The organism is Streptomyces sp. Je 1-369, assembly GCF_026810505.1.
Taxonomy (GTDB): domain Bacteria; phylum Actinomycetota; class Actinomycetes; order Streptomycetales; family Streptomycetaceae; genus Streptomyces.
Genome location: NZ_CP101750.1, coordinates 8,632,070 through 8,689,740, shown reverse-complemented (window position 1 = coordinate 8,689,740; position 57,671 = coordinate 8,632,070). Strand labels below are relative to the sequence as shown.

The following is a 57,671-nucleotide window of genomic DNA, read 5'->3' as shown; positions in this document are numbered from 1 at the left end:
CGGCGGCGGCGGGGCCCGGCGCGGACCAGCCGGCGCTGGCCGTGACCGCCAGCTGCGGCACCGGCAGTGCCAGGGCGGGCGCCCCGTACACCACGGCGTGCTCGCCCAGCAGGATCGTCTTGGCGTGGGCGCGGCCGACCCCGACCGTGCGGGCCCGGCGGGCGGCGGGGGCGGCGTCCGGGGCCGGGGCCGGTGGTGTCAACGCGCTCAGCTCCCCTGGTGTTTTCCGCATGGAGATCGCATCGTCCAGACTTCTCGGAAGGAATGAGGAAACGCAGACGTACGACGGGTACGTAAAAGGCGTAGCAGGGCGCAGCGGTAAGGCCCGTCCGGTGCTGCGCCGTGCCGATCCGGCTGCCGGTCCGGTCCGGGGGCGTATTCGCCTCACCGGTTGCGGATACGGGGCGCCCCGGCCCAATCCCCCGCCGCGGCAGGGTATTTGGGCAGGGTGGATGCACCGGAATAGTGACACGCGGGATGAGGCTGCGCCTAGGGCGCGTGGGGGTGGTGTGGGTCACGTGAGGCTGAAAAGCCCGTACCGCCCCCGGGGCAGGACCCGGGGGCGGTACGGGCAGAACAAACCGTCGGCCATCGGCCGCCGAAAGGCGTTATGGCAGCACGGTGTTACGGCATTGCGGTGTTACGGCATTGCGGTGTGACGGCATTGCGGTGTTACGAGGAGACGCCGGTGGCGGCGGGCTTGTCGGCCGCTTCCGCGTCGGGCTCCGCCTCGGCCTCGGCGAGCACGTTGCGCGGCACCGCGTCCACCTTCTGCATCAGGACGACGACGAGCACCGCGGCGACGGCCACCAGGATGGCGCCGACCTGGAAGGCCCGCGAGGTTCCGTCGGACTGTGCGACGGTGGGGATGACGCCGTCGCCGATGTGGTCGGTGGTGTAGCGGATGGCCAGCGGCACCAGGGTGGCCAGGCCGAGCGCGCCGCCGATCTGCTGCATGGCGGTCTGCACGCCGGAGGCCAGGCCGGAGTCCTTGCCGGTGACCTGGTAGAGCGCGCCGTTGACCAGGGCCGGGTAGCACATGGCGCTGAACAGGCCGAAGACGATCATGCCGGGCAGGACGCCGTTGAGGTAGGTGGAGTCGGACTCCAGGGTGGAGGCGACGACCAGGCCCGCGGCCGCGCCGCCGAAGCCGATGGCCAGGACCGCCTTGACGCCGATGCGGGGCATCAGGCCGGAGGCGGCGCCCATGCCGGCGCCCATCGCGAAGGCCAGCGGCACCACGGCCATGCCCGACTTGATCGCGGAGTACTCGAGGACGTCCTGCATGTACATGATCAGCAGGAAGGCGTAGCAGTGGAAGCTGGCCAGCAGCGCCAGGGTCACCACGTTGGAGGTGACGCGGGTGCGGTTGGTGAAGAAGCGGATGGGCACCATCGGGTCGGGGGTGCGCGTCTCCCAGACGGCCGCCAGGAGCAGCACGGCGATGCCGCCGAGCAGCGGGATCAGCACGGTCGAGGAGCCCCAGGAGTGGTCGGCGGCCTTGATCAGGCCGTACACGACGGCGACCAGGCCGCCGGTGATGGACAGCGCGCCGACGACGTCGACACGGCGGCCCTCGCGCTCCATGCGGCTCTCGGGCATGACCTTGGGCACCAGGATCAGCGCGGCGAGGGCGATGGGGATGTTGATGTAGAAGATCCAGCGCCAGTCGACGTATTCGGTCAGGGCGCCGGAGACGACCGAGCCGATTACGCCGCCCAGGGCGGCGGTGCCGCCCCATACGCCCAGCGCCTTCATCCGCTCCTTGGCGTCGGGGAACAGCACGGGGATCATGCCGAGCGCGGCCGGGCCGCACAGCGCCTCGCCCAGGCCCTGGACGAAGCGGCTGGAGACCAGCATGCCGGAGGACATCGCGGCGCCGCAGGTGGCCGAGGCGACACCGAAGAAGATGACGCCGACCATGAAGATCTTGCGGCGGCCGTACATGTCGGCCAATCGGCCGCCCAGGAGCAGGAATCCGCCGGCCATCAGCACATAGCCGTTGATGACCCAGGCGAGGTCGCCCTCGGTGGAGAAGGTCAGATCGCTCCTGATTTCGGGAAGCGCGACGAGCACAATCGTGACGTCCATGACGAGCATGAACTGAATGGCGGCCAAAATGGCCAGCGCTTTCCAGCGCCGCGGGTCGCCGACGGGGGCTTCCGCCCCGCCCGTGGACTCTTTGTCGAGAGTACTCATGGCCTGATTACTTCCTCCGAATAAGTGCGACCCAAGAAGGCCGTCCGCGCGGACATTCCGGCCGGCGCCGGTGAGTGGCCCGCGCCCGCGGTGCGCGGGTTGGCGCCGTCTCCACCGGTACGACGATGCAGCCCTCCGGAATGTGAGGGGGAGTTCGCGATTCCGCCCCCGCCGGGGGGGGGCGGGGCGGTGCGGGCGGGGTCAGCCGGTCAGGTAGCGCTGGATGGTGGGCGAGACGAGGGCGACGACGTCGTCGACGGAGGCGGAGGCGATCGGCTCCAGCTTCACGACGTAGCGCAGCACGGCCACGCCCCACACCTGGGCCTGGGCGGCGTTGATGTTCATCGGCGGCACGCCGAGCGCCCTGGCCACCTCCTCGAAGTCCTTGGGGGGTTGTCCGTCGTCGAGGGAGGCGGCCAGCTGCTGGAAGATCTGGCGGGACATGAAGTCGCGCATCTGCGCGGCGCCCTGGTCGTCGGCGAACACGGCGCTGAAGGCGCCCAGGAGCTGCGGGCGGGCCTGGGGGTCCTCCCATTTGGACAGGGCGGCCCGCAGCAGGCCCTCGGCGAGCCGGCCGCGTTCGCCGGTGAGCGAGGCCGCTCCGGCCTCGGCGAGGGCGTCCCCGATGTCGCTCAGGGCGTTGGGGCCTTCGGCGGCGGCTGTGGACATCGCTCCTCCTGGTGAACGGGGGCCCGCGCTGTGGGTGTCGGGCCCCGGTCGGGCGTGCGGTGGTGCCGGTCTTCGGGAAGAGCGGCCATCGTCGCCCATGGCCGCTCTTGAGCCGCTCAATGTCCGCTCGAACCGGCCGGGCGGTCGCCGCGGGTGGCGTGATCCGTGCGGACCGGGGCGCGCCCCCGCCCCCGTGCACGGGGGCGGGGCGGGGTGGACTGCCGCCGGAGCCGGGCCGGTTGGGGGGCTGCGGCCCCGGCGGCGGGGGTCAGTCGATGCCGCGCACGACGTTGGGCTCCCCGGTGTCGTCCTCGTCGATGCCGGCGAGCCGGAGCGGCGGGGTGCCCGGAACAGACAGGGCCAGGCCCGGTCCGGGCGGCCTGGTGTCCTCCTCTTCGGTGTCGTGCACGTGCTCCTCCTGTTCCGGCGGCCGGGGGCCGGTCCGTGTCAGTAGCGGTAGTGATCGGGCTTGAAGGGGCCGTCGACCTCGACGCCGATGTAGGCGGCCTGTTCCGCGCTCAGCGTGGTGAGCTTCACGCCCAGCGAGTCGAGGTGGAGGCGGGCGACCTTCTCGTCCAGGTGCTTGGGCAGCACGTAGACACCGGTCGGGTAGGCCTCCTGCTTGGTGAACAGCTCGATCTGCGCCAGCGTCTGGTCCGCGAACGAGTTCGACATCACGAACGACGGGTGCCCGGTGGCGTTGCCCAGGTTCAGCAGACGGCCCTCGGACAGCACGATCAGGACCTTGCCGTCCGGGTGGGTCCAGGTGTGCACCTGCGGCTTGACCTCGTCCTTGACGATGCCCGGCAGCTGCGCGAGACCGGCCATGTCGATCTCGTTGTCGAAGTGACCGATGTTGCCCACGATCGCCTGGTGCTTCATCCGGGCCATGTCCGCGGCCATGATGATGTCCTTGTTGCCCGTCGTCGTGATGAAGATGTCGGCGCTTTCGACGACCTCGTCGAGCGTGGTGACCTGGTAGCCGTCCATCGCCGCCTGCAGCGCGCAGATCGGGTCGATCTCCGTGATGATCACCCGGGCGCCCTGGCCGCGCAGCGACTCCGCACAGCCCTTGCCCACATCCCCGTAACCGCAGATCACCGCGGTCTTGCCGCCGATCAGGACATCGGTGGCGCGGTTGATGCCGTCCACCAGCGAGTGGCGGCAGCCGTACTTGTTGTCGAACTTCGACTTGGTCACCGCGTCGTTCACGTTGATCGCCGGGAACAGCAGCTGGCCGTCACGCTGCATCTCATACAGCCGGTGCACACCGGTGGTGGTCTCCTCGGTCACCCCGCGGATCTCCGAGGCCAGCTGGGTCCACTTCTGCGAGCCCTCGGTGATGGTGCGGTTCAGCAGCTGCAGGATGACGCGGTGCTCGTCGTTCTCCGCGCTGTCGACGGCGGGAACCTTGCCCGCCTTCTCGTACTCGACGCCCTTGTGCACCAGCAGGGTGGCGTCCCCGCCGTCGTCCAGGATCATGTTCGGGCCGCCGGTGGGCGTGTTCGGCCAGGTCAGCGCCTGCTCCGTGCACCACCAGTACTCCTCCAGGGACTCGCCCTTCCAGGCGAACACCGGAATGCCCTGCGGGTCCTCCGGCGTGCCGGTGGGACCCACCGCGATCGCGGCGGCCGCGTGGTCCTGGGTGGAGAAGATGTTGCAGGACACCCAGCGGACCTCGGCGCCCAGCGCGACCAGGGTCTCGATGAGCACCGCGGTCTGCACCGTCATGTGCAGGGAACCCATGATGCGGGCCCCCGCCAGCGGCTGGGAGGCCGCGAACTCCTTGCGGATCGACATCAGACCGGGCATCTCGTGCTCGGCCAGAGTGATCTCCTTGCGGCCGAAGGCCGCCAGGGACAGGTCGGCGACCTTGAAGTCGTGGCCGTCAGTGGTGGGCTGCGAGGTCATGCGGGGTGCTCCTTGAGTTCGTGACGTTGCGGTGGATCTCGAGGGTGGCCGTCGAGCGGTTGAGGGTGATGTAGTGCAGGCCGGGGGCGCCTTCGGCCAGCAGCTGCTGGGCCATCGTGGTGGCGTGCTCGACGCCGATGCGGTGTCCCTCGGCGGGGTCCTCGCGGGCGGCGTCCAGGCGGTGGGCCAGCTGTTCGGGGAAGGCGGCGCCGCTGAGCTGGGCGAAGCGGCTGATCTGGCGCACGTCGGTGGCCGGCATGATCTCGGGGATGATCGGGGTGGTGCAGCCGGCCGCGGTGACCTTGTCGCGCAGGCGCAGGTAGTCCTCGACGTGGAAGAACATCTGGGTGATGGCGTAGTCGGCGCCGGCCCGGCACTTGGCGACGAAGTGCTTGATGTCGCTGTCCCAGTCGGCCGAGCGCGGGTGGCGTTCGGGGAAGGCGGCCACGCCGACGCTGAACTCCCCCGACTCCTTGACCAGGCGCACCAGTTCGTGGGCGTGGGTCAGGCCCTGGGGGTGGGCGGTCCAGGGGGCGCCGGGGTCGCCGGGCGGGTCACCGCGCACCGCCAGGACGTCGCGGACGCCGGCGTCGGCGTACTGGCCGATGATGTGGCGCAGTTCGGCCACCGAGTGGCCCACCGCGGTCAGGTGGGCGACGGGGCGCAGGGTGGTTTCGGCGGCGATGCGTTTGGTGACTTCCACGGTGCGGTCGCGGGAGGAGCCGCCGGCGCCGTAGGTGACCGAGACGAAGGTGGGGGCGAGGGTTTCGATGCGGCGGATGGCCTTCCACAGGGTGCGGGCGGCGGCGTCGCTCTTGGGCGGGAAGAACTCGAAGGAGAAGCTGGGGGTGTCCTGGTCGATGAGGTCGCGCAGGGCGGTCATGGCCGGCCTCCGGCGTTGAAGTAGCTGGCCTGGGGGTGATGCAGGACGATGGCGTCGGTGGACTGCTCGGGGTGGAGCTGGAATTCCTCGGAGAGCTGTACGCCGATCCGCTCGGGCCGCAGCAGGGCGGCGATCTTGGCGCGGTCGGCGAGGTCGGGGCAGGCCGGGTAGCCCAGGGAGTAGCGGCAGCCCTGGTACTGGGTGCGGAACATGCCCTCGACGCTGTCCGGGTCGCTGCCGGCGATGCCGAGTTCGGCGCGTACCCGGGCGTGCCAGTACTCGGCGAGGGCCTCGGCGAGCTGGACGGACAGGCCGTGCAGTTCGAGGTAGTCGCGGTAGGAGTCGGCGGCGAACAGTTCCGCGGTGGCCTCGCCGATCTTCGAGCCGACGGTGACGACCTGCAGCCCCACGACATCGGTCTCGCCGGATTCCTCGGGGCGGAAGAAGTCGGCCAGGCACAGGCGTCGCCCGCGCGGCTGGCGGGGGAAGGTGAAGCGGGTGTGCTCGGCGCCGGCCTCGTCCAGCAGGATCAGGTCGTCGCCCTTGGCAACGCAGCGGAAGTAGCCGTGGACGACGGCGGCTTCGAGCAGGCCCTCGGTCTGTACCCGCTCCAGCCAGCCGCGCAGCCGGGGCCGTCCCTCGCTCTCGACGAGCTCCTCGTAGGAGGGCCCCTGGCCGGTGCGGTCTTGTTTGAGCCCCCACTGGCCCTTGAACAGGGCGCCCTCATCGAGCCAGGAGGCGTACTCCTTGAGCTGGATGCCCTTGATGACGCGGGTGCCCCAGAACGGGGGCGTGGGCAGCGGGTTGTCGACGGCCACATCCGAGCGGGAGGGACCCTCGGCCTCCTCGACGGCCACCGGCGCCTCGCGCTTGGGCACACGGCGCTGCTTGAGCTCGGGCAGGCTCGCCCCGGGCACACCCCGCTTCACCGCGATCAACGCGTCCATCAGACGCAGGCCCTCGAACGCGTCGCGGGCGTAGCGCACTTCGCCTTCGTAGATCTCGTGCAGGTCCTGCTCGACGTAGGCGCGGGTCAGCGCCGCCCCGCCCAGGATGACCGGGTAGTCCGCGGCCATCCGGCGCTGGTTGAGCTCCTGAAGGTTCTCCTTCATGATCACCGTGGACTTGACCAGCAGCCCCGACATGCCGATCACATCGGCCCTGTGCTCCGCCGCGGCATCCAGGATCGCCGCGACCGGCTGCTTGATCCCCAGATTGACCACGTTGTAGCCGTTGTTGGACAAAATGATGTCCACCAGGTTCTTGCCGATGTCATGGACGTCACCACGGACGGTGGCCAGCACGATGGTGCCCTTGCCCTCGTCGTCCGTCTTCTCCATGTGCGGCTCCAGATGCGCCACCGCCGTCTTCATCACCTCGGCGGACTGCAGCACGAAGGGCAGCTGCATCTGCCCGGACCCGAACAGCTCACCGACGACCTTCATGCCCTCCAGCAGGATGTTGTTGACGATGTCCAGCGCCGGAGTGTCCTGGAGCGCCTCGTCGAGGTCGGCCTCCAGACCGTTCTTCTCCCCGTCGATGATGCGCCGCTGCAGACGCTCCTCCAGCGGCAGCGCGAGGAGCTCCTCGGCCTTGCCCGCCCTCATCGACTTCGTGGAGACCCCCTCGAAGAGCTCCATGAGCCTCTGCAGCGGGTCGTAGCCCTCCGCACGCCGGTCGTAGATCAGGTCGAGTGCGACCGTGACCTGCTCCTCCTCCAGACGCGCGATCGGCAGGATCTTCGAGGCGTGCACGATCGCCGAATCCAGGCCCGCCTTGACACACTCGTGAAGGAAGACGGAGTTGAGCACGACCCGCGCGGCCGGGTTCAGACCGAAGGAGATGTTGGACAGCCCCAGCGTGGTCTGCACCTGCGGGTGACGCTTCTTCAGCTCCCGGATCGCCTCGATGGTGGCGATGCCGTCCCCCCGGGACTCCTCCTGGCCGGTGCAGATGGTGAAGGTCAGGGTGTCGATGAGGATGTCCGACTCCTGGATGCCCCAGGTGCCGGTCAGGTCCTCGATCAGCCGCTCGGCGATGGCGACCTTGTGCTCGGGAGTACGCGCCTGGCCCTCCTCATCGATGGTCAGCGCGATCAGCGCCGCACCGTGCTCCCGGGCCAGCGCGGTGACCTTCGCGAAGCGGGACTCGGGCCCGTCCCCGTCCTCGTAGTTCACCGAGTTGATGACCGCCCGGCCGCCCAGCTTCTCCAGACCCGCCCGGATGACGGGGAGCTCGGTGGAGTCCAGGACGATGGGCAGGGTGGAGGCGGTGGCGAAGCGGCCCGCGAGTTCCGCCATGTCCGCCACACCGTCACGGCCCACGTAGTCCACACACAGATCCAGCATGTGCGCGCCCTCACGGATCTGCTCCCGCGCCATCTCCACACAGTCGTCCCAGCGGGCCTCAAGCATCGCCTCACGGAACTTCCTCGAACCGTTGGCGTTGGTCCGCTCCCCGATCGCCATGTACGCGGTGTCCTGACGGAAGGCAACCGTCTGGTACAGCGAGGCGGCGCCCGGCTCGGGGCGCGGGGTGCGGGCGGGCGGGGTCAGGCCCCGGACCCGCTCCACGACCTGGCGCAGGTGCTCCGGAGTCGTCCCGCAGCAGCCGCCGACCAGCGAGAGACCGTAGTCGCGCACGAAGTTCTCCTGCGCGTCGGCCAGTCCGTCGGGATCCAGCGGGAAGTGCGCGCCGCCCTTGGTCAGGACGGGCAGCCCGGCGTTGGGCATGCACAGCAGCGGGATGCGGGAGTGGCGGGCCAGGTAGCGCAGGTGTTCGCTCATCTCGGCGGGGCCGGTGGAGCAGTTCAGGCCGATCATGTCGATGCCGAGGGGTTCGAGCACGGTCAGCGCGGCGCCGATCTCGGAGCCCAGGAGCATGGTGCCGGTGGTCTCGAAGGCCAGGGAGCACACCAGCGGCAGGTCGAGGCCGGCCCGGTCCAGGGCGCGGCGGGCGCCCAGGAGGGCGGCCTTGGTCTGCAGGAGGTCCTGGGTGGTCTCCACGATGAGGAGGTCGGCGCCGCCGTCGATGAGGCCTTCGGCGTTGGCCTGGAAGCCGTCGCGCAGGGTGGCGAAGCCGGTGTGGCCCAGGGTGGGGAGTTTGGTGCCGGGGCCCATCGAGCCCAGGACGAAGCGCTGTTGTCCGGTGGCGGCGGTGAACTCGTCGGCGACCTGGCGGGCGATGCGGGCGCCGGCCCGGGAGAGTTCGGTGATGCGGTGGGCGATGTCGTACTCGCCAAGGGCGGCGTGGTTGGCGCCGAAGGTGTTGGTCTCCACGCAGTCCACGCCGGCCGCGAAGTACTCCTGGTGCACCGAGCGCACGATGTCGGGGCGGGTGACGTTGAGGATCTCGTTGCAGCCCTCGAGCTGCTGGAAGTCCTCAAGGGTGGGGTCCTGTGCCTGGAGCATGGTGCCCATCGCGCCGTCGGCCACCACCACGCGGGTGGCCAGGGCCTGGCGCAGGGCGGCGGCGCGGGCGCGGGGCGTGGGGTTCACAGGGTCCTCACGATCCGCGCCTCCAGGGCGCGGGCGGCGCCGGCTCCGTAGGTGTGCTCGATGCGGGCCGTCAGGTCGGCGGGGATGAGCTTGTACTCCTGGGTGCCGACCGATTCCAGGACGGTGGTGGCCAGGGCGCAGCCGAGCTGGGCGGCGCGTTCGTGGGGCAGTTGCCAGGCGGTGCCGGCCAGGAAGCCGGCGCGGAAGGCGTCGCCGGCGCCGGTGGGGTCGGCGATCTTGCCGGTGGGGACGGCGGGCACGGGCAGCGGGGGGCAGCCGGCGCGGGCCAGTGTGACGCCGTCGGCGCCCAGGGTGGTGATCCAGGTGCCGACGCGGTCCAGGATCTGCTGTTCGCTCCAGCCGGTGCGCTCCTGCAGCAGGGCGGCCTCGTATGCGTTGGTGAACAGCCAGCGGGCGCCGTCCACCAGGCGGCGGGCCTGCTCGCCGTCCAGGCGGGCCAGTTGCTGGGAGGGGTCGGCGGCCACGGGGATGTTCAGGCGGTGGGCGGTGGCGGTGTGGCGCAGCATGGCGGCGGGGTCGTCCGCGCCGATCAGGACGAGGGCGGGGGCGGTGCCGGCGGTGACGGCGGCCAGGTCGATGTGGGCGGCCTCGGCCATGGCGCCGGCGTAGAAGGTGGCGATCTGGTTCTGGTCCTGGTCGGTGGTGCACACGAAGCGGGCGGTGTGCAGGGTGTCGCTGACCTGGACGGCGCCGGTGTCCACGCCGTGTTCGCGCAGCCAGTGGCCGTACTCGGCGAAGTCCAGGCCGGCCGCGCCGATCAGGAGGGGGTCCAGGCCGAGCAGGCCCAGGCCGAAGGCGATGTTGGCGCCGACGCCGCCGCGGCGGACCTCCAGGCGGTCGGCGAGGAAGGACAAGGAGACCCGCTCCAGCTGTTCCTTGAGCAGCTGTTCGGCGAAGCGTCCGGGAAAGACCATCAGGTGGTCGGTCGCTATCGATCCGGTCACGGCGATACGCACGGCAGGGCACTCCTTGACGCTGGGTGGGTCGGCGGTGTGGCCGGCGCCCCGCCCCCCCCGGGGGGGGTGCCGGGCGGGGCACGGCACGGGGGGGGGCGGGTGGCCGGTGGCCGAAGCGGGGCGGGGGTGATGAGTGGTGAGGGCCCCGGGACCCGGGCCCCGGGGGGGCGGGGCCCGGGAGTCCGGGCCGGGGGGGCGGAGCCCGGGGGTGCGGGCCCCGGGGGTGCGGGCGGGTGGGTGCGGGCGGGTGGGTCAGGCGGTTTCGACGGCCTTGCGCAGGGCGTCGGCGCGGTCGGTGCGCTCCCAGGTCAGCCCGGGCAGTTCGCGGCCGAAGTGGCCGTAGGCGGCGGTCTGGGCGTAGATGGGGCGCAGCAGGTCCAGGTCGCGGATGAGGGCGGCCGGGCGCAGGTCGAAGACGTCGGTGACGGCCTGTTCGATGGCGGCCTGCGGGGCGGTGGCGGTGCCGAAGGTCTCGATGAACAGGCCGACCGGTGCGGCCTTGCCGATGGCGTAGGCGACCTGGACCTCGCAGCGTGAGGCGAGGCCGGCGGCGACGATGTTCTTGGCGACCCAGCGCATCGCGTAGGCGGCGGAGCGGTCGACCTTGGAGGGGTCCTTGCCGGAGAAGGCGCCGCCGCCGTGGCGGGCCATGCCGCCGTAGGTGTCGACGATGATTTTGCGGCCGGTCAGGCCGGCGTCGCCCATCGGGCCGCCGATCTCGAAGCGGCCGGTGGGGTTGACGAAGAGGCGGTAGCCGTCGGTGTCCAGTTTGATGCCGTCGTCGGCGAGCCGGGCCAGTACGTGCTCCACGACGTGGGTGCGCAGGTCGGGGGTGAGCTGGTCGGTGAGGTCGATGTCGGCGGCGTGCTGGGAGGAGACGACGATGGTGTCCAGGCGGACGGGCCGGCTGCCCTGGTATTCGATGGTGACCTGGGTCTTGCCGTCGGGGCGCAGGTAGGGGACGGTGCCGTCCTTGCGGACCGCGCTCAGGCGGTGCGAGAGGCGGTGGGCCAGCTCGATGGGCAGCGGCATGAGGGTGGGCGTCTCATCGGTCGCGTAGCCGAACATCAGGCCCTGGTCGCCGGCGCCCTGGCGGTCCAGTTCGTCCTGGTCGCCCTCGACCCGGTTCTCATAGGCGGTGTCCACGCCCTGGGCGATGTCGGGTGACTGGGCGCCGATGGACACCGATACGCCGCAGGAGGCGCCGTCGAATCCCTTGGCGGAGGAGTCGTAGCCGATCTCGAGGATCTTCTGGCGGACCAGGGTGGCGATGTCGGCGTAGGCGGTGGTGGTCACCTCGCCCGCGATGTGCACCTGGCCGGTGGTGATGAGGGTTTCGACCGCGACGCGGGAGGCGGGGTCCTGGCTCAGCAGGGCGTCCAGGACGGTGTCGCTGATCTGGTCGGCGATCTTGTCGGGGTGGCCCTCGGTCACGGATTCCGAGGTGAACAGGCGGCGGGACATGGCTCTCCTGGCGGGAGGGGGCGGGTGGGTGTGGCGGGTGGTGGGTGGTGGTGGGGGGGGCGGGTGATGCGTGATGCGTGGTGGGGGGGGCGGGCGCGGTGGACGTCTCGGGGGCGGGTGCGGCCCAACTTCCCGCTCTGCGGCGGGAGTTCACTTTCGCCGTACGCCGGGGGGCGGTGTGCTGCCCGGCAGGGGCGGCAGGAAGCCGCCCCACTCCCCCGCCCCCTCGCTCCCGGCCCGCCCCGCCTGTTTTCTCGCGGTTCTGGTGTGTGTCTTGCGCGGGCCGGGGCGGGGCGGGGGTGCTGGCTCCGGTGGCTGCGGGGGGTGCCCCCAGGGGGCCGTGGGTGGGGTGGGTCAGGCGGGGTCGGGCAGGTGGTGTGGGAGCTGGTGGGCCAGGGCGATGCGCTGGACCTTGAGGGTGGCGGTGCGCGGCAGGTCGGCCTGGGGGAGCTGGACGGGGTCGGCGAGCTGGGGGAAGTCGGTGACGGCGGCGCGCCAGCGCTCCAGGTCCAGGGGGGCGTCGTCGGTGGTGCACACGACGGGCACGGGCCGGTCGTCGGGGCCGGGCACCACGACCAGTTCGCTCAGTTCGGCCAGCCGGCCAAGGACGACGTCCTCGACCTCCAGGGAGCTGCGTACTCCCTCGATCATGTCGACTTCGCGGTCGAGCATGTGCAGGCAGCCCAGTTTGGTGCGGTAGCCGACGTCGCCGGTGCGCCACCAGGCGCCGTTGCGGTTGGTGTCGTAGCGGTCCTGTTCGGCGTAGTAGGTCTTGGCCAGGCCGGGCCAGGCGACCTCGATGAAGCCGGGGTTGGCGGGTGAGGGGGTCTTGCCGTTGCGGCTGACGACGCGGACCTTGGCGGCGCCGTTGGGCATGGCCCAGCCCACGCAGCGTCCGTTGGCCTTGTGGGCGGAGTTGCGGAAGTAGGCGCGGCCGACGGCCGGGCCGACCTCGCTCTGTCCGTAGATCTGGAAGAACAGGGCGCCGGGCCGGTCGGAGGAGTTCAGCAGCCGGCTCATGGTGCGCGGGTGGATGGCGTCGAAGGTGCTGCTGAAGACCTTCACCGAGGCGAAGGGGCGGCGCGGGTCGCCGGCCAGGTCTTCCCAGTCCATCAGGGAGTTGGGCAGGGCTTCGACGAAGCCGGGCCGGTGGGCCAGGAACTGCTCGGCGACGCTGTCGGGGTCGGATTCGTTCATGAGGAGGATCGGCAGCTGTTTTAGCAGGGCCAGGGACATCGCCGCGACCATCCGGGAGTGCACGAAGGGGATGTGGATGGCGACGGTGTCCTTGCGGCGCAGCAGGGCCAGCAGCCGCCACTGCGGGACCAGGCGGATGCCCTGGGTGCGGGGGGTGTGCACGACGAGTTTGGGCAGGCCGGTGGTGCCGGAGGTGTGGGTGATGACGGCGGCCTCGTCGATGGGCCGTACCACCGGGGTGACGCGGGGGGCGTCGGCGAGGTCGGCCAGGGACTGGGTGCCCTCGCGTTCGCCGGCGGTGATCAGGACGTGCCGGGTGAGGTCGGCCAGGGCCTCCTTGGCCAGGCCGGCGTCGAGTTTGGGCAGGTCGGTCAGGAGGCTGGGGCGTTCCAGGCGCTGCATCAGGGCGGCGACGGTGGGGGCGTCCAGGGCGGGCGAGAGCATCACCGGGACGGCGCCGATGCGGGAGGCGGCGGCGCCCAGCATCCAGATGTCGGCGTTGGCGCTCTTGTGGATGACCAGGTGTTCGTCGGGGCGGATGCCGGCCGCCCACAGGCGTGCGGCCAGGTCGTCGATGGCCTGGGCGAACTCGGCCAGGGTCAGGCGGCGGCCGGCCTGGGGCAGGACGTGCAGGTCGTGGTCGAGGGTGATGGGGATGGAGCCGTTGACGGCGGCGGCCATCTCCGGCAGGAGACCGAGGTGCAGACCGCGTTTTTGGATCGATGCGTAGACCGTGGAGCCCTTCATCGGGGCTGTCTCCTTAGGTGAGTTGGCCGGACGTCGGCGGGTGGGGCGGGGGCCCGGGGCGGGGGGGTGGTGCGGTGGTGCGTGTCCCGGGGCGGGGTGTGAGGCGGTGCGTGCCCTGGGGCGGGGTGGTGGGGCAGTGCCCTCCCCCGGGGCGGGGTGGTGAGGCGGTACGTGCTCCGGGGCGGGGTGGTGAGGCGGTGCCCTCCCCCGGGCCGGGGTGCGAGACGGACTTGGCGCGGGGTGGTGCGGTGGTGCGTGCCCCGGGGCGGGGTGGTGAGGCGGTGCCCTCCCCCGGGCCGGGGTCGGTCAGGCAGTGCCCGGGGCCGGGGTGCGAGAGGGACCCGGCGCGGAGTTGGCGGGAGCGGGCCCGCCTCGGTGGTGAGGCTGACTTGGCTTGGAGCGGCGCGGCGAACGGCCCCGGGTGGCGGGACGGGTGGCCAAGGGCGGTGCGGCGGGTGCTGCGGGCCGGTCAGGCGGACGGCCCGCTCGGCCCGGACCGCTCGCGGTCGGCCGAGGCGGGCCGGGCCGAGGTGGGGCGGGTCGTGGTGGGGCGGGTCGTGGTGGGGCGGGTCGTGGTGGGGCGGGTCGTGGTGGGGCGGGGCCCCGCATCTCCCGCTCCGCGGTCGACGACGACGCCGCCGCCGTCCGGGACGACATCTCGTACGGTCTGCGTGGTGGGGCGGGTCGTAACCGGGGTCGTGACCGGCGGGGTCGTGGTCGACCACGTCCTGGTCGGGCGGGCCGTGGCCGGCCGGAGCGTGGTTGTGCGGGCCGTGATCGGCCAGCCGTGGTCGGCGCCGCGCCCTGGCGCGGGCGGGCGGGCCGTGGCCGGCCGGATCGTGGTCGACCGAACCGTAGTTGGCCGTGCCGTGGCCGGGCGGATTGTGGTCAGCCGGACCGTGGCCCGCCGTGATCGGGCAGGCCGTGGTCCGGCCGGACCCTGGCCAACCTGACCGTGAGCGGCCCACGCGCAACCAGCGCCACGCCCTGGCGAGACGGGGCGGGCGAGCCGGATCGTGGTCGGCCGGACCCTAGTTGGCCGTGCCATGGCCGGCCGGGCTGTGATCGACCCGCTCATGGCCAGCACTACGACCCGGCCGGGCGGTGCGTAGCCGGGCGGACCATAACCAGCCCCGCCGTGGTCGGCCGGACCCTGGCTCGCCGTGATGGGGCGGGGCGTGGCTCGCCGTGACCGGACAGGCCGTGGTCGGCCGGGGCGTGGCCCGCCGTGATCGGGGCGGGGCGTGGTCGGCCGGGGCGGTTGGGGAAGGAATTTCGGGGCCTGGCTCACATTGCGTGGGGCTGTGTCGTCGGAGGGGTGAGGCGGACGAGGCGGACGCCGCCGGCCCGGAGCGTGTGGGCCGGGCGGGTCGCTGCCCCGGGCCGCACCGGGGTGCCGGGGGCGCCCCCTCGGGCCGGGTCTGCCGACCGGCCGCGTCCCCGGCCCCGCCCACGGCCACCGGCCGGGCCCGTGCGGTTCTGACCGAAGCCGCGCGGGCCCGGCCGGCTCACCGCCCCCGCCCCCGGGCAGGGCGGCGGGGGCGGGTCAGGCGGCGGCGCGGCCGGCTTTGAGGGCGGCGGCGGTGTCCACGACGCGGCGGGCCTGGTGGCGGGCGGCTTGCAGGGCGACTTCGCCGGGTGCGCCGTCGCCGGCGACGTGCGAGGTGCCGTAGGGGTTGCCGGACTGGAACTGGATGGGGTCGGTGTAGCCGGGGGGCACGATGATGCCGCCCCAGTGGTAGAAGGTGTTCGACAGGGCCAGGATGGTGGATTCCTGTCCGCCGTGGGCGGTGTTGCTGGCGGTGAACGCGGAGAACACCTTCCCGGCGATCTTCCCGGCGAACCAGAGGGGGCCGGTGGTGTCGATGAAGGCGCGCAGCTGGCTGGCGGGGTTGCCGAAGCGGCTGGGGGTGCCGAACAGGACCGCGTCCGCCCAGGCGAGGTCGTCGTGGGTGGCCTCGGCGAGGTCGGTGGTGGCCGCCCGGTGCTCGACCCAGGCCGGGTTGGCCTGGACGGCCGCCTCGGGGGCGGTCTCGGCGACCTTGCGCAGCCGCACGGTGGCGCCGGCCTTCTCCGCGCCCTCGGCCACCGCCTGAGCCAACGTGTGCACGTTGCCGGTCGCGCTGTAATAGATGACGGACACGTTCACAGGTTCCACAGCTGTTTCCTCGTGTTCTGGGTGCTGAGTACTGAGTACGGGGTGCTGAGCAGGGGGTGCTGGTGCTGAGTACGGGGTGCTGGTGCTGGGTGGGTGTGGTGCGCGGTGCCGCTAGCGGGCGATGACCAGGGTGGCGGGCGGCGCGGAGTGGAAGGTGATGTCGCTGAAGCCGGCCTTGGTGAGCCAGGCGTGGTAGTCGGCGCGCCGCCAGGTGCCGCCCTGCTGGGACTTGAGGAGCATTTCGGAGGCGAACAGCAGCGGGAAGGCCGGTCCTGCGCGGTCGTCGTCGACGACGTAGTCGCAGACCACCAGGGCGCCGCCGGGCCTGAGGGCGTCCTTGAGGCGGGTGAAGACCGCGATGTTGTCCTCGGGGCCTTCCTGGTGGGCGATGTGCGAGTACAGCGCCACGTCATAGGCGCCGGTGCCGAATTCGGTGGTGTGGAAGTCGCCGTCGATGCAGGTGAAGCGGTCGGCGACGCCGCGGGCGGCGAGCAGCTCGCGGGCGATGGCGTTGATGGGCTCCCAGTCCAGCTGGGTGGCGCGGGCCTTGGGGTTGGCCTCCAGCCAGGTGGCGGAGTAGATGCCCGAGCCGCCGCCGACGTCCAGGATGGACAGCGGGCCGGCCTCGGACAGGCGCAGCACGTCGGCGGCGATGGCGGCGGCGGGCACCGACTGGGCGGCGATGGCCGGCACGACCTGGCCCCAGTGGGGGTTGTCGGCGACTTCGGTGGTGGGGTCGCTGACCGGGCCGCCGGCGCGGACCACCTCGGGCAGGGCGGCCAGCTTGCCCATGTGGGTGAGCTTGAGGCGGGCCATCGCGGACAGGTCGGCGGGCCGGCCGGTGACCAGGTAGGCGGAGGCGGCGGGGGTGTTGCGGTAGCGGCCCTGCTCGAGGGTGATCAGGCCGATGCTGACCAGGCCGTCCAGCAGGGTCTGGGCGCCGCGCTCGGAGATGTCCGCGCGGGCGGCCAGCTCGGTGGCGTTGCCTGCGCCGTCCTCGAGGTGGGTGAACAGCTGGTGCTCGGCGGCGGCGCCCAGGATGCCGGTGGACCAGTAGCCGTTGATGAGCCGCAGGATGGTGTCCGGACCGCTGTCCGGGCCGCCGCCCGCACCGGCCGCCGCCGCACCGGCCGTGGCTGCCGTGGCGGTCTGCACGGTGGAGTCCTTGGTGTCCCGGGTGTTCTTGGTGTCCCGGGTGTTCTTGGTGTTCTGGTGCTCGCTCATGCGGTTCCTCCCCGGCCCGCGGGGGCCGCGTGGGTACGAAGGGCGGTGCGCAGCGCCGTGACCACGCGCTCGACCTGGTCGGCGGTGAGTTCGGCGTGCATGGGGATGGCCAGGTGGCGGGCGAACAGGTCGGCGGAGACGGGGCAGCTGCGGCCGCCGGCGAAGACGGGCTGCAGGTGGCTGGCCCAGGTGCCGTGGCCGCAGCCGATGCCCTGGCCGCGCAGGTCGGTGGCGAGGGCGGCCCGGTCCACCCGGGCGTCCAGGGCCACCAGGTAGGACTGCCAGGCGTGGGTGCGGTCGGCGGGCACCTGGGGCAGCGTCAGCAGCTCCTCCTGGGCCAGCAGTTCGGCGTACTGCCGGGCCACCTGATCGCGGCGGGCCAGCAGTTCCTCGATCCGCCCGAGCTGGACCTGCAGGATGGCGGCGGCGATGTCGGAGAGTTTGAAGTTGTAGCCGACCTCGGTGAACTCCGGGACGGGCAGGCCGACGATCTTCGACTGGTCGAAGATGCTGCCGATGCCGAAGGAGGAGCGCAGCCGGGCGTCGGCGGCGATGGCCGGGTCGGCGGCCAGCAGCGCGCCGCCCTCGCCGCTGGTGGCGCCCTTGCGGCCGTGGAAGGACAGGCAGGAGACGGGGGCCAGCGCGCCGGCCTGGCGGCCCTGGTAGGTGGCGCCGACCGCGCAGGCGGCGTCCTCGATGAGGAACAGGCCGTGCCGGTCGGCCAGGGCCTGCAGTTCGCGGTAGTCGGCGGGCAGCCCGACGGTGTCCACCGCGATGATGCCGGTGGTGCGCGGGGTGATGAGGTCGGCGACCGCCTGCACGTCGACGGTGTGGGTGTCGGGGCGTACGTCGGCGAAGACGGGCACCGCGTCCAGGTAGCGCACCGCGTGGGCGGGGGCGGGGAAGGTGTAGTCGGCGACGATGACTTCGTCGCCGCGCTGCACGCCCAGGGCCAGCAGCGCCACGTGCAGGGCGGCGCCGCAGTTGCTCAGGGCGACCGCGTCCATGGCGTAGCGCTCGGTGAGCTGGGCTTCCAGGGCCTTGCCCCGGGGGCCCTGGCCGGCCGGCCAGCCGGAGGCGAACACCTCCGCGACGGCGGCCAGTTCCTGCTCGCCCAGGCTGGCGTGCACCAGCGGAACGGCAGAAGCAGCCGCAGCCGCCGAGGCGGCCGAGGCGGCGGGGGCGGGTGTGGTGGTGGTCATGGCGGTCACGTCCCCTGCGGCTGCTGTGGTGTGGTGGGGGCTGCGGTGGTGGCGGGTGCGGTGGTGGCGGGTGGCTGGTAGCGCAGGGGGGTGAGTTCCTCGACGTCGTAGCGCTTGCGCATCTCCTCCACGGCGGCGGGGTCCACGGTGGTGCCGCGCGCCCAGATCTCCGCGATCTCCTCGAAGTACTGCTCGTGGTCGGGTGAGGGGAAGCTCTGGAAGAGCATCTTGACCGGCTTGTCGGTGGCGTTGCGAAAGGCGTGCGGGGTGCCGGTCGGCACGAACATGCAGCCGCCCTCGGCGGCGCGGATGACGCGCTGGCCGTCGGCGGACTGCCAGTGGTGCCAGGTGTCCCGGGTGCGCTCGGTGGGCTCGAAGCACATCAGGTCCAGCTCGCCCTCAAGGACGTAGAAGAACTCCTGGGACTCGTGGTGCACGTGGGCGCCGACGTCGAAGCCGGGCGGCACGATCACCTCGAAGATGGAGACGGCGGAGCCCTGCGCCTGGGTGGCCTTGAAGGTCACCTCCTGCGCCGGTGTTTTCAGCGTGCGTCCCCCACCGGGCGGGACGATCAGGCTGCCAGTCATGTGATGGTTTTCCTTTGGTTGTCACGGACATCGCGCACAGCACACAAAGCGCCCCAGGTCCTGCCCCAGGTCCTGCCTCGGGGCGGGGCGGGGCGGGGCGGCTTCGGCGGGGGCGGGCGCGGGTCAGCCGGCGGCGGGCGGGGTGTCGCTGTTCCAGCGGCCCAGGGCCATCTCGGCGGTGATGCCGGGGCCGAACCCGGCGATCAGACCGGTGGCGTCGGGCATCGGGGTGTCCTCTTCGAACAGGCGCAGTGCCGCGTCCAGGACGACCGCGCTGGCGATGTTGCCGTACTCGGTCAGCGTCGACCAGCTGTGGCGGAACACCTTGCGGTCCACGTCCAGGAACTTGGCCAGGTCGTTGAGGATGCGCGGGCCGCCGGCGTGCACGATGTAGAAGTCGAGGTTGGAGGCGTCCCACTGGTGGCCGGCGGCGAACTCGCGCAGCACCGGGGCCAGCGGCTCCATGGTGCCGGGCACCCGGCGGTCCAGCTGGAAGTGGAAGCCGGTGTCACGCACCGAGTAGGAGATCCAGTCCTCGGTGTGGGGGATGAGGTAGGAGGAGTTGCGCTCCAGCTCGATGCCGGTGCCGCCGATGCCGCGCACCACGGCGGCGGCGACCGCGTCGCCGAACAGGCCGTCCGAGAGCAGCGAGCCGATGTCGTCCATGTCGGGCTGGTAGCACAGTGAGCACAGCTCGCAGGAGACGATCAGGACGTTGCTGCCGGGGTGGGCCACGCAGAAGTCGTGGGCGCGGTTGATGGCGGCGCCGCCGGCCGCGCAGCCCAGCTGGGAGATGGGGATCTGGCGGGTGTCGGAGCGGAAGCCCATCTTGTTGATGAGCCAGGCGGTCAGCGAGGGCATCAGGAACCCGGTGCACGACACGTAGATGATCGCGTCGATGTCCCGGGCGCTGACCTCGGCGTTGGCCAGGGCCTCCTCGACGACCTCGGGGGTGCGCTTTTTGGACTCCGCCTCGTAGATGCGGTTGCGCTCGGTCAGGCCGGGGTGTGCCAGGGTCTGCTCGATGGGCTGCACGATATGCCGCTTCAGCACCCCCGTGTTACGGATCAGGCGCAGCGCCAGGGGAAGCTGCGGCTTTCCGGCGTGGGCCTTCTCGGCGAATTGGAGCGTCTCTTCCGCTGTGATGACGTATTCCGGCACACGCACTGACGGCTTGCATAGCCTAGGCATATCGGGAATCCACTTTCTCTAGAGTCTGCCTTCTGCACGTGGAGAAGCTTTCGCGCACTCCCGGTGCCGCCCGCGGGGGCGGTGGAAGGGGGGCAGCTGCTGTGACGGCGTCTGCCGCGCCGCCTTCTCCGGACCCGGACCGATCACCACTCCCCACCCCGCTGCCCCGCCGCCCCGCTGCCCGTCTGGGCCTCCCTCGGGGGGGCCTCGGGGTTCCTAGGGGCTCCTCGGGGCGCCTTGGGCTCTTGAGGGCCGGGGGCCTTGGGGGCCTTGGGGGCCTTGGGGGCCTTGGGCAGCCTCGCGGGGCGCGGCCCGTTGAGGCAGGGCCCGTTGAGGCAGGAGTGGTGATCGGTCCGGGCGCCGGGGAAGGCGGCGCGGATGGGACGACCGGCCGGGGCCGGGTGGGGCGGGCCGGCCGGGGCCGGGTGGGGCGTGAGTGCGGAGGTTGCGGGAGCTGTGGCGCTGTCCCTCTCCCCCGGGGGTCGGGGGTATGGCCGGGCGGGGCACGGAGGTTCGGGGGCGGGGCCGCAGCCCTGCCCAGCGGGGCTGCCGTCCCGTCCCGGGGGCGCGGTCGGGGCGGAGCGGAACGGGGTCGGGGCGGCGCGGGGCGGAACGGGGCCGGGGCGGCGCGGGGTTGAGGCAGGACCGCGGTTCTGCCCCGGGCGGGACGCGGCTGAGGCCGGGTGGCACGGAGGTGTCGGCAGGCCGGGTGGCACGGAGGTGCGGGGAGGCCAGGGTGCAGGGGGCCGAGGTGCGGAGGTGCGGAGGTGCGGGTGCAAGGCCTCGGTCCCGCCCGGGCGCAGCGGGGGGGTTGGGGCGGTGTGCGGGAGCGCGGGCCCTGCCCCGGGCGGGGGCCGGGCTGAGGACTGGTGGCACGCAGGTGCGGAGGTGCCGGGTGCGGGAGTGCCGGGTGCGCCAGGTGCGGAGGTGCCGGGTGCGCCAGGTGCCGGGTGCGCCAGGTGCGGGTGCAAGGCCGCGGTCCTGCCCGGGGCGGAGCGGGGCGGGGGTCCGGGGCGCGGGCGTGGGGCAGTGGGGCTGGTCGCCCGGGGTGCGGGCCGGGGCCGGGCGGGCGGTGCGGGTACCGGGCGGGTACGGGGGCTGCTCTGGCGGTACGGGAGCGGTGCCCTCTGCCCGGCGCGCCCGGGGGCTGGCTGTCCCCGGGTTCTGACGTCCCGGCGGGGGCGCGGGCTGCGTACCGGCCCGGGCGGGCCACGGGCACCGGTCCGGCCCGCGCGCCTACCGGCCCGCCGGCCTCCTGCCCGGCGCGCCACTCCCCCGCCCCCTTCCCCCCGGCCGCCGACTCACCTACGGGCGGGGAGGCGGGAGTTGGGACAGAACGAGGATGCGCCGGCCGGACTGCGCCGGGCCGGGGCCCTGGCACGGCGGTGCCCGCGCGGTGCCGGTGCCGGTGCCGGTGCCGGCTGATGGTGCCGGTGGCGGTGCCGGCCGATGGTGCAGGGCTGCTCTTTTCCGGCACAGATTTCGGCACGCTCAGGGCAGCCGGAATGAGGGAGGGAGAAATCCCCGCCGGGTCCGTGTCCGTGGACGCCGGGCGTCATGGCATACGGGCAATGAAATGCGGTGGGGGGAAGCGATACCGCCGGGGCATGAACTCGGCACGGCCCGTAAGAGGCGGCGGATACGACACTCAACCCACCGCCTCAGAACCGGCTTTGGGCAGGGAAGTCGTGCGGAAATAGTGACACGGATGCCGTCCCCGCACCAAGGGACTCCGAAAGTGACGTAGGTCACTGGGGCGGGGTGTTGTGCGGACCGGATTCCCCGACTGCCGCTCCGCCCCGCACGGAGTCACCGCGTCCGCATCTTCCGTGCGCCCGGGCCGAGTTGACGGCCGTGACGCCAGGCGCTCGGGGGCGGGGAGGATGAGGGCTGGGAGGATGAGGGCTAGGAGGATGAGGGCTGGGCGGATGAGGGAGCGGGCGGGCGGGCCGAGCGCCATCCGCGGACCGGCGCCCCAGGGCCCCGGGGCCCGACTTCCCCGCACCGCCGCGGCCGCGGCCGGGGCGCACGGTTGCCCCTGCCGGGGCCACGGCACTCCCCCGGGGCCGCCCGGCTGCGCTGCGGCGGCCCCCGGGGGGGCGCCCGCAACGGCCGTATGGCGGCGCGCTGTCCGGCGTCCGCCGCCGCAGGGACCCGCCTCCGGGAGGCGGGGGCCGCGTGAGCCGGAGTCCGTGGCGTGCCGCCCGGCGGGGGCAGTGCGAGGAGGGGCCCCGGCCGCCCGGGGCGGCGCCGGGACGGCCGGAGTGCCGGGGGGGGGCGGGCCGGGGCCCGGCACAACACCCGAGCTTGAGTTTCAACCTCGGGCCGGCTTGCCGGCCCCGTCTCCCGTAGTGGGCAACGCCGGTTCCGCCCGGCTCAGGCAGGTGCCGAGAGGTTCTGAAACGGCATGGGGCCATCGGGGCGTCCGGCAGGTGTTCCGTAACCTCTCCCTCCGGGGCCCCGGGGTGTGTGCGGCTCCGGGCGGGTTCCGCCGGAGCGAGGAGCCGGGCGAAGTTCACAACTCAGGCTGGAGCTTCCCGGGCAGCTCCGCGACAAGGCCGCGGGCGTACGCCTCATCCGTACCGGGGATGGAGAAGACCACCCGGAAGTAGAGCGGCGCAACGATCCGGTCCAGAACCTGCTCCAGGGACGGGGGCGCCTCGCCGCGCTCCCGCGCCGCGTCGAGGACCGGGCGGAAGCGCTCGCTGACCCTGCGCAGACATTCGCGCAGTCCGTCGTGGCGCTCGTCGACGTCGGGCGCGACTTCGGCGCGGAAGAAGGCGATGCCGCCGGGCCGGGAGAGCTCCGCCAGCGTCCAGACCGCCTGGTTCTCCAGGTCGGTGCGCAGGTCACCGGCGAGCGGGGGCGCGCCGGTGTCGCCGCGGTGCTGGGCGATGTCGGCCAGGAGCGCGGCGAGCGTACCCCAGCGCCGGTAGAGGGTGCTGGAGTTGACCCCCGCGCGCTGGGCCACGGCGGGGAGGGTCACCTGGTCGGCGCCCAACTCGCCCACCAGCGCGACCGCGGCGCTGTGTACGGCGGCACGGACGTGGGCGCTGCGGCCGCCGGGCCGCTTCGTCGATGCGTCAGCGTTCACCCCTCCACCTTAAAGCAAAGAGTTGCGCCTTAGCGAGCAGGGGGCTTACGGTCACGCTAAAGCGGAGATCACCGCTTTAGTGTTGTGAAGGGAATGCCATGTCCACCAACGAAGCCCCCCTCGCCCTCGGGCGCACCTTCCACCAGGCCCTGGTCTCGGGCGACTGGGACGGCATCCGGGCCCTGCTGCACGACGACGCCACCTGGACCCTGCCCGGCGACAACACCATCTCCGGCACAGCCGACGGCGCCGAGGCGGTGGTGGAGCGCGCTCAGCTGATCGCCTCGTACGGCCTCGACTTCGAGCTGCTGCATCTCCTGGCCAGCAGGGAGAACATGGCGCTCTCCCTGCACAACACCGCGCACCGGGAAGACGCCGTGCTGGACGAATACCTGGCCACGGTCTGCCGGCTCCGCGACGGAAAGATCGCGAGTATCGAGACCTATCTCTCCGACGTGCCCGGGATGAACGCCTTCTTCGTCTGACGACTCCCGGCCTGGGTTCTGACCTTCGACCGGCTCCTCACCCCAGCGCGACCACGCCTCGGCCCTCCTGGCGTCCGCCCTGAGCCGGGCGGGATCGGCGGCGGATACCGCGGAGACGGGGCGAGCAAGCCGTCCGAGATTAAAACTCGAGCTGAGCGCGCCACCCAACAGATCGCCGCGCCGGGTGGCGCACCGCGGCCCGGCGTTCCGGGGCACCGGGGCGGGCCGGCATGTCGCCTCGGCGTGTCGCGTGCGCGGGAGTTCGTGATGCCCCCGGCGGGTGGACAGACGTCAGGGCCACGTGACACACCGGCCTCCGGCTGCCCGGGACGGCCCGGTCCTGCCGCCCGGGCCAGCCGCCTTGGCCAGCCGCCTTAATGTGTCGCCTTAATGTGTCGCCTTGGCCTGTCGCCTTGGTGTGTCGCCGGGGGCGGGCGGGCAGACGTCAGAGCCGGGCGGCATGCCGGGGCCCGACGTCTGGGGGCGGCGCGGCCGGGGCGCCCGGGGCCGGCCGGACGCCTCGCCCCGCCTCGGGGCGCTGCGTATACGGAAGTTCACAGCGCCTGCCCGGGCGGACGGCAGGCGTCGGGGCCCTATGACGCGCCGGTACCCAACCACCCGGGACGGGACCGGGCCGGACTGCTGGGCCAGGCAGGGCTGTTGGGCCGGGCCGGACTGCTGGGCCGGGCCGGACTGCTGGGCCGGGCAGGGCCGGGCCGGGCCGGGCCGGGCCGGGCCGGGCTGCTGGGCGTATCGGCTGCGGGTGTCGCTTACGGGGAGGCCGGGCTGCTCACGGCGGGGGCGGACGTCCGGGCCGGTCCAAGCACCGGACGTCTGCGGTCCGGGACGGGGGCCGGGCACGTCGCCGCAGCGTGCCGCCGTACGCCGGCATCCCCAATACACCCCGTCCGGCAGGCAGACGCCAGAGCCGGAGGACGCGCCGGGGCACCGGCGCCTCACCAGGCCCGGGCAGGGCCGGGCAGGGCCGGGCAGGGCGCGACGCCAGGGAGGTGGGCGGGTGCGGGAGTTCGTGTCGGCCCCGGCGGGCGGACAGGCGTCGGGGCCGGGTGGGGCGGCCGGGCCCGGGAGGCCGGGGCGGGGCCGGGTGGGGCGGCCGGACCCGGGAGGCCGGGGCGGGGCCGGGTGGGGCGGCCGGACCCGGGAGGCCGGGGCGGGGCCGGGTGCCGGGCCCCGCCGCGGGGCCGCGGGCGCGGGGGTCGGTGGTGGCGCGGGCCGGGACGGGGGGCGGCTGGGCGGGGTCACAGGACGCGGATGGCGGATTCGGCGTGACGGCGGGCCAGTTGCAGGATCTGGCGGCTGTCGCGGGCGAGGTCGGCACGGATACGGCGGCGGGCCTCGGCGAGGGTGGCGCCGGCGCCCAGGACCTGTTCGATGCGGTCCTCGCGCAGCAGGGCATGGTGCTGGGCGACCACGGTGACGCCCCGTTCGTCGGGCAGGACCGACCATTCACCGCAGTGCGCGGCCAGCAGCGGGCGGGGCACGGTGGCCTTGTGCACGATACGGCCGGCGTGCGGGAAACAGATACGGATCCCGGCCACCCCGGGGGCGGGCCCGCCGTCGGCGGCGGTGAGTTCCAGGGCGACTTTCTGGATGCCGAGGTGGGGCTCTTCCAGCGCGGCCCGGCGCACGTGCGGGAGCTGGCCGGGCCAGTCGGCCACATCGTAGAGGAAACCGTAGACCAGCTCGGCGGGCCCCTTCACCCGCACCGACTCGGCGAAGGAGAGGGCCAGCTCGTCCAGGCGGCTCCAGCGCTCGGCCAGAAACTGCAGGCTGCGCAGGGTGGAACGGGTGTTGTCGGCGGTGACCTGGGCAAGCCAGAGGGCGTCCTGGGGCCGGCCGGGGGCAGCGGTGAACTCGTGTTCCAGGGTCAGCCGGCAGCGGCCCGGCGCCAGCGGCCGCACACTCCAGCACCCGGCCATCGAGGTGGCCGGCTCCATCAGCACATCCTGACGGAAGGAAATCAGCCGGCGCACCGGATCCTGGGTGCGGCAGGCGGTCCAGGACACGATCCGGCCCTCGGCCAGCGCCCACAGACGGACCCGTTCGTTGACGCCGTCGAAGTCCAGACGCTGGGCGTAGACGCTGCGCGGCAGGTACAGCGGCCAGCGCTCAGGGTCCGCGATCAGCGCGTAGAGGGTGGAGGCGGGCGCGGCCACCTCCAGCGTGTGCGACAACCGGTGGATACGCTCGCCGGGCACCGGACCCCCCTTTCTCTCGCGCCATGTGCACGCAATGGTCGTGACGAAGCCGGGCCGAGCGGGCCAGACGCAACAGAGCGGCACAGCAGCGCGCAGCGGTACCCGGTGACGGGCAGGTGGAACCCGGTGACGGGCAGGTGGTGCCCGGTGGCGGGCAGGCCCGGGGCGAACGCGCCGGGAGCGGGGCCGGTGGTCTGTGCAGTGTGCCCCACCCGGCTCGACGCGTGCCCGCACACGGCTCGAGTCCGCCTCGCTGCGCAGCGCACGCAACACGACCGCCCCCACACACCGGACAACCACCCCGCCCCTGACCGGCCCCGCCCCGGCCGGGGTGGCCCGGGGACAGCCAGACCGCCCCCGCGCCCGCCCCGGTCCGCCCGGCCCGGGCACCGCACGCGAGGCAGGCAGGCAGCGGATGCGGCGCGAGCAGACCCCGGGGGGGCAGGTGACCGGACGGCCAGGTGACCGGACAGCCGGTGAGCAGGTGGCCGGACCACCGGGCGGCCGGACAGCCGGGGCGGCCTGGTGGCCGGGCCCCCGGGTGAGCAGGTGGCCGTGGCCCGACGGCCGAGCCGCCCGGTGGCCGGACAGCCCGACGACCGGTGGCCGGGGCCGCCGCGTGACCGGTGCCCGTGGCCGGACGGCCGGTCACCAGGCGCTTCCGGCCGGGCAACCGGTCACCGAACGGCGCGCGGCCAGAGCGCCGGTCACCAGCCGGCCCCGGGGCGGACAACCGGACACCGAACGGCCAGAAGCCCAAAAGCCAGCGACCGACAGCCGGGCCGCCAAGTGGCCCGGCCCGAACGGCCCGTGACCAGAGCAGCAGTCACCAGGCGGCCCCAGGGCGGACAACCGGACACCAGACGGCCGGAAGCCCACAGGCCGGCGACCGGCAGCCGGAACCGGACAGCCCGGCCGCCATGAGCCCCTGACCGAACAGCACATGACCAGAGCGGCAGTCACCAAGCGGCCCCGGGCCGGACAAGCCGGACACCGAACGGCCGGAAGCCCACAGGCCGGCGACCGGCAGCCCGGGTGCCAAGTGGCCCTGCCCGAACGGCCTGTGGCCAGGCGGCCGGTCACCGGGTGGCCCCGGCCGGACGGCCGGAAGCCGCAACGGCCGGTCACCGGATCGCCGTGGCCGGACGGCCGGTGACCGGGCGTGCGGGCGGCCGTGGCCGGACGGCCGCATCGGCCGGCGGTCAGGCGGCGTACAGGTCGAACGTGGAGCTGCGCCGCGGCCCGGCGGTGACGTCCAGCTGGGGATCGACGGCCAGCATGGCCTGGTGCAGCCGCTGCACCTGCGGGGAGGGCTCCACCCCCAGCCCTTCGATCATGCGGATCCGCAGCTTGCGGTAGATCTCCAGCGCCGAGGCCTGCCGCCCCGAACGGTAGAGCGCCACCATGGCCTGCGAGTGCAGTCCTTCGTGCTGGGGGTAGCGCGCGGTCAGTTCGGTGAGTTCGGCGATGAGTTCGGAGTGCCGGCCCAGCCGCAGATCGGCATCGATACGCCGCTCCACCGTGCCAAGACGCGACTCCTCCAGACGCATGACCTCGATCTCCAGGATGGGACCGACCCGCACATCGACCAGCGCGGGCCCGCGCCACAGCGCCAGCGCCCGACGGAAACGGTCGGCGGCGGTGGCATCATCCCCGCTCTCGAAGGCGCCACGGCCCTCGGTGGCCAGACGGTCGTACTCGTGCACGTCCACGCCATCAGCCGGTATCTGCATCAGATAACCGCCGTGCCGGGTGGCCAGCACCTCCTTGGCGGTCCCCGGAGTACCGGGCCCCAGCGCGGTGCCCAGATGCCGGCGCAGCTGCAGGATGTAGGTCTGCAGGGTGGTCAGCGCACTCTGGGGCGGCTCAGTGCCCCAGAGCTCCTCCATGAGCGTGGGAACAGGCATGACCTGTCCCGGATAGAGGGCAAACAGGGACAAGATCTGCCGCGGCTTGCGTGCCGTCGGAACAATCGATCCCCCGTTGACCTCGGCGCTCAACGGACCCAGAACCTGAATCTTCATGGGTGTTCTCCGTACTTCGTCGAGTTCTTGTCTTGACTGCATTCCGTCGCCGCGGGCGCTCTCGTATCGGGTGCGGGGCACCCTCCTTTCGCCGTACGGGGCACCACACACCGAAACAGAAACAGGCACAAACACAGACGCTGACGCTGCGCTGGCGCCGGTGCTGACGCTGGTGCTGGTGCTGGCGCTGCGCTGGTGTTGACGCTGCGCTGGTGCTGGAACTGGCACGTGGTGCTGGGACTTGGTGCTGGAACTGGCACGTAGTACTGGGACTGGAACTGGCACGTAGTACCGGGCTGGTGCTGGCACGTAGTGCTGGTCCTGGCGCTGGTCCTGGTTCTGGAACTGGCACGTGGTGCTGGGACTTGGTGCTGAAACTGGCACTTGGCACGTAGTGCTGGCGTTTGGTGCTTGGTGCTTGGTGTACCGGAACAGGGCTGAGGGGGCAGGAACCGCGGGAGGCGGGCGGAGTGCGGCACAGTCAGGCGCCGTGACGGGCGGGCGGGTTGAGGCCGTCCCGGGGGACGGGCTCCCAGGGGCACGGTAGGCGGCGCGGGCCAGGTGCGCCTGGCCCGGAGTGAAGTCCGCGCGGCCGGCAAGGAAACGTTGTCGCACACCGCCCACCGCCCCCTCGCTCCCCACGTCCTTGCACGGTTGCAGCTGCGGTACCGGACACCCGCCGCACGGCAACACGAGGCCGGCAGACGACGGAACACGGCAGTACACGCTGAGCACGGCCGGCCCCGGGGCACACGCGGGATCGACGCGGCCCGCCCGCCCACCGCGCAAACCCGCAGCGGGCCAGCACACGACCACAAGCAACAGACCCCCGACAGGGACGGCCCGGCACGCAAACCCCCAGCCCCGGCCCGGAAGCCCGGACCGGACCCGCCCGCACCCAACGGCTCAGCCGGTGGGCACCAGCCGCACACGGCCCACAGAAACCCCCGCCCCCGCCCCCGCCGCGCCAGGCGCGGAGACCGCAGCCCCCGCAGCCAGCCGACCAGCCGCAGCAGCAGACACGGGAGCAGGCGCGGGAGCGGGCGCGGGGGCGGGGGCGGTGAGGTCGTGGCCGGCACTCAGAATGGACCGCTGCAGACGCCGCAGCCGGACCGAGGGCTCCAGACCCAGCTCCTGCACCAGCGTGGCCCGCAGCCGCTGATAGGCATCCAGCGCCTCACCACGCCGCCCCGAACGGTGCAGCGCAAGCATGTACTGGGCATGCAGACTCTCATGCGTGCGGTAGCCATTGACCAGCACCGTCAGCTCGGCCAGCAGCTCCCGGTGCCGGCCCAACCGCAGATCGGCCTCGATCCGCCGGTCCAGCGCACACAGCCGGCTCTCATCCAGCCGCTTGATCTCCATCTGCAACTGCGGACCCGCCTGCACATCCGCGAAAGCCGTACCCGACCACAACGCCAGCGCCTCACGCAGCCGCCCCGCCGCCCCCGCACAATCCCCCGCATCCATCGCCCGATACCCCGCCCCCGCCAACTCCTCAAAAGCCCGCACATCACTCACCCCGCCACCACCACACAGCAGATACCCACCCGGCATCGTCACCAACACCTCCTTGGCACTGCGCACCCCACCCACCCCGACAGGGACGGCCGCGGCCGCGACTGCGGCTTCGGCGGGGACAGCCTCAGGAACAGTTACGGCAGGAACGACTGCACCCGGCCCAGCAGGGGCCGCGACTGCGGCAGGAACGACTGCGGCAGGGACAGCGGCGACTGCGGCGGGGACGGCTGCACCCAGCACGGCGGGGACGGCGGCGGGGGCAGCACCCGGCACGGCCGCGACTGCGGCGGCCACCGGGGCAGGGGCAGGGGCGGCGGCGGGGACGGCCTCCCGGGCCAGCGCGGCAGCGATGAGCTCACGCAGCTGCAGCACATACGTCTGCAACGTCGTCCGGGCACTGCGCGGCGGAGCCGCACCCCACAACTCCTGCGCCAGAACCGACACCGGCACCATCCGGTCCGCATGCAACGCCAACAACGCCAGCACCTGCCGCGGCTTGGGCGCCGTAGGCACCACCGACACCCCGTTCACCCGCACCCCCAGCGCGCCGAGCACCTCAACATCCACAGCGTCCCCCAGAAAGTGGTAGTTACCGCCCGCAGCCACGCCACACACGGAGCCGATCCCCTTTACCGCACCCAGATTCAAATAGATTCCACGACCCCTGTCAATACAAAACCGCGTAGCTGGTTTCTAGCAGCGCTGGAGCCCACCTCCGGCCATCCACCCACCCCCCTCAAGCAGATCTTGAGAAACCACCAGACCAGACACCAGGAACCAGGCACACGCACACCCCCCACCCCGCACCCGGCACCCGGAAGCGGAACCATCGGCTGAGGGCTGGCCCGACGGCTCGGGAGCCCCGCGGCCAGCAAATGCACGGCCAAGCCCCCCAGCTCCCGGCTTCCTCCCCCAGCGGGACCAGCCGAGTCAAATAACTCGGCCCAGTCCGGGCGAGACGGCCTGGCCCGGCCCGCACACCACGCGTCAAACCAGGGGCAGCCAATCGACCCGGATAGGACAGGCCGAACCGGACCAGCCGAACCGGGCGGGCCGGGCGGGGCGGGGCGGGTTGACCAAGCAGGGCAGGGCGGGCCGACCGAGCCGGCCCGACTGGATGGCGCCAGGCCGGGTGGTACGCGTTGGCGGAGTGGATGGCGGCGGCCGCGCCCCGCCCCACATACTCCCGGCACGCACCGAAGAAAACCGCGCAGCACCGCGAGACAGCGACGACGCCTACAACACCCAGGCCGAGCCCAACAGGACGGCGCGCGCCCGGCGGACACGCGCGAGGACCCGAACAGCCCAGACGACGGGACGGACGGACGCGCCACCGGCGTCGGCGAAGGCACCTGCCTTCACTCGGTTGGTGACCGCCTCGCGGTCACGGCCTCACTGCTTGATCCCAGCCGTCACCCGGGCCGGGGTCGTCTCCTACCCAAGCCCGCCGATCGCTCCAGTTCGCTCCGGCCCGCTCCAGTCCGGTCCGTCCGCTCCGGCCCGGTCCCGTCCACTCCGGCCCGATCCGATCCAATCCGAACCGCAGAGTTCGTCAGGCCTCCGTCCGCTTCTCCAAACGGCTGCCACTCGGCACAGTGACGGACATGATGTCGCTGGGGGCGTCCAGGGCGATGCGGTGCCATCGTCCGCGCGGCACAACAGCTGCCGTCCCGGCGGTCAGTTTGATCTGTTCCTCTTCGTCTTCCGGCCGCTGCGGGCGCAAACAGAGGCGTATGCCGCCGGTGAGGCAGGAGACGACCTCGTCCGCAGCGGTGTGGATTTCCCAGTGGTCACCGTGGATGTCGGCGTCGGTCTCCACGTGGAAGGTCATCACCTGCCAGCCGTCCCGCTCAGGGTCGAAGACCGGCTCCTCGGCGCGGACCTCGCCGCCTTGCCCAAGGTGGATGAAGGAACCGTAGAGATCGATCGGAGTAACGGTCATGCCTGAACTTCCCTTCTGCGGCCAGCCTGTTCGGGGCCTGTTGGTGAGTCTGTCTGCGCGGGGTGCACGGGGCGCATGAGGTGCACGACGTGCACGAGTCGTGCGACCTGCGATCGCGCGGCGGGGGCCGCCCCCTGACGGAGCCGGGGGCCTCTGACGGAGGTCCGGGGGCCCCTGACGGAGGCCGGGGGGACGCGTCAGCTGACGGGCGGTCGGCGGTGTGCCCAGGGCAGCTCGAGTTCGAGCGTGCGCGACACCTGCAGCAGCAGGTCCTCCCGCCAAGGCGCGGTGACGAGTTGGACGCCGACGGGCAGACCGGAGGCGGCGTCGTGGTGAAGGGGCAGCGAAATCGCCGGCTGACCGGTCACGTTGAACAGCGAGGTGAACACGGCCAGCGGATAGCTCTTGCGTACGGGCGTCATCGGGTCGTCCCCACTGCCCGTACGCCAGAAGCCGATGGGCGGGGGCAGGCAGGCCATGGTGGGCGTGATGAGTAGGTCGAAACTGCCGACGAACGCTTCGACGATGCGCCGCGACAGCCGCTGGGTGCGCTGCGCGGCCTCCGCGTACGCCCAGGAGTCGACGGCGCGCGCCGCCTCGCGCTGGATCCGATTGTGCGGCTCGATGCGGTCCGGGTCTGCGAGCGGCATGCCTGCGGCTGCGGCGTTCCAGATCGTCATGAACGCGGCGATCAACTCGTCTGTCGGTGGCAGCGGCAGGGGAACGTCCACCACGTGGTGGCCCGCGGCTTCGAGAGTCCGCAGTGTCGTGTCGACCGCCGCCAGGCATGCCGGGTCCACGCTCATCCCGGCGATCGGTGGTTCCACGAGCACTCCGACTCTGAGCCCCGCGGGCGGAGCTGCCGTGAGCGCGTCCGTGAAGGAGCGCTGTGGGGTCGGGGGTGACCACCACGCGGCGGGGTGACAGGCGCCGGGTCGGCGCCGGCGCTCCCGTAGGTCGTGGGCCAACCGGCCACGTCCAGGTAGTCCTTGACCGGGAGCGGGACGCCGTGGAACGCGGGCAGGTCCTGAGGGGATGCGGCGCGTACCACCGCATCGGTCGCCTGTGCCGCGGCTTTGCGGACGTCGTGGTCGGCCCGATGGCAGTACGCGTTGAGACGGGGGTCGAGTGCGTCCATCCGTTGCAGGTAGCTGTCGGCCACCTCGACCGGGCTCACCTCCTTGCGGCGTATGGCCGCGGCGAGCTCGACGGCCGATGTGAACGGATCGATCGGGAGGTGCGTCACGTAAAGCCTCTTCCGGAGCGAGTAGCGGGTGCCCGCTACCCGGTACCGAGGACCGGGTACCAGATAGCGGGTACCAGGTAGAGGAGTACCAAGTAGCGGGGTACCAGGTAGCGGGTAGCGAGATGCCAGTGTTGCCGCGCACCGGCTGCCGGGTCTTGGACGAATGTTCCGACGCGTCGTGAACCCATGGGAGTTGACCCGTAGGCTCAGACCATGGGATCTGCCGAGGGGACTCTCACGCCTGCCGCCAGGTGGGACATCACCACTCCCGCGCAGGCCAGCCGACTGCCGGGTGTTTCCCTGGCCGGGTTCCGTGATCGCACCACAAGCCCCCTCGACCTCCCCGTGATCCCGTATCCGGCCGTCACCCTGGCCATCGACTTGGGCAACGGCCTGATCGTCGACTCCGCCCGTGATCGGCAGCAGGGCGGCAGCGTCCTCTTCGGGCTCTCGCCCGGCGCCGTTCGCGCACGCGGCCAGAACATTGACGCCTTGCAGATACGCCTGTCACCAGTGATCGCGCACACGGTCCTGGGTGCCTCCCTGGAGCCGGGCGGAGAGATCATCTCCCTCGACGCGCTCTGGGGCCGGGGCGGCACTCAACTCCTGGAACAACTACGTGCCGCTGCGTCCTGAGACGAGCGGTTCGCGATCGCCGAGGCAGCACTCGCCCGACGGTACGAGACAGGCCGAGCGGTCGACCCGGAAGTCTCGTACGCCTGGCGGCAGATGGTCCTCGGCCAGGGACGGATCCGCATCGAACCGCTGGCCGCGGAGGTCGGCTGGAGCCGTAAACGGCTATGGGCACGCTTTCGGTCCCAGATCGGCCTCAGCCCCAAGCGCGCCGCGCAGCTGATCCGCTTCGACCACGCGGCCCACCGCCTCGCCGCGGGATACAGCCCCGGCTCCGTAGCGGCGGAGAGCGGCTACGCCGACCAGTCCCACCTGCATCGGGACGTGCTGACCTTCACCGGGGTGACCCCCACGGCCGTTTCGGCCGCGCCATGGCTCGCGGTCGACGATGTCGCGTGGACCGCCCGGGAGCCAGTGGAAGGCACCAAGAAGACAAGCAAAAACGTCAGCCCGTAGAGGGGACCAGCGCGGGCTGGGGAACCGACACCGCCTGCGCGTACAACCGCGCCCCACGATCCGGCGCCAGATCCAGCCGCGCCAGCACCGCCGGCACCGTAATCGCCGGAATCACGTGGTCATACAACACCGAGATCCGCCGCTCCACGTCCGCCAGCCCACACTCCAGCTGCGAAAACAACTGCACACCGTGGAACGACGACACGATCAACTCCGCGGTCTGCCGCGGCACCACATGCGACAGGATCTCCCCCCGCTCCTTCGCCTCAGCCAAGGTCTGCGCCGACAGCTCGATCCACGCCGGCCACGCACTCCCGTAGTGCTCCCGCCCCTGCGGATCCGACGACAACACCGCCCCCGCCCGCACCACCGGATCCCGCGGCAACCGGTGCGCCAGCAACAGCCCCGCGTCCACCCACTCCTGTACCTTCAGCTCCTGTGCCGGCCCCGCAAACGCCACCTGCGCCTGCAGCACTCCCCGCGCTAGAGCCTCCTTCGAATCGAAATGAAAATACAGAGCCCCCTTGGTTACTCCCGCCACCTGCAAAATGTCCGACACCGTCGCCGCCGAATACCCATGCTCGGCAAAGACCGCCGCCGCGGCCTCCAACACCGCCCGCCGCGTCCGAACAGCACGCTCCTGCTGCGCCACCAGAAACCTCCCCTCCACCCAACACCGACACCGGACACACAGCAGACCCTAAAAAGAAACCGCCGTGCACGTACCTTACCCACACCTCCTCCGCCACCCCCCACCCCATAACACCGCGGGGGCCGCCTGCGCTGCAGACAGCCCCCACCACCTACCAGCCGCGCGTCAGCCGTGCCAACCGTGCCAGCCGAACAAACAACCCGTACACGACATGAAGAGGACAAACCCTGACCGGACGGCAGGCCGCCACCCCCACTGCAACCCCTCGCTACACACCCCGCTCAAGCCAGCTCAAGCCAACTGCGCCCGGCCGCCGCCTCCGCGTCCACCCGACGCAGCAACTCCTCGTCGATCTCCCCCAGTGAGCGCACCACATGCCGCGCCCCTGCCCGCTCCATAAGCGGCCGCTGAAAACCGTCCTCGTAATCACTGGGATGCCCGATGAACGCTACGCCCAGCTCCCGCGCCGCGTCCGCGACCCGCGCCACGTCGTCGATGAACACCACCTGGTCCAGCCGCAGCCCGAACACGTCCTCGGTGATCTCCCGGATGCCTGGCCGGAAGTCGTTCGTGCATACGTACCCCGGCGCGTCGAACAACTCCGCCACGTCGCCGAGGTAGCGGTCGAAGTGCGTCCGCTCCAGCCCTCCGTAACACACAGTTGACACTTCCAGCCCGTGCAGCCGCTCGAGCAACTCCCGCGCCCCCGGCAGCACCCGTACCGGATGCTCCGCCACGTACCGCTCCCTCTCCTCGAAGTACGCAGCCAGCAGTTCCTCGGCGCTGCCCCCCAACACCTCCGCGGCCGCCCGCGCCGCCACCAGCTGCGACTGCGACAGCAACGCCTGCTCCAACTCCGGCCCGTACGCCCCGCCCCGCGACTCCACCAGCCGCCGGATGACCGGACCGAAACTGTCGTTCAACAACACCCCGTCAATGTTGACCGCCACCAACCGCACATGGCTCAACCCCGCAGCCGGAGCCGCACCCACGCCAACACCCGCAGCCGCAGCCGCAGCCGCAGCCGCAGCCGCAGCCGCAGCCGCAGCGGCCGAACTCGTCTCGCCCGCGCCAGCTCCGAACGAACCCTCACTACCCGTCATCACAATCACAACCCCACCCTCATCAGCAACAACAAACCCAACACAAACCGAACCTGCACGGTCCGCCGATGCATCCATGCACCCAGGCACCCAGGCACCCAGGCACCCAGGCACCCGTGCATGCATGCACCGACCCGCACTGCACAACACCGCACCGCCCCGCCCCGTCCCCGCTTCCGTCCCCGTCCCGCACCCTCCCGGTCGGCGGCGCGAAAGCATAACAAGGGAACCGGACGCCCTGTTTTCCATCACATTAAGCGGACTGAACAACTCCCCTTTACCTTGAATCCCGAACTCTCGCCCCGCCCCCGCACACCCCGCACTTCCCCTCGCCCGACCCCGATCCGCCCTCCCACCAGGGGCGCAACTACCCAGTGTCACTAAATCCCGAAACCCCACCCCTGGCCGGGTAACCGCAACAGCGGAATACCAGAATCCGAATAATGTTCCGAGGCACCGCGTGTAATCACCATCAACCCTTGAAAAGGAAACCGGTGGGTATGTATGTTATGGCGTCACTTTCATTTCACCTCCGGGGGAGAGGTTCATGAACAGCAGTCTCGTACTGTCGAAAGACGTCCAGGACACCCGCACCACCTCCAGCACGACAACAGAGGGCACCACAGACGGCTCCACCGCCATCACCACAGAGGGCACCACAGACGGCTCCACCCCTCCGGCCCACGCCACTCGCCGGACCAGTACCACCGGCGCGGCATCCGCCCCGCCCCGCCTCACCACCACCGTCCCCGCCGAGTACGTGCACCGCGCCGCCCTCGCCGAGGTCTTCCTCACCGGCTGCGAGAAGACCGGCCCCGAGAGCTACACCCTCACCGGCCAATGGCCCCGCGCCCACACCTTCTTCACCACCCTCGACGGACGCCACGACCACCTCCAGGCCTGCGAAACCCTCCGCCAGACCGGCATCTACCTCGCCCATGCCGAACACGGGATACCCCTCGGCCACCACTTCGTCATGCAAGACATGACCGTCACCACCCACCCCGAGCACCTCACCATCGGCAGCACCCCCACCAACCTCACCCTGCACACCACCCTCTCCCGCCCCAGCCGCAGCCCTCAGTTCACCATCACCCTCACCATCACCAACCCCAAAAACCAGATCCTCTCCACCGGCTACGGCCACTTCACCTGCATCTCACCCGCCGCGTATCGCCGCATGCGCACCTCCGGCAACCCCCACGACACCACCGACCCCACCACACACACCCTCAAGGCCCTGATCCACACCCCCACCCACCAGGACCCCCACCTCTACGGCCGCACCCACTCCCGCGACCTCGTCCTCACCCCCACTCACCAGCCCCACATCTTCCGGCTCAACCCCCACCCCCAGCACCCCGTCCTCTTCGACCACGACGGCGACCACCTGCCCGGCATGGTCCTCATAGAGGCCGCTCGCCAAGCCACCCATCCGCACCCCCCGACCACCCACCTCACCCACACGCACACGACCTTCCACCACTACGTCGAACTCACCTCCCCCACCACCGTCACCGCCACTCCGCCCACCCACACCCACAACACCACCACGCACACCGTCACCACCCACCAGAACAACCGCCCCACCCACACCACCACCCTCACCCACACCCACCTCTAATCAGGCCCCAGCACCCCAGCGCCGAATTCAGGAACGCGCGCTGGAACAAGCGGGACGAGGCGGGAACAGGCAAGGACAGGCAAGGACAGGCAGGGACAGGCAGGGACAGGCGAAAACGACTGCCGCCGAGAGCAGGCTTGATCATCTCCATTCACCTGCAGTTCATTCAGCTCACCCACGGTTCAGCCGTTGAGAATGAGCCATGACTCAGGTAATGGGAATTGATCAGTTCGCCACACGTAGCAATTCGCAGCCAAGAAGGAAGCGGGCCGACTCTCCGTCGGCCCGCCATCAGTAGTCCTCCCAGCCCGCGCGCTCCGCCCTTCCTGCCTTCCTGGTCCGCGTGCCTTTACTGCGCCGCGTCCTCCGCGAGTTGATACAGCTCCGGCACGGACACCTTGATCGGCTCTTGCGTGGTCCGGGCTATGACGACCACCACCGGCTCGTCCGGGTCAGGGTTCTCCTCCCGGTGCGGGACGAACGGAGGGACCAGGAAGAAGTCTCCGGGTCCCGCGGCGACCCGTACCTCCTTCGTACCGTCGTGGTAGACGAACACGGGGTGGCCGCTGACCACATAGATGCCCGCCTCCGATGCGCCGTGGTGATGGTTGTCCGTCGCGCTGAGCGGTGGGTTCTCCACCAGACCCATCCAGAGCTTCTTCGAGCCGACCGTGCCTCCGCTGACGGCCGCATGGCCGTCCAACTCACCGGCTCGGACATGGTGGACGCGGTTACCGGGCGCACCGGACGCGTCGGCCGCGCTTCGTTGCGTGCTGTCTCCTGTGGCGGTACTCATGCTGCAACTCCCTCTGTCGCCAGTCCTCTTGACTAGGCATCAGCCTGCCGGTGGCCGGTGCGGCACAGCAACAGAAGTTGCCGGAACTGCAAACGCTCGTGGATGGTGAGGCGTCCGGATGTCTCACATACGATTGACGCTCCGCCTGTCCTTGCCCGGTCGGGTGTCTCGACGGGTTACGAAGACCATGTGGCGTCGTGATCTAGCCTGTCTTTGAACCCTATGGCGGCGCACCGAGCAAGGGCAGCAGGACTGGCTGTGGCCCCGAGGACTCGTCTCGGAACCTTCGGCATAGATTCGGAACCTTCGGCATAGATTCCAAGACGGGTTGTGAGCGTCTACAAAACGTCCTGGAGTCCCTCGTCTGGCTGCGCCGTCTCGCGGTGGATGCGCTGTGGCGGCATCGTGGTCCGGTGTGTGTCGACGAGTTGAGGAACGGTTTGGTGGGATGCGGTTGCTGATGACGCCATGTCGTCGCTGGTGATCAGGGGCTGCTGCTGTCGTGCCCCTCTTCTTCGTGGGGATTTTCTGGCGGCCTCGTGACGTATGCACGCTCGACTCGTAGCGGGCCCGGCCAGCTTCAGGCTCCCAGCTCCCTGCCTGGGACCACCTCGGAGTGCCACATGCCCTCGACATGAAGAATGCCCACCTGCGGGGCGGCACCATAGTGGCGGACCGCCGACCGTGGCTGCTGCGGCCCGCGCCACCCAGGGAGTATGCGTGCTCGATCCTCACGAACAGCTCTGCTCGCAGCAGCAGGCCGAGAAGAATATTCGTGCTGTCTTTCCCGAGGTGCGGCAATATCTCGCCGGTGTCCTCGACACTTACAGCCCTCATCACGAGTCCCTGCACTCCGCTCTGGACGTGCTGCTCACCCAGGGCAGGCCCACCCCTCTGGAGCTCTCGCTGCCGCTGCTCGTGCATGCGGCGATCAGCGGCGAGGCGCGGCCCGCGGTCCCGGTGGCCGCGGTGCACGCGCTGTGGTGGCGGGCCGCCAACGTCTTCGACGACTTCGTCGACGGCGATGAACCACCCCTGCACGGCACAGCACCTGGCGTAGCCATGGTGGCGGCCCTGGAGGGCGGCTATGGGCTGCCGCTGCGGGCGCTTCAGGCAGCCCCCTTGCCCGGTCCGTTGCGCCAGCGCCTGATGCAGGACTACCTCGACGGCTGGACCTGTGCCATCGACGGGCAGATCGCCGACGTCCGCAACCATCCGCAAGAGGTGAGCACCGAGGAAGTGCTGGAGGTTTACCGCAACAAGAGTGCCTCGATCTACGAGATGGCATGCACCATGGCCGCACGTCTCGCCCACGGCGGGCAGGCCTCATCGCCTCCCCGGCCGTCTGACTCGCTCGACCCGGGCCGCTTGGCAGCGCCGGCCACCCACACAGGCATGTCCGACGTCCACGCGCACCAGTCGGTTACCGCGTGGGGCGAGTTCGGCCACCTCCTGGGGCTGCTCGCTCAGTTTCGTAACGACCACGACGACCTCCTGGACGGAGATCGCGAAGACCTGCGCAACGGGACAGCCACCTACCTGCTCGTCCACCTGCTCAACACCGCTCCCACCGCCCGGGAGCGAGCACTGGCCCTGCTGCCCCAAGCCGCCGGATCAGACGACAAACGCCAGGAACTGGCCCACATGATGCTCACCGCAGACGTCGTCGGCCCCTACAACCAATTCCTCACGAGCCTCAACAGCCGGGCACACGCCCTGCTGGACACCCTCGCCCCCGCGCCACCCTTCACCGACTGCCTCAGAGCCAGAGTCGAGGCAGAGACCAGCCTGCTGACGCCGACCTGCCCAGCCTGAGAACCCATCCTTGTACCTCTGCGAACCGCGCACAGCTCCGCGGTGCAGGGCCCGGAACTGGCGACCGTCCGCCTTGCGCCTTCCGTCGTGGGCCGAGCAGCGGCATCTGTACACGCCCACCCACCGGTAGGACTTCAAGGTGTTGTAAGGCACGTCCGCCGGCCACGGATCGGCCGCCGTGGTCCTGCATCGGGCACACCTCCAAGGCTCCGTCGCCGATGATGAACTGACTCTTCGGCAACTCCTCGACCGCGTCACGCAGCCGTGCCACGATCCGCTCGTACCGGTCCGCGCTGATGCTGCCGACCATCTGCGAACTGGGCACCACAACCCACGCCCTGCCAGGCCGGAGCACGACGCCCGCGGCCGTGAAGCCGTGCGGAATTCCGACCCGCCCGGTATCGGCAGAATCCGCCCGCTGGCCCAGCCCCGCAAAGGCGTACCGACGGTGAAGTTTCCCGTCGACGACGCGAGTCGTATCGCCGACCTGGAATGGTCGGACGTCAATACCGCCCGGGCTCCGTGGAAGAACATCTCCGGGCAGGGGAAGGGAATGCGGGGCACGGATGTGCTCCAGCTCAACAGGGCCTACCTGGGGCGGGTAAGGCGTACGGCAACACCACGTACCGGCGGATGATCACGGCACACGAGCTCGGGCACGCCCTGGGGTTCTGCCACAAGAACCCCAGGGCCTACCACTCGTTGTTGGCACCGAACACGGTCGACATGCCGTCCAGCGGCAGGCCGACGAAACGAGACCGGAAGAACTACCACGCGTTGTGGGGCTGAAGGGCAGAACCATGAGTGATCTACTCCGCCGCCTGGCGGTCGCCACCGCGGGCATGACGGTGGTCGCGGCCGCCGTCTGGAGCGCGTACGGCCTCACCGGGCTCGAGGACGGTGGCGGTCCCGGGGAGGCGGTCACGCTCTACGACCCTCGCGACGCCCGGCAAGTGGCGGGGACCGCCGACGACGTCTTCACAGGCACGGTCGTGGGACACGGCGGGGAGCGTGACGTGTACGGCGTTCTATCCGACCTGTACGCCGTCCGCGTCGGCCGGGTTCTCAAGGGGCAGCTCCGCGGCACCGTCGATGTCAGCTACGAGCAGGGGCGCGAGCCACTGCCCGCGGGGTCCTCCTACGTCTTCGCCACCGGGCGCGTGCCGGACGGGGGCAGCAATGCGGTTCTCCTGGAAACGATCCCCGACCCGGTCGGCGGTCCGGGCGGTCCGGGCGGTCCGGCCGACGCTTCAGCGACCGTCTCCGCCCAAGCCGTGTCCGCCCAAGCCGTGTCCGCCCTCGCCGCGACCGTCGGCCGTACTGTCGCGGAGCACTGGGCCTGGGCCGTCCGCCACGAAATCGACGTCTCACCCCTCTGATCCGCGTCCGACTGCCGTACGCCGTCGCATCCGGAGGGGCCGTGCTGACGGATCCCGAAGGCACCGAGTTCTGCGTCCTGGACAGCCCGTACCCGGCCCGCATTGGTCAGCTGTTGTGGGGCAGGAGAAATCGAGCGACAGCACCTGAACCGTGACACAGCTCTCCCTAACCGTGACACAGCTCTCCCTGCCCCTCTTCCCTCGACGGGATCACGGACCATACTGGTCGGGCCCCGATCACCTACAGAACGAATCCATGGCCAAGAACAGCAGCTCCTCGACCACCGTCCCCGACACCGCGTGGCTGGGGCGCGGGCGCCACCTCGGGCCCGAGCCCGAGCAGGATGTCCGGCGCAACCTGATCGCCCTCAAGGCGGCCGGGGTGCTCGACGACTTCCTGGATCTCGACCCTGCGGAGGCGGCCCGCTCCACCGTCCTGCATCCTCGGGACGAGTCCGCCGACCCGGGCCCCTCGGCCCGTCGGCTCTTCGAGGCCCGCTGGCACGTGACCGACGACGTGACGGTGCGCGCCCAGCTGACCACGTACGACGCCGAGACCCGGCGCAAGGACGGCGAGGGTGGTGTCACCTGGGTCCTGGCCGCCGAGGCCGAGCAGGTGTGGGACGCGCACTGGCCCTCGCCCGCCACCATGTTCTGGCCCGACAGCAACCAGGTCCCGTGGGACCACGACGTCACGTCCGACCTGCGGCTGCGGTTGACGAATCACCTGCCGAAGGACGACGACGAGCTGCGCCACCTGCTGCGGGACTGCACGCGCCAGAGCTGGTACATCCATGTCGTCGTGCACGAGGCGATGACGCCGGACGCGAAGGGGCAGCAGCCGGTCTCGACGTTTCTGCCGCCGAGCCTGCGCCACCAGGTCGTCGAGCACCGGGGCACGCCGGAGCAGGCGCAGATCGCCGACTTCGCGATGAAGCGGGAACTGAGCGTGCGGATGCCCCGCGGCGGCGCCGTCGTCCTCCCCACGGCGCCGCCGAGCCCGGAGTACGACGCGGAGCGCTTCACCGTACGCACGGTCTTCCTCGACGGTTCCGAGCCGACCCAACTCCTCGACAGGATCAAGGAGTTCGCCGCACTCCCCCGCCCCCTCCCCGCCGAGGCCGAGCAGGCCCTCACGCGGCTGCGCCAGGGCTGGCACCTGCTCACCCCGGACGAGGAACTGACCCACGCCCAGGACATGGTCACCAAGTACGCCGAGGCCCTCGACGCCATGACGACCTCGCGTGACCTGTACCGCGAGGCGGCCGAAGCCGCGCAGGCCGCGTTGGCCGAGGTGACGGGCGGCGACGGTGCGCCCCTCACGACGGCCGCGCCGGGGCAGGACAAGCCGGACGGGAGCTCGGGCCCCGGCTCGGGCTCTACGCTGAGCGCCTTCACCAAGGCGTTCGGCCGCTTCCGGGAACCGAAGAAGTAGGCGGCGGGTACGCTCCACGGCCAACGTGTTCGGAGGGCAACACCACGCCTTCCCCGTCATCGAGCGCGGGCGCGGTCGCGGGCGCGTAAATTCCGTGCGTACGGAGCCATACAGATCCGTATACTCGTTCGAGCTCAGAGAACAGAACGGGGGATCGAAGTGAAGCTTGCCGAAGCACTCGCAGAACGTGCTGAAGCGACGCGTCGCGTCGAACAGTTGCGATCGCGCGTCGTCAGCAGCGCGCGCTACCAGGAAGGCGAGACGCCTCCCGAGGACGCGGCCCAGTTGCTGGCCGACGCCGGTGAGGTGCTCGACCACCTGGAGTCGCTGATCCGGCGGATCAACCGGACCAACGCTTCCGTCGATCTGGGCGAGGTCGGCACCCTCACCGACGCGCTCGCACGCCGGGACGTACTGCGGCTGCGCCACTCCGTGGTCACCGCGGCCGCGGACGCGGCGGCGGGCACGGGCGACCGGGGGTACGGACGACAGCTGCGGTCCGAGCTCCTGATGCTCTCCGCCCTTCCCGTCGCGGAACTGCGCGGCCAGGCGGACGCGCTCGCCCGCGACATCCGCGAGATCGACGTGCGCATCCAGCGCGCGAACTGGGAGGTCGACCTGCTGGACTGAGCCAGTGCAGCAGTGCAGCAGTGCAGAAGATGATGGGGAGCAGGTAGCTGTTCCGGAGGCGTGCACACACCGAGGGCCGGCGGTTTCCGGCCCACTCCTGGCGCGTGAAGAGCAACGCGGGGGTTCGACTCCCCGATAACAGTGCAGCTCAGCACCGCGTACAGGTGACAGTGCACCATGCACAGCACATCACCACGTGCAGATCCGGGCAGTGAGGGCGGGTTCGGGGCACCCCCATCATCGCGCCCCCTCAGGGGTATTTGCGTGTTCGCGCCGGTCCAGTCTCACAACTGGCCCACCTGCGTGATCCGCTCGTCCCCGAGACTCCGCTGGACGTCCTCCAGAAGGACGCCGAGGAGTTCGGTGAGTCGGGCCTGCTGCTCGGCGGTGAGGCCGCTGATCAAGTCGGCCTCCCTGCCCAGCACTTCGTCCACCGTCGCCTCCACGAGCGCGTGGCCCGCTTCGGTCAGGGTGACGTCGACCGTACGCGGCCTGCCCTCTCCAGGGCGGCGGGTGACAAGGCCTTCGCGTTCCGCGCGGGCCACACGCTGTGAGACCGCGCCCGCCGTCACCATGGAGAGGCGGCCCAGTTCACGGGTGGTCAGGGTGTAGGGCGTACCGCTGCGGCGCAACACGCTGAGCAGGTCCAGCGTCGCAGTGTCCACGTTGGCCCGGGCAAGGACCCGCCGCCGATCGTCGCCGAAGAGCTTGGCAAGCTGCCAGATCGGCGTGACGATGCCGATCGACGTGGCGGGGGTGCCGGGGCGCTCGCGCTCCCACGCGGCGGCGATGTCCCGGGCGGTGTACGCGGCGGTCCCGGCCGCCTCAGAAGCGCCGCCCCCACCCCCGACTCCCCCGGCGCCCCCAGCTCCCCCGGACCCCGCCGCGCCGCCCGTCGTTCTCCCCGCGCCCATGCCCACGTCTGCCGCCTGCCTCTCGCTCTCGGAACCCGCGGAGCTCTCGGAACCCGCGGAGCCCTCGGACCCCAGAGCCGTCAGAGCCCTCGAAACCTTCAAACACCAATGGTACGTTGTCGTTTAGCCCTAAATTTAGGCCTCAACGGATGTTGGAGTACAGCTTATGGCACGCACCATCCTGATCACCGGCGGCGGCACCGGCATCGGCCGCGCCGCCGCCCGCCTCTTCGCCGAGCAAGGGGATTCCGTGTTCGTCACCGGGCGTCGCCGCGAGCCCCTCGACCGGCTGGCGGCCGAGATCGGTGTACGCGGCGTGGTGTGCGACCACACCCGCCCCGAAGCGCTGATCGCCCTCCTCGCCGAACTGCCGGAGCACGTCGACGTCCTCGTGAACAACGCCGGCGGCAACACCGACTTCGACGGCGAGAGCAGCACAGGGCTCACCGTCGGCGAAGAAGCCGACCTCGTCGCGTACGCGGAGGCCTTCCGCGCCAACCTCGACGCGAACCTCGTCAGCGCCGCGCTGACCACCAGGGCCCTGGACGGGCGGCTCGCGGACGGTGGCGCGGTCGTCCACATCGGGTCGATCGCCGCGTCCCGGGGTTCCGGCGCCGGTTCCTACGGCGCCTCCAAGGCCGGGCTCGCCTCCTGGAACCTGGACCTCGCCCGCACGCTCGGGCCGCGCGGTATCACCGCCAACGTCGTCGCGCCCGGTTACATCGCGGACACCGAGTTCTTCCGGGACCAGCTCGCCGACGAAAGGCGTGAGCAGCTCGTGGCGGCGACTTCGACGGGCCGCGCGGGCTCGCCGAAGGACATCGCGGAAACGGTTGCCTTCCTCGCCTCTCCCGGGGCCCGCCACATCACCGGTCAGGTGCTGCACGTCAACGGCGGCGCGCATATGACCAGTTGAGCGCATGTCCCGGAGTCGGCCGACGGAGCCCCGTTCGGCGCACCTGCTCCGCCGACGTACATCGTTGCCGTGAACTCGTGTGCGGAACGGCGCCGTTGCGGCGTAGGTTGTGCGTTGATCGGACCACGCCACGGTTGAAAGGCTGACGGTTCTCATGACCGACCACGCCACGACGCCCGGTCCTGCGCCGCACCAGAAGATCGACACCTCGGTGCCGCACTCGGCCCGGATCTGGAACTACTGGCTGGGAGGAAAGGACAACTACCCTGTCGACCGGGCGGCCGGCGACGCCTACAGCGCCGTCTTCCCCGGCATCGCCACCGTGGCGCGCAGCAGCCGTGCCTTCCTGCGCCGCACCATCACGCACCTGGTCACCGAGGCGGGCATCCGGCAGTTCCTGGACATCGGGGCCGGGCTGCCGACGGTGGACAACACCCACGAGGTCGCCCAGCGGCTCGCCCCGGAGTCCAGGATCGTATACGTGGACCACGACCCGATGGTCCTCACCCACGCCCGCGGGCTGCTCACCTCCACCCCCGAGGGCGCGACCGCCTACGTCGACGCCGAGCTCTCCGACCCCGACCGCATCCTGGCGGCGGCCGCGGAGACGCTGGACCTCACCCGCCCGACCGCCCTGATCCTCAGCAACATCCTGGGGCACATCGCCGACTACGACCAGGCGCGCGCGATCGTCGCGCGGCTCCTGGACGGCCTGCCGTCCGGCGGCTACCTCTCGATCAACGACGGCTCACGCGGCATCGACAGCGCCTACGAACGGGCGCAGGACGCCTACAACGAGACCGGCGCCGTCCCGTACTTCCTGCGCCCCGTCGACAAGATCGCGGCGTTCTTCGACGGCCTCGAACTCCTTGAGCCCGGCGTCGTCCCGGTCCCCTTCTGGCGCCCGGAGGCCGGAGCTCCCGCCGCGGAGCCCATCGGCGAACACGGAGGCCTCGCCCGCAAGCCGTAACCGTCCTCGTCAACCGTCCTCGTCGATCGTCCCCGTTCAGACGGTTCCGAGGTCCGACGAGTACCAGTGCTCGGGCCGCAGGTAGTAGACCGCCTGCTCACCGTGGTCCTTGGAGGCGAACTCGATGTACGGCTCGACCTTGTCGGGCGCGAGGTAGCGCGCCGAGATCTCCCGCAGCTGCTCGATGGTCGCCTCCTCGGTGCGGACCACGGGACCCTCCACGGAGACGTACCGGATGGTCGGCTCCAGGCGATCGACCATCAGCGAGAAACGTCCCGCGGCGGCGATCAGCTGCCCCTTCTTGGAGTGGCGGCCCGTCATCACCCAGAGCTCGCCACCCGGGGCGTACTGGTACCAGATCGGCAGGGTGAGCGGCGCCCGGCCGTCCTCCGCCGTCACGGCCAGCGCTCCGATGTGCGGCTCGGCGAGGAACAGTTCGCGCTCTTCGACGCTCAGGGGCATGCGGGTCTCCTTGTTGAGCGGTACCGGATGGTGGCAATTGTCTTCAACTCGCCCGCCACGAGGCGTATTCCGTCTCCCTGCGCGTCGCTTACGTATGACCTGTCGGCCGCCGAGTTCACTCGTTCGGGTGGTGGAGGGGTGGCCTCCGTGCACGGTGCCGGGCGGGTCCGGGAGCCTTGGCACGAGCCATCGTGCGCATGGAGGGCAGGGAGGCCGAGGGGTCCGGGGGACACGTCTGCGGCCCGCTGCCCGGTCGGCCGGTCGGTCTGCCGACCACCCTGTTCCTGTGAGGATCGGCGCCACACCCGTACGGGTCTCCTGACTCGTACGAGTTCCCTGACTCGTCTGACAGGAGAGTCACATGGCCGCGCCCCCACCGCCCGAGCCGTACCGGCTGCTACGGGCGACCGACCTGCTCGATCTCCACTTCGCGTTCCTGGGTCTGCGACTGGAACGCCCCCTCCTCGGACCACGGCGGCTGGTGCGCAAGGAACCCGCGCAACCCGCCTTCCTCGTAGTCACGTTCGGCCCTCAACACGTCGCCGAGCAGGCCTTCTTCGAGATCAGCCCCGGTCTACCGGAAACGGCACGCGCCGGAAGCGAGCCGCACAAGCCGCCGCCCGTCGCCTCGCGCATCGGCGGACGCAGCCTGCTCGTGTTCTCCGTCGCCGCCGACGTCGTCATCGAGTACACCGAAGCGGGTCTGCTCACGGCCATGCGGACCCTGCCGCTCCACGTCGTGGACGCCGCGCGGGAGCCCGCCTCCGCGGCCCATCTGGCGCACACCGTGGCCGACCGCCCCGTCGACGTGTTCCAGGCCCTGCGGCTGGCCCGGACAACTGCGGAACTGGCCGCCCGACACGGCCCCGCCCGGCCCGCCGACTCCCGCGCCACGCCCCCTACGGGCATCCCGCACGCCTTCGCCAACCCCGCCCCCGAGAACCCCCTGGCCGACGCCGCCAACCCCCGTACCGGCATCGAGCTCCCCTACCGGCTGCTGCTCTCCCCGCCGCAGTCCGCGACCTGGACGCACCCCACCGCGCTCCCCGACCCGGACGGCCGCGTCGAGCTCTGGCACACCCGGATGCCGGCCGGTCACGCCCGCGCGGTGTGGACCCGCGACCCCGGATTCGACCCGGCCGACCCCCGCGCGCTGCCCGCCGGGGGCAACGAGTTCACGATGGCGCTCGACCGCAAGGACCGGTCCTCGGTCGTCCATCTGAGCTCCAACCGGAACCTGCCCGGCGGCTTCACGCCCGCGCCGCTCGACGTCGACAACCTCGTCCTTTCCGCCATGGGCGGCTGGCTCGACTCGTTCGGCCGCTGGGACCGGCCGCCGGTCGAGCCATGGGCGGCTGGCTCGACTCGTTCGGCCGCTGGGACCGGCCGCCGGTCGGCTTCGACGTCACGCAGTGGCGGCACCGTGCCGCGCTGGGCCGTGATCACTACGTGCGCGTCATGTACCGCGGCCGCCTGTGGCCGTTCGGGCATCTGGCGGATTTGGTCAAGGTCACCGAGCGCAAGTTCGACCACGCGCGTCCGGACCGGGCCGCCTATCTCAACCAGCGGTTCTTCATCATGGTGCGCGAGCCTGTGCGCAGTTACGGAGCGCCGGAGGACAACGCCGATCAGCGGCGGCTGCGGCGGCTCTTCCCGTTCAGCAGCGTCCGGCTGCTCACCCTGGTCACGCCTGATCTGGAGACGCCGCGGACCATCCCCGGACTCTCCTCCACCGGCGGTGACCCCAACGAGAAGCTCGCCTTCTTCCCTGTGTCGGCCACCGAGGATCCCTTCCAGTTCCAGGTGAGCATGCTCGACCTGGAGGGGCGTCTCCTGGAGTTCCGTACGCCGATGGCGTTCGTCGGCAAGCTCGTCCACGAGAACAAGGCCGACGTGCAGGTGATCGTCGACCACTACCGGAGCCTCGTCCCCGAACCGTCCCCCGGGCCACCGAACCTGAACGACCCCGCCGTCCGGCGCGCCGTCGCCGACGTGCGCGGCCAGTCCATCGCGTACGCGCCGAGCCGCAAGCCCGGCGACACGGCGCTCTCCACCGGGCAGCTGATCTGGGGCGCCGCGACCACCGAGGCCATCCTGGACCTGGACCCCACCGATCACCCGCGGTTCGTGCCGACCGTGCGCTGGGCCCGGGCCGTGATCCCGGCACTCAGCCAGTTCGGCGGCTTCGGGACCGACCAGCCGCAGTCGGTGTTCTACCCCGAGCCGTATGTGCGGGACGCCTTCACCGAGGCGAACAAGGGGCAGGTCTTCGTCGAGCTCGTCACGCCCGTGGACCTGACGTTCCGCGGCTCGGGGCAGACCTCCGGCGCCCTCGCCCAGCCCAACTTCCCCGTCGCCGGGCTCTCCCGGCTCACCGGTCCTGTCGCCGCGGCACAAGGGACGGCGGCGGGCTCAGCAGCGGGTGCCGGGCCCGTCGACAAGTGGGCCAAGCTCGCGCAGGGCCGGTTCAATCCCCTCGACTACTTCGGGGAGCTGGCCGGGGCCAAGCTGTTCGGAATGTTCCCGCTCACCGAGATCCTGAGCGAGATCGGCCTCGACAACCTCAAGGCGCCGAACTTCTTCACGGCGACGGTCGACGCGGTCACCGGCTTCCTCGGCGACCTCCTCGGGCTGCGCGATCTGCTCACGTCCGTCGAGGAACAGTTCCCCGGGACGGTGGACGCGGTCCTTCGCGTGACCGATGCCGCGGCGCTCTTCGCACAGACCCTCGTGGACTACATCGTCGGCCAGTTGGCGCGGGCAACGGCCTCCACCGCCGTTGAGGAATCGCCTGACCCCACCACCATCGAGGAGGTCGAGAACGCCTTCGACGCGTTCGCCGACGCCCTCGCCGCGCTGCGCGTCGCGCTGCCCGCCGGGGTCGACACCGGCGTACGGCAGCTGCTCGGCCGGATCGCCGAGCAGGCCGCCACCTGGGACAGTGCCGTCGGCCGGGCCCTCGCCCTGAAGAAGGCGATCGAGTTGGCCGCGCTCGGCGCTAAGTTGCCCGACGTGGTCAACTCCCGGTTGCAGTGGCAGCCCGACATCAAGGCGTGGACGCCGGGCAAGCCGACGCCGACCAGGGCCGAGGACGCCGTGTTCTGGCCGACGGGGAAACTGACGCTCGTCACCGACCTGCGCGGCTCGCTGCGCCCGGACGTGCCGCAGGCCGCCGACGTCACCTGCACCCTGGGCAGGTTCGACCTGCGCATGGTGCCCGGGTTCGACGCGGTCGTGCTGCACTTCGACGAGATCCGGTTCAGCATGCGCGCCGGGCAGAAGCCGGACGTCGAGGTGAAGTTCGGCGGCGTCGACTTCGTGGGGAACCTCGCCTTCGTCCAGACCCTGCGCAACATCATTCCGCTCGACGGCTTCAGCGACCCGCCCGCCATCACGGTCGACGGATCGGGCATCCACGCCAACTACTCCATGCAGCTGCCGAACGCGGCCGTCGGCGTCTTCAGCCTGGAGAACCTCTCCCTCAACGCGGTGCTGTCCGTCCCGTTCATCGGCGACACACCGCTCCAGGCCGGGTTCGCGTTCTGCCGCCGTGAGGCGCCGTTCCGCCTCACCGTGTCGATGCTCGGCGGCGGGGGCTACTTCGGAATCGTCCTGAACCCCAAAGAGATCGCCGTGCTGGACGCGGCCCTCGAGTTCGGGGCCGCCGTGTCGATGAACTTCGGGGTGGCGAGCGGCAGCCTGTCGGTGATGGCCGGGATCTACTTCCGGCTCGACCTGGCGCAGAACAGCGTGACGCTCGTCGGCTATCTGCGGGCGCGCGGCGAGGTCGACGTCCTCGGCATCGTCTCCGCCTCCATCGAGCTGTACATGGAGCTGGGCTACAAGGACGGGTACGCGATCGGGCGGGCCACCCTGACGATCAGCATCGAGATCGGCTTCTTCGAGACGTCGGTGACGATCAGCTGCGAGAAGAAGTTCGCGGGCAGCGGCACCGGAACCGCCGCGTTCGCCGGGGACGCGCCTCGCCCCGCCATCACTCCGCCCACCTTCGTCGATCTGATGTCCCCGTACCCCGACCCGGTGACCGGCGCCCTGATCGATCCGGTCCTCGACTACTGCACCGCGTTCGCGGAGGTGGACTGATCATGGACAGCATCCGTTGGACCGTGCTTCCCGACGGCGTCGCCGACGCGGACACGGTACGTGTGTCCGTGCTCGTCAGCCCCAGCCTCACCGGGATCGGCGCGCTCGGTCAGTCCGCGTACTTCGCGAAGTGGCCGGAGCGGCTGGCGGCGCTTCTCCCGTCGCTGTGGCTGGAGTTCAACAGTCCGGCGGGCACGCGTGTGACCAGCCTGCGGCCCACGGGCCGCTATCCGGCCGCCGACCTCGCCCTGTGGCGGACCCTGTTCGACGACTCCACCTTCGTACGCCCCCCACAGCCGCCGCCCACCGCGCTCGCCGCGGACGAGCGGCGCACGCTGCGCTCCTACCCGGGCAAGCTGGTGCACGACGAGGTGACCGGGCTGTACGAGGCGATCGCCGTGCACACCACGCAGAGCAGGCTGCGTACCGCTTGGGCCCGGGAGGAACGGGCGTTGTGCGAGGAGCCGCCGACGGACCACCGCGGCTGGGAGCTTCCCGCGCTGTTCCGGGTGGCCGACCTGATCCCGGACCGGGTGCTCGAACTGGGCCGCAACCCGAAGGACGGGTACGCGGTGCTGGAGGAGGTGCTCCGTCCGCGCGGTGTCCGCGCGGCGGACGACGACGGGCACAAGCCGCGCTTCATGGACCGTACGAGCGGGGCGTACTCCGACGACAAGCGGATGCTGCCGCTCGCCGAGGCGGCCAGGTTCTACGACCGGGGCAAGGCGCCGTCCGTGCCCGGGCTCGCGGAGGAGCCCGCGCACCGGATCGACTTCCATGAGGCGTGCGGGCTGCTGGGCGACTATCCGGAGCTGCAGCGGCGGTTCGGGCTCGTGCTCGATCTGAGCTTCGCGATGCCGGCGGGGGTGGTGGACGGGGCGCAGGTGCGTGTGCACTTCGACGACGGGCTGCCCGAGGCGGGCGTGCTCAACGCCCCGGGCAAGTGCCCTTGGACGCGCATCCGTTACACGCGGGGCAACGTCTTCGAGGCGGCCGCCGTGGACAGCGGGGTGATCAAGGACCGCATGCTGGACCTCGGCGACCCCGAGCTCTGGCACCTCACCGAACTCGACGTGGACGGGGCGGCCCTCAAGCACGTCGACTACGCACGCACGATCGACACCCTGTGGAACGGCGACCGGCTGCCCCCGGGCGCTCGATCAGTGGCCCAGCAGGTGTCGGGCACCGGCACCCCCGCGGCCCGCGGCGCCGGAATCACCCTGCTGCACACCGACCGCGACCGGCACCTCGCCGGGCTCATCGGTGCCGACGTGGGCCGGCAGGTCGACGCGTCGGAGACCGTCCTGACCGCCGTGGACCTGCTGCGGGGGTACCGCGTCGACATCGGCGTCGTCGACCCCGCCACCGGCCGCATCGCGCAGTGGCGTTCGTTGCTGCGCCGCCGGGGCCGCTACACGGTCCGTCGTCCGGGACAGCAGCCCGTCGAGATCCGGGGAGTGCGTCCGGACGAGGGGCTGGTGCGGTCCAGCGCGGTCACCGTCGACGCGGCCGACGACCGGCAGCTGTACGGGCACCAGGCCGTGCTCGGCTGGCACGGCTGGAGCCTCGCTGCGCCGCGCCCGGGCCGGACCATCGGCCTGGACGACCGGCCGGAGGCACCGGCGCCGCCCGTGTCGCCGGACGTGCCGCTCGACACGAAGTTCACCGCGGAGCCGGGCTCGCTGCCCGCCCTGCGGTTCGGCCGCACCTACCGGATGCGCGCCAGGGTCGTGGACCTGGCGGGCAACGGCCCCGACCACACGGCGAGCACCCCGGACGCCGTCCACTCCGACGCGATCACGTACGGCCGCTGGGAGCCGGTCCCCCAGCCCGTGGTGATGCCGCTCCTGCCGTTCAACGAGGGCGAGTCCACCGAGCGCCTCGTCATCCGCAGCACCGTCACCGACGACGGCCGCGCGATCTCCACCGACGAGTACGCCCTGCGCCGCTCCGACGTCCCCGACCACGAGGCGCGCTCGGAGGTCGACGATCTGGACCGGCGGTACAAGCCGGTCGCGGAGCGGCATGTGGCACCGCCGAAGACCGCCCTGCAGATGGCCGAGGAGCACGGCGTGTTCGACGCGGTCTTCGGCCCGGACTCCTCCGCCGAGGTCCGCGAGGAGTACGTCGCCGTCGCGTCCCGCGAGTCCGGGTCCTTCCTGGACACGAAGGTGCGGGACCCGGAGTGGCCGCACCTGGAACACGATCTGCTGCGCGAGGGCGAGATCCACATCGCCAAGCACAACGTGCATGACCCGCTGCCGCTCACCCCGCTGCCCCTCCCCCGGCGCGGCGCCGGCCTGGAACAGGGCGAGTTCGTGGTGCACAGCGCCGACCAGCTGCTCCTTCCGTACCTGCCGGACGTCCTGGCCGAGGGCGTCATGCTGCGCGGTCTGCCCGGTGACACGGAGAACCGCAAGATCCCGTTCCCCGGCCCGTGGCCGCAGGCCAAGCCGTTCAAGCTGCGCGTCAGGGAAGGCGACAGAGAACCGCACTGGCGTGACGGCGTGCGCGAACGGGTGCTTGAGGTGTTCCTCACCAAGGGTGAGATCGCCACGGTGCGGCTGAGTTGCTATGTCGCCCCGGGGAAGCTGCCGTTGCTGCGGCAGTGGAGCCTGCTGACCGACTCGCCGTTCTGGGCGGAGCTGCCCGCCGCGGACAAGGCGTTCGTCACGCGGGCGAGCGCCGACGGCGAGAACTGGATGCTCACCCCGTGGGTCGAGCTGACGCTCGTCCACGCGGTGGAGAAGCCCGTACTCCGCCCGGAGCTCCGCGAACTGGTACCGCACCGCACGGCCGAACAGACCGCGGCGCAGCTGACAGGGGCGCTGACCAGTCACGCCGAGAGCAGCGGTCACGTCGAGGTGGACGCGCACTGGAGCGAGTGGCTCGACGACGTCGCCCGGCCCGAGCCGGTCCTGATCGACGGCCACACGCACCTGGAGGACATCACCCTCGCGTACACCGCCGACGAGGAACACGTCGACCGCGCGCACGAGTTCGGCGACACCCGGCACCGCAACATCCGCTACACACCGACGGCCGTCACCCGGTTCCGCGAGTACTTCCACCCCAGCATCACGCAGGACCGGGCCAACGTCACCCGGGTCGGGCCGGTGGCTGCTCCCGTGCGCGTGCCCAGTTCGCGCCGTCCCGAGCCGCCCGCGGTGGCCTATGTCGTGCCGACCTTCCGCTGGCAGCGGACCGTCGACGAGGAGCGCCGCTCCATCACCCGGCACCGCCGCCCCGCGGGCCTGCGCGTCTATCTGAACCGGCCGTGGTTCTCCTCCGGCGACGACGAGATGCTGGCCGTCCTGCTCGATCCGGCCGGTGCGGCCCTGCCGGACACCTTCGTCACCCGCTGGGGTGTGGACCCCGTCTGGGCCGACCCGACGGTCCTGCCGAACCCGGCCGCCGGACACTTCCCGAACGCGGCGGAGAGGCTGACGGGCCTGCGGCTCGCCGACTCCCCTGGCACGGCCCCCGTGGCCGTCGACGCGGTGGCGTTCGCTCCGGCGTTCCACCCGGAGCGGCAGCTGTGGTACGTCGACATCGACGTGGATTTCGGCGACGCGGCCGCCACCGCGAAGACGTACTTCCCGTACGTGCGGCTCGCCCTGGCCCGCTATCAGCCGTACTCGGTCGATCCGCTGCATCTGTCGAAGGTGGAGCGCGCGGAGTTCGCGCAGCTCGTGCCGCCCCGCTCGGTCACCGGTCGCAGGGACGGCGACCGGCTCACCGTGCGTCTCGCGGGACCGGCGACGTACAACGAACTCGGCGAGCTCAGCGGCACCGGAGTCACCGCCGCGGCCGCCAGCCGCCGGGTCGTCGTGACCCTGCAGAGCCGGGCCACCCTCCAGACGGACGAGATGGACTGGAAGCAGGCGGGCACTCCGGCGGAGCTGACGTGCCGGGCCGACGGCGGCTCGTTCGTGTGGGTCGGGGGTGTCCCCCTGCCGGACGTGCAGTTGCTGACCTCGTACCGGCTGCTCGTGCAGGAGTACGAGCTCTACCGCACCGACGCGGACACCGCCACGGACACCCTCACTGTGAACGGCACCGCCGTGCCCGCGGCCCGGCGTCCGGTGCACGCCGACTACTTCGGCCTGAGTGTCGGCGTGCTCGGACGGATCGACTTCGAGCTCTAGGAAATGAGGAGATTCGGATGTCAGGACGACCCTTCGCCTACTGCCTGGTGGCCCTCCTGCTGGTCCTGACGTGGTCATCGCCCGCGTCCGGTGCCCCGGCGAGCAGGTCCAACGATCCGCAGCCGCACCGCGGCGGTGCCGAGTACCGCGTGACGTACGGGGGACGGACGTTCGCCTGTTCGTCGGGGTTCGCCGTGCGCAAGGTCGTCAGTGGCAAGCGCGGGATGGCGAGTGCCGGGCACTGCGCGCCGAGCGGGACGGATGCGACCTCGGGCGAGTTCAGGTTCGGCACGTTCCTCGAGTCGTACAACACGGAGACGATGGACGCCGCGATGATCACCGGCACCCGCGTCAAACCGCAGGTGTACGCGACGACCATCTGGACGGACGGCGGTACGCCGAGCACGCCCGTCGCGCGCCGTGTCCTGGAGAAGGTGGACGGTCCCGTGCGCGGGCAGAAGGTGTGTGTCAGCGGGAAGGTGACCAAGCTGGTCTGCGACATCGAGGTGTACAACCTCACCGGTGGTGAGTCCTGCGGCGATGAGGAGCCGATCGTGTGCACCCGGGGCCTGGTGCTCGCCGGGAAGGAGGGCGTGGACATCGTGGACGACGGCGATTCGGGATCCCCCGTGTTCGTGCCGGTCGACAAGGAGGTCGACGGGCACATGGTGTACGGGGCCAGGCTCGTCGGCATGCTGATCGGCGGCGGGCCACGGCGTGAGCACGGTCCCGAGGACCTCGTGACGTTCCATACCGTCAGGCAGGTCGAGTGCGCCCTGACCGTGCAGGTGCTGACGGTGGCGGACGCGGAGTCGGGCCGCGCGGCTCCGCCGTCGCGCCGGGCGGACTGCCCGACCGGGAGCTGACGGTCCTCAGAGCCTGTCTTTGAACCCCCGTCGTTCGCGCGGAGCGCGGGCGCAGCGGCGTTCGGTGCGTGCGATCGGTGTGCGGCGTGCCAGGTCATGTGGCGGAGCCACCTGTCCTGGGACGCCGTGCAGCATGGGGGTCCCCCCTGCTCGAGCGGAGCCGAGAGCTTGGGGGAGTGCGTGCCGGGCGTCGGGGCGCAGGCGGGGGTTCAAAGACAGGCTCTCAGTGGGGCAGGCGCATGGCGAGGGTGACGACGGCTCCGATGGTGCCGTCGGAGATCCTGAGGTACTCGGTGATGTGGCGGGCCAGCCACAGTCCGCGGCCCTCGGCGGGGTCGCCGATGCCCGGGGCCAGCGGGGGGATGACGTCCGCGGTGAAGCCCGGGCCGGAGTCGTGGATGTGGCATTCGAGGTGTCCGTCGACGCGCCGCAGTGTCAGCGTGCCGCCGCCGCCCGCGTGGGCGATGGCGTTGGTGGCCACCGCGTCGATGGCCACGATGAAATCGCTCCGCTGCGGTTCGGGCAGCCCCTCGCGGTCGGCGTACTGGTCGACGAGCATGCGCAGCCGCGGCAGGTCGTCCTGGGTGAAGGGATACTCCAGCAGGGCGGTCGGCGGTTCGGCGGGGCCGATCGACGTCATCAGCGGGTCACCTCGCTGAGCAGCAGGTTGGGCATGTTCTCCGCGCCCGCCCTCCGCAGTATGCGGGCGCCTGCGGGATGGCACAGGGCACGGATTCCGTGGTCCTCGGAGGACGCGGCCAGTCTCAGCAGGTCCACGGCGCAGGCGGCGCTGAGGAAGATGAGCTGGGACATGTCCAGCGTCAGCTGTTGGGCGTCCGCTGTGCGCAGCAGTCCTTCGCGTACAGCGGAGAGGAACTGTTCGCGGGTGGCGACGTCCGCCTCGCCGGCCAGGCGCACGGTGCCGGGTGACTGTTCCACGTGGAGTTCTCCGAGGTGGGACAGCAGTCGGCACGGGTGGGCCCGGTGCATGGCTGTCAGGACGTCGGGCGCGAACGACCTGCTGTCGTAGGCGCAGATCTCGGTGTAGGGGCGGTCGGTGAAGAGGTGCTGGGCGTTCGATTCGCGGTGCATCATCACTGCGACGTCCGCGTCCAGGTCCGCCACCCAGTGCATGTCGATATAGGTGCGCAGACCGCTGTAGCCCTCCTTCAGGGCGCGGCCGGTCTCCTCCTGGATGCGCTGCCACTGGCGCTCGGGGGTGAAGTGCGGGGCGGGGTGGATGAGTGCGCGCATGCTGCTGACCACCAGCTGGCCCCGCTCGCGGGCCGCCCCCAGAAGGGGGCCCGGGGCGTCCAGGCTGTTCCAGACCTCGCTCTCGTCCACCTGCGGCGAGGAGAAGACCATGACCTTCTCGTGCCGGGCGAGTCCCGTCCAGGCGAAGGTGGTGACCACGTCGCGGCCCGCTTCGTCGTCCTCGTAGCTGACGAACGCGTGGTCTCCCGACCGGAGTTGCTGCACTGGCATCGTGCCGAAAGATGCCGCACCGTCAGCAGCGGCCATCGTTCACTCCCAACTCTTCGAATGGACCGCCAGGCAACACCGTCTGCGGCACAGGCAGCCACGATAGAGGCTTGTCCGAAGCTCGGGGCCCCTGTGAAGTCGACACTCATTCGATCTTTTCACCGCACACAACGATCGGAAGTGTGCGGTCCTACGCGAGCTTCTGACCGTGTTTCGATCGGCCGGGCGGGTGCGTCAGGCGGGCCGGCAGATGCGCGTGTGGTGATCCTCGTTCAGGGTGTTTCAGGACAACGGTCCTGGTCGTCCTCGGGTTCTCTGATCGCTTTCCGCCGCCGCAGCGCGGCGTGCCACCCGATGCGCCAGGCGGACTCCGTGGCGAGGGGGCCGGGGCTCATGCGGGGGTCCATGTGCGGGCACCGCGTGCCGCAGGACGGGAAGGCGGTCCCCGTCTCGTCCTCCATGGCCGCGAAGAAGCGGCGGCCCGCGGACGACTGGCGCGAGGTGGACCAGGTGTACCCGGCGCCGGCGGCGAGGGCGAGGTGCACGGCGTGCCGCCCGATGCCCTGGCCCTGCCAGTGGGCGGCGACGGCGATGTTGCCGATGTGTCCGAGCCGGCAGGGGTGGCAGACCTGGAACTCGAGGCTGCCGACCTGCCGGTCGTCGCGGTCCAGGACGACGACGGCCCGGCGTCCCGCGGGCACCGTCTCGACGACGCTCTCGTAGTGGACCGCGGGAGGCCTGGCCGGAGGGTTCACTCGGCCGGATCCTTGCGTTTCTGTTCCTTGAAGGCCCAGGTCATCCTCGGCTCCATGGCGAAACGGAACGTCCGCTGCACCGGCGGCGTACAGA

Annotated in this window: 46 protein-coding genes and 1 pseudogene (2 of these 47 running past the window's edge); 14 read left to right on the top strand and 33 right to left on the bottom strand. The window is 71.3% G+C overall.

What is annotated here, in order from left to right; all coding sequences use genetic code 11:
• The 16 genes from mvk to NOO62_RS38390 form a co-directional block, all read right to left on the bottom strand.
• On the bottom strand, positions 1-232 hold the start of the coding sequence (gene mvk / locus NOO62_RS38465) for a mevalonate kinase (RefSeq protein ID WP_268768905.1). Its footprint begins 821 nt before the window's first position; 232 of the gene's 1,053 nt are visible here — the first part of the coding sequence; it begins with the start codon at positions 230-232; the stop codon falls past the left edge of the window.
• A 440-nt stretch (positions 233-672) separates the two neighbouring features.
• On the bottom strand, positions 673-2,199 hold the full coding sequence (locus NOO62_RS38460; protein WP_268768906.1) for an MFS transporter: 1,527 nt from the start codon (positions 2,197-2,199) through the stop codon (positions 673-675).
• A gap of 201 nt (positions 2,200-2,400) precedes the next feature.
• Entirely contained in the window at positions 2,401-2,868 is a 468-nt protein-coding gene (locus tag NOO62_RS38455; RefSeq protein ID WP_268768907.1) for a hypothetical protein, read from the bottom strand.
• A gap of 268 nt (positions 2,869-3,136) precedes the next feature.
• Positions 3,137-3,277, bottom strand: a complete 141-nt coding sequence (locus NOO62_RS38450) for a hypothetical protein (protein ID WP_268768908.1) — start codon at positions 3,275-3,277, stop codon at positions 3,137-3,139.
• Between the two features lie 38 nt (positions 3,278-3,315).
• Positions 3,316-4,779 carry an adenosylhomocysteinase gene (ahcY, locus tag NOO62_RS38445; protein ID WP_268768909.1) on the bottom strand — a complete coding sequence of 488 codons (1,464 nt, stop codon included), beginning with the start codon at positions 4,777-4,779 and terminating at the stop codon, positions 3,316-3,318.
• Positions 4,757-5,662, bottom strand: a complete 906-nt coding sequence (gene metF, locus NOO62_RS38440; RefSeq protein WP_268768910.1) for a methylenetetrahydrofolate reductase [NAD(P)H] — start codon at positions 5,660-5,662, stop codon at positions 4,757-4,759. Before metF ends, ahcY begins: the two co-directional genes overlap by 23 nt.
• Complete coding sequence (gene metH, locus NOO62_RS38435) at positions 5,659-9,159, bottom strand: methionine synthase (protein ID WP_268768911.1); 3,501 nt, start codon at positions 9,157-9,159, stop codon at positions 5,659-5,661. Before metH ends, metF begins: the two co-directional genes overlap by 4 nt.
• Positions 9,156-10,136, bottom strand: coding sequence for a carbohydrate kinase family protein (locus NOO62_RS38430; RefSeq protein ID WP_268768912.1), 981 nt, complete (start codon positions 10,134-10,136; stop codon positions 9,156-9,158). The genes metH and NOO62_RS38430 overlap by 4 nt, the downstream gene beginning before the upstream one ends.
• A gap of 252 nt (positions 10,137-10,388) precedes the next feature.
• Positions 10,389-11,600 carry a methionine adenosyltransferase gene (gene metK, locus NOO62_RS38425; RefSeq protein ID WP_268768913.1) on the bottom strand — a complete coding sequence of 404 codons (1,212 nt, stop codon included), beginning with the start codon at positions 11,598-11,600 and terminating at the stop codon, positions 10,389-10,391.
• A 354-nt stretch (positions 11,601-11,954) separates the two neighbouring features.
• Positions 11,955-13,544 (bottom strand): class I adenylate-forming enzyme family protein, encoded by a 1,590-nt coding sequence (locus NOO62_RS38420; RefSeq protein WP_268768914.1) that lies wholly within the window; start codon positions 13,542-13,544, stop codon positions 11,955-11,957.
• Between the two features lie 1,546 nt (positions 13,545-15,090).
• On the bottom strand, positions 15,091-15,702 hold the full coding sequence (gene wrbA, locus NOO62_RS38415; protein WP_268768915.1) for an NAD(P)H:quinone oxidoreductase: 612 nt from the start codon (positions 15,700-15,702) through the stop codon (positions 15,091-15,093).
• Positions 15,703-15,813: 111 nt separating this feature from the next.
• The gene (locus NOO62_RS38410) at positions 15,814-16,926 is read right to left on the bottom strand and encodes a class I SAM-dependent methyltransferase (RefSeq protein WP_268768916.1); all 1,113 of its coding nucleotides are present in this window, start codon (positions 16,924-16,926) and stop codon (positions 15,814-15,816) included.
• Positions 16,923-18,128: a DegT/DnrJ/EryC1/StrS family aminotransferase gene (locus tag NOO62_RS38405; RefSeq protein ID WP_268768917.1), complete on the bottom strand. Its 1,206-nt coding sequence runs from the start codon at positions 18,126-18,128 to the stop codon at positions 16,923-16,925. The genes NOO62_RS38410 and NOO62_RS38405 overlap by 4 nt, the downstream gene beginning before the upstream one ends.
• A 5-nt stretch (positions 18,129-18,133) precedes the next feature.
• Positions 18,134-18,715: a cupin domain-containing protein gene (locus NOO62_RS38400; protein WP_268768919.1), complete on the bottom strand. Its 582-nt coding sequence runs from the start codon at positions 18,713-18,715 to the stop codon at positions 18,134-18,136.
• A 123-nt stretch (positions 18,716-18,838) separates the two neighbouring features.
• Entirely contained in the window at positions 18,839-19,906 is a 1,068-nt protein-coding gene (locus tag NOO62_RS38395; protein WP_268768920.1) for a type III polyketide synthase, read from the bottom strand.
• 2,515 nt (positions 19,907-22,421) lie between these two features.
• Entirely contained in the window at positions 22,422-23,000 is a 579-nt protein-coding gene (locus NOO62_RS38390; RefSeq protein WP_268768921.1) for a TetR/AcrR family transcriptional regulator, read from the bottom strand.
• A 98-nt stretch (positions 23,001-23,098) separates the two neighbouring features.
• Here NOO62_RS38390 and NOO62_RS38385 point away from each other — a divergent pair, with 98 nt between their 5' ends.
• Entirely contained in the window at positions 23,099-23,485 is a 387-nt protein-coding gene (locus tag NOO62_RS38385; RefSeq protein WP_268768922.1) for a nuclear transport factor 2 family protein, read from the top strand.
• A gap of 1,259 nt (positions 23,486-24,744) precedes the next feature.
• Here the strand turns inward: NOO62_RS38385 and NOO62_RS38380 are convergent.
• The 7 genes and pseudogenes from NOO62_RS38380 to NOO62_RS38350 all read right to left on the bottom strand — a co-directional run bounded on the left by NOO62_RS38380 (position 24,745) and on the right by NOO62_RS38350 (position 32,437).
• Positions 24,745-25,704, bottom strand: coding sequence for an aromatase/cyclase (locus NOO62_RS38380; RefSeq protein ID WP_268768923.1), 960 nt, complete (start codon positions 25,702-25,704; stop codon positions 24,745-24,747).
• Between the two features lie 1,202 nt (positions 25,705-26,906).
• A complete protein-coding gene (locus NOO62_RS38375; protein WP_268768924.1) occupies positions 26,907-27,728 on the bottom strand; it encodes an AfsR/SARP family transcriptional regulator in 822 nt (273 codons plus the stop codon).
• Between the two features lie 906 nt (positions 27,729-28,634).
• Positions 28,635-29,489, bottom strand: a complete 855-nt coding sequence (locus tag NOO62_RS38370; protein ID WP_414930964.1) for an AfsR/SARP family transcriptional regulator — start codon at positions 29,487-29,489, stop codon at positions 28,635-28,637.
• An 87-nt stretch (positions 29,490-29,576) separates the two neighbouring features.
• Positions 29,577-29,816 (bottom strand): annotated as a pseudogene (locus NOO62_RS38365) (AfsR/SARP family transcriptional regulator); the annotation flags it as partial.
• Between the two features lie 985 nt (positions 29,817-30,801).
• A complete protein-coding gene (locus tag NOO62_RS38360) occupies positions 30,802-31,191 on the bottom strand; it encodes a cupin (RefSeq protein WP_268775405.1) in 390 nt (129 codons plus the stop codon).
• Between the two features lie 197 nt (positions 31,192-31,388).
• Positions 31,389-32,024: an amidase family protein gene (locus NOO62_RS38355; RefSeq protein WP_268775404.1), complete on the bottom strand. Its 636-nt coding sequence runs from the start codon at positions 32,022-32,024 to the stop codon at positions 31,389-31,391.
• Positions 31,994-32,437, bottom strand: a complete 444-nt coding sequence (locus NOO62_RS38350) for an amidase family protein (RefSeq protein ID WP_268775403.1) — start codon at positions 32,435-32,437, stop codon at positions 31,994-31,996. Before NOO62_RS38350 ends, NOO62_RS38355 begins: the two co-directional genes overlap by 31 nt.
• Before the next feature lie 213 nt (positions 32,438-32,650).
• Here NOO62_RS38350 and NOO62_RS39175 point away from each other — a divergent pair, with 213 nt between their 5' ends.
• Entirely contained in the window at positions 32,651-33,073 is a 423-nt protein-coding gene (locus NOO62_RS39175; RefSeq protein WP_321170646.1) for a hypothetical protein, read from the top strand.
• A 93-nt stretch (positions 33,074-33,166) separates the two neighbouring features.
• A complete protein-coding gene (locus NOO62_RS39170) occupies positions 33,167-33,526 on the top strand; it encodes a helix-turn-helix domain-containing protein (protein ID WP_321170645.1) in 360 nt (119 codons plus the stop codon).
• Here NOO62_RS39170 and NOO62_RS38340 read toward each other — a convergent pair.
• The 3 genes from NOO62_RS38340 to NOO62_RS38330 form a co-directional block, all read right to left on the bottom strand.
• Positions 33,516-34,178: a ScbR family autoregulator-binding transcription factor gene (locus NOO62_RS38340; protein ID WP_268775402.1), complete on the bottom strand. Its 663-nt coding sequence runs from the start codon at positions 34,176-34,178 to the stop codon at positions 33,516-33,518. The genes NOO62_RS39170 and NOO62_RS38340 overlap by 11 nt on opposite strands.
• A gap of 281 nt (positions 34,179-34,459) precedes the next feature.
• Positions 34,460-35,107, bottom strand: coding sequence for an HAD family hydrolase (locus NOO62_RS38335; RefSeq protein WP_268775401.1), 648 nt, complete (start codon positions 35,105-35,107; stop codon positions 34,460-34,462).
• Between the two features lie 35 nt (positions 35,108-35,142).
• On the bottom strand, positions 35,143-35,271 hold the full coding sequence (locus NOO62_RS38330; protein ID WP_268775400.1) for a hypothetical protein: 129 nt from the start codon (positions 35,269-35,271) through the stop codon (positions 35,143-35,145).
• Between the two features lie 557 nt (positions 35,272-35,828).
• On the opposite strand from NOO62_RS38330, the gene NOO62_RS38325 reads away from it, so the two are divergent.
• Positions 35,829-36,905 (top strand): ScbA/BarX family gamma-butyrolactone biosynthesis protein, encoded by a 1,077-nt coding sequence (locus tag NOO62_RS38325; protein WP_268775399.1) that lies wholly within the window; start codon positions 35,829-35,831, stop codon positions 36,903-36,905.
• 349 nt (positions 36,906-37,254) lie between these two features.
• Here NOO62_RS38325 and NOO62_RS38320 read toward each other — a convergent pair whose 3' ends face one another.
• On the bottom strand, positions 37,255-37,701 hold the full coding sequence (locus NOO62_RS38320) for a cupin domain-containing protein (protein WP_268775397.1): 447 nt from the start codon (positions 37,699-37,701) through the stop codon (positions 37,255-37,257).
• A 720-nt stretch (positions 37,702-38,421) separates the two neighbouring features.
• Here NOO62_RS38320 and NOO62_RS38315 point away from each other — a divergent pair.
• From NOO62_RS38315 to NOO62_RS38295, 5 genes are all read left to right on the top strand, one after another.
• Positions 38,422-39,516 carry a polyprenyl synthetase family protein gene (locus tag NOO62_RS38315; RefSeq protein WP_268775396.1) on the top strand — a complete coding sequence of 365 codons (1,095 nt, stop codon included), beginning with the start codon at positions 38,422-38,424 and terminating at the stop codon, positions 39,514-39,516.
• Positions 39,517-40,149: 633 nt separating this feature from the next.
• A complete protein-coding gene (locus NOO62_RS38310; RefSeq protein ID WP_268775395.1) occupies positions 40,150-40,305 on the top strand; it encodes a hypothetical protein in 156 nt (51 codons plus the stop codon).
• 11 nt (positions 40,306-40,316) lie between these two features.
• Positions 40,317-40,895 (top strand): hypothetical protein, encoded by a 579-nt coding sequence (locus NOO62_RS38305; RefSeq protein WP_268775394.1) that lies wholly within the window; start codon positions 40,317-40,319, stop codon positions 40,893-40,895.
• Positions 40,896-41,151: 256 nt separating this feature from the next.
• Entirely contained in the window at positions 41,152-42,330 is a 1,179-nt protein-coding gene (locus NOO62_RS38300) for a hypothetical protein (RefSeq protein ID WP_268775393.1), read from the top strand.
• A 159-nt stretch (positions 42,331-42,489) separates the two neighbouring features.
• On the top strand, positions 42,490-42,960 hold the full coding sequence (locus tag NOO62_RS38295; RefSeq protein WP_268775392.1) for a DIP1984 family protein: 471 nt from the start codon (positions 42,490-42,492) through the stop codon (positions 42,958-42,960).
• A 284-nt stretch (positions 42,961-43,244) separates the two neighbouring features.
• Here NOO62_RS38295 and NOO62_RS38290 read toward each other — a convergent pair whose 3' ends face one another.
• A complete protein-coding gene (locus NOO62_RS38290; RefSeq protein WP_414931044.1) occupies positions 43,245-43,874 on the bottom strand; it encodes a MarR family winged helix-turn-helix transcriptional regulator in 630 nt (209 codons plus the stop codon).
• Between the two features lie 166 nt (positions 43,875-44,040).
• Between NOO62_RS38290 and NOO62_RS38285 the strand changes: the two genes are divergently transcribed.
• Positions 44,041-44,790 (top strand): SDR family NAD(P)-dependent oxidoreductase, encoded by a 750-nt coding sequence (locus NOO62_RS38285; protein ID WP_268775391.1) that lies wholly within the window; start codon positions 44,041-44,043, stop codon positions 44,788-44,790.
• A gap of 154 nt (positions 44,791-44,944) precedes the next feature.
• On the top strand, positions 44,945-45,760 hold the full coding sequence (locus tag NOO62_RS38280) for an SAM-dependent methyltransferase (protein WP_268775390.1): 816 nt from the start codon (positions 44,945-44,947) through the stop codon (positions 45,758-45,760).
• A 36-nt stretch (positions 45,761-45,796) separates the two neighbouring features.
• Here the strand turns inward: NOO62_RS38280 and NOO62_RS38275 are convergent, their stop codons facing one another.
• The gene (locus NOO62_RS38275; protein ID WP_268775389.1) at positions 45,797-46,222 is read right to left on the bottom strand and encodes a pyridoxamine 5'-phosphate oxidase family protein; all 426 of its coding nucleotides are present in this window, start codon (positions 46,220-46,222) and stop codon (positions 45,797-45,799) included.
• Between the two features lie 1,347 nt (positions 46,223-47,569).
• Between NOO62_RS38275 and NOO62_RS38270 the strand changes: the two genes are divergently transcribed.
• Genes NOO62_RS38270 through NOO62_RS38260 form a run of 3 tightly spaced genes read left to right on the top strand, consistent with a single transcriptional unit; the run spans position 47,570 to position 55,340 of the window.
• Positions 47,570-50,326, top strand: a complete 2,757-nt coding sequence (locus NOO62_RS38270; RefSeq protein ID WP_268775388.1) for a hypothetical protein — start codon at positions 47,570-47,572, stop codon at positions 50,324-50,326.
• A gap of 2 nt (positions 50,327-50,328) precedes the next feature.
• Positions 50,329-54,474: a hypothetical protein gene (locus tag NOO62_RS38265; RefSeq protein WP_268775387.1), complete on the top strand. Its 4,146-nt coding sequence runs from the start codon at positions 50,329-50,331 to the stop codon at positions 54,472-54,474.
• Between the two features lie 17 nt (positions 54,475-54,491).
• Complete coding sequence (locus NOO62_RS38260; RefSeq protein WP_268775386.1) at positions 54,492-55,340, top strand: hypothetical protein; 849 nt, start codon at positions 54,492-54,494, stop codon at positions 55,338-55,340.
• A gap of 223 nt (positions 55,341-55,563) precedes the next feature.
• On the opposite strand, the gene NOO62_RS38255 is transcribed toward NOO62_RS38260, so the two are convergent.
• The 4 genes from NOO62_RS38255 to NOO62_RS38240 all read right to left on the bottom strand — a co-directional run.
• Positions 55,564-55,980, bottom strand: a complete 417-nt coding sequence (locus NOO62_RS38255; RefSeq protein WP_268775385.1) for an ATP-binding protein — start codon at positions 55,978-55,980, stop codon at positions 55,564-55,566.
• Entirely contained in the window at positions 55,980-56,825 is an 846-nt protein-coding gene (locus NOO62_RS38250; RefSeq protein WP_268775384.1) for an MEDS domain-containing protein, read from the bottom strand. The genes NOO62_RS38255 and NOO62_RS38250 overlap by 1 nt, the downstream gene beginning before the upstream one ends.
• 269 nt (positions 56,826-57,094) lie before the next feature.
• On the bottom strand, positions 57,095-57,577 hold the full coding sequence (locus NOO62_RS38245) for a GNAT family N-acetyltransferase (protein ID WP_268775383.1): 483 nt from the start codon (positions 57,575-57,577) through the stop codon (positions 57,095-57,097).
• A protein-coding gene (locus tag NOO62_RS38240; protein WP_268775382.1) for an acyltransferase family protein crosses the window boundary here: on the bottom strand, positions 57,574-57,671 show its 3' end. Its footprint extends 1,033 nt past the window's final position; only the last 98 of its 1,131 coding nucleotides appear in the window; the start codon falls outside the window, past its right edge; it ends in the stop codon at positions 57,574-57,576. The genes NOO62_RS38245 and NOO62_RS38240 overlap by 4 nt, the downstream gene beginning before the upstream one ends.

What these genes read in the sequence shown, in the direction of transcription:
- metF (WP_268768910.1), bottom strand. Translation starts at nt 5,662, where the DNA reads ATGACCGCCCTGCGCGACCTCATCGACCAGGACACCCCCAGCTTCTCC.
- NOO62_RS38420 (WP_268768914.1), bottom strand. Translation starts at nt 13,544, where the DNA reads ATGAAGGGCTCCACGGTCTACGCATCGATCCAAAAACGCGGTCTGCAC.
- NOO62_RS38405 (WP_268768917.1), bottom strand. Translation starts at nt 18,128, where the DNA reads ATGACCACCACCACACCCGCCCCCGCCGCCTCGGCCGCCTCGGCGGCT.
- NOO62_RS38265 (WP_268775387.1), top strand. Translation starts at nt 50,329, where the DNA reads ATGGACAGCATCCGTTGGACCGTGCTTCCCGACGGCGTCGCCGACGCG.
- NOO62_RS38300 (WP_268775393.1), top strand. Translation starts at nt 41,152, where the DNA reads ATGGCCAAGAACAGCAGCTCCTCGACCACCGTCCCCGACACCGCGTGG.
- metK (WP_268768913.1), bottom strand. Translation starts at nt 11,600, where the DNA reads ATGTCCCGCCGCCTGTTCACCTCGGAATCCGTGACCGAGGGCCACCCC.
- NOO62_RS38260 (WP_268775386.1), top strand. Translation starts at nt 54,492, where the DNA reads ATGTCAGGACGACCCTTCGCCTACTGCCTGGTGGCCCTCCTGCTGGTC.
- NOO62_RS38360 (WP_268775405.1), bottom strand. Translation starts at nt 31,191, where the DNA reads ATGACCGTTACTCCGATCGATCTCTACGGTTCCTTCATCCACCTTGGG.
- NOO62_RS38395 (WP_268768920.1), bottom strand. Translation starts at nt 19,906, where the DNA reads ATGCCTAGGCTATGCAAGCCGTCAGTGCGTGTGCCGGAATACGTCATC.
- NOO62_RS38270 (WP_268775388.1), top strand. Translation starts at nt 47,570, where the DNA reads ATGGGCGGCTGGCTCGACTCGTTCGGCCGCTGGGACCGGCCGCCGGTC.
- NOO62_RS39170 (WP_321170645.1), top strand. Translation starts at nt 33,167, where the DNA reads ATGGTCCTCGGCCAGGGACGGATCCGCATCGAACCGCTGGCCGCGGAG.
- NOO62_RS38255 (WP_268775385.1), bottom strand. Translation starts at nt 55,980, where the DNA reads ATGACGTCGATCGGCCCCGCCGAACCGCCGACCGCCCTGCTGGAGTAT.
- NOO62_RS38385 (WP_268768922.1), top strand. Translation starts at nt 23,099, where the DNA reads ATGTCCACCAACGAAGCCCCCCTCGCCCTCGGGCGCACCTTCCACCAG.
- NOO62_RS39175 (WP_321170646.1), top strand. Translation starts at nt 32,651, where the DNA reads ATGGGATCTGCCGAGGGGACTCTCACGCCTGCCGCCAGGTGGGACATC.
- NOO62_RS38320 (WP_268775397.1), bottom strand. Translation starts at nt 37,701, where the DNA reads ATGAGTACCGCCACAGGAGACAGCACGCAACGAAGCGCGGCCGACGCG.
- NOO62_RS38285 (WP_268775391.1), top strand. Translation starts at nt 44,041, where the DNA reads ATGGCACGCACCATCCTGATCACCGGCGGCGGCACCGGCATCGGCCGC.
- NOO62_RS38280 (WP_268775390.1), top strand. Translation starts at nt 44,945, where the DNA reads ATGACCGACCACGCCACGACGCCCGGTCCTGCGCCGCACCAGAAGATC.
- NOO62_RS38250 (WP_268775384.1), bottom strand. Translation starts at nt 56,825, where the DNA reads ATGCCAGTGCAGCAACTCCGGTCGGGAGACCACGCGTTCGTCAGCTAC.
- NOO62_RS38290 (WP_414931044.1), bottom strand. Translation starts at nt 43,874, where the DNA reads ATGGGCGCGGGGAGAACGACGGGCGGCGCGGCGGGGTCCGGGGGAGCT.
- ahcY (WP_268768909.1), bottom strand. Translation starts at nt 4,779, where the DNA reads ATGACCTCGCAGCCCACCACTGACGGCCACGACTTCAAGGTCGCCGAC.
- NOO62_RS38455 (WP_268768907.1), bottom strand. Translation starts at nt 2,868, where the DNA reads ATGTCCACAGCCGCCGCCGAAGGCCCCAACGCCCTGAGCGACATCGGG.
- NOO62_RS38310 (WP_268775395.1), top strand. Translation starts at nt 40,150, where the DNA reads ATGATCACGGCACACGAGCTCGGGCACGCCCTGGGGTTCTGCCACAAG.
- NOO62_RS38410 (WP_268768916.1), bottom strand. Translation starts at nt 16,926, where the DNA reads ATGAGCGAGCACCAGAACACCAAGAACACCCGGGACACCAAGAACACC.
- NOO62_RS38305 (WP_268775394.1), top strand. Translation starts at nt 40,317, where the DNA reads ATGAGTGATCTACTCCGCCGCCTGGCGGTCGCCACCGCGGGCATGACG.
- NOO62_RS38400 (WP_268768919.1), bottom strand. Translation starts at nt 18,715, where the DNA reads ATGACTGGCAGCCTGATCGTCCCGCCCGGTGGGGGACGCACGCTGAAA.
- NOO62_RS38325 (WP_268775399.1), top strand. Translation starts at nt 35,829, where the DNA reads ATGAACAGCAGTCTCGTACTGTCGAAAGACGTCCAGGACACCCGCACC.
- NOO62_RS38460 (WP_268768906.1), bottom strand. Translation starts at nt 2,199, where the DNA reads ATGAGTACTCTCGACAAAGAGTCCACGGGCGGGGCGGAAGCCCCCGTC.
- NOO62_RS38375 (WP_268768924.1), bottom strand. Translation starts at nt 27,728, where the DNA reads ATGAAGATTCAGGTTCTGGGTCCGTTGAGCGCCGAGGTCAACGGGGGA.
- NOO62_RS38275 (WP_268775389.1), bottom strand. Translation starts at nt 46,222, where the DNA reads ATGCCCCTGAGCGTCGAAGAGCGCGAACTGTTCCTCGCCGAGCCGCAC.